Here is a 56,814-nt window from a genome sequence, read left to right on the forward strand (position 1 = left end):
GCAACGTCCGCGCGACCACGACCGGTTGTGTCGGGAAGAGCGTGCCTTCCACGTCCTTGCCGCCGAGCTTGATGAATTCCGGCGTCGCAATGCCGTGCGTCTGGTAGATCGCGCCCTTGTAGCCGCGCTCGACCAGCGTGCGCTCGGGCAATACGGTCGGCGTACCCGCGCCCGCAATCAGCACTGCGTCCGGCTTCGCTGCCATCAGCTTGAGAATCTGGCCGGTCACGCTGGCATCGGTGCGATTGAACCGCTCGCTCGCGACCACCTTGATATGCCGAAGCTCGGCGAACTTGGAAAACTCGTTGAGCCAGCTATCGCCGTAACTATCGGCGAAACCAATGAAACCCACCGTCTTCACGTTGCGATTGACCATCGTGCGGGTCATCACGTCGGCCATCGCGCGGTCTGTCTGGGCCATCTTGAACGCCCACACTTTCTTGCCTTCCTGCGGCTCGACCACCGATGCCGATCCGATCAGCGTGATCATCGGCGTCTGGTATTCCGCGACCGGATCGAGCGCCGCGAGCGCTGCCGGCGTGATGTTCGGTCCGACGATGACATCGACCTTGTCTTCGGTAATCAGCTTGCGGATATTGCGCACGGCGGCGCCCGGGTCCGATCCGTCATCCAGGATGATGTATTCGGCCTGCTGACCCGCGATGGTCTTCGGCCACATCAGCATTGCGTTCTTGCTCGTGATGCCGATAGCGGCCGCTGGCCCCGTACTCGACAAGTCGATGCCAACCTTCAACTGCGCGCTGGCCGCTGCGCTAAAAAAAGCGACCGCGCTGAACACGAGCGCCGGCCGCATGAACTTCGACAACTTCATTGGATGGTCTCCGCGAAGAGGTGTGGTTAGGAAAATTCGATCAAAGCTCGTAGCTTTCGTGCTCGCCCGAAAGCGCCTGTTCTATGAGCTTGCGGTTCATGGAAGGCGAAAGCAGTTCAACGAGCGTGTATACATAACTGCGTAGATACGCGCCTTGTTTCAATGCGAGCCGCGTGACGTTGGTGCCGAAAAGATGACCAACGGGCATCGCGCGAAGATGTTTGTCGCGTTCCGGGTTGAAAGCGATGTCCGCGAGAATCCCTACGCCCAATCCGAGTTCCACATACGTCTTGATCACGTCGGCATCGATTGCTTCCAGCACGATGTCCGGCGTCAGGTGGCGCAGCGCGAACGCCTGATTGATCTTCGAGCGGCCGGCGAACGCATTGTCGTACGTGATGATCGGGTATTGCGCCAGGTCGTCGAGCGTCAGCAGCTTGCGCTCGAGCAGTGGATGATCGGGCTGTACCACGGCCACGTGATGCCACTGGAAACACGGCAACGAGACCAGTTCCTTATAGTTGGCGATTGCCTCGGTCGCGATCGCGATGTCCGCCTGATCGTGGATGACCATTTCGGCAACTTGCGTCGGGCTTCCTTGCAAGATCGAAAGGTGGACCTTGGGAAAACGCTTCTTGAACTCGGCGATGGCGGTCGGCAACGAATAGCGCGCCTGGGTGTGCGTGGCGGCAATTACGAGGTTGCCCTGGTCCTGCGCGGCATAATCCTTACCGACCCGTTTGAGGCTCTCGACTTCCTGCAAGATTTTTTCCACCGATGCCAGGATAATTCGCCCTGGCTCCGTCAGCGAACGTACCCGTTTGCCATGACGTGTGAAGATTTCGACTCCGAGTTCATCCTCGAGCTCGATGATTGCCTTCGATACCCCCGGCTGCGACGTAAACAGCGCTTTAGCAGCTTCGGTCAGGTTGTAGTTCTGCCGGACGGCTTCGCGCACGAAGCGAAACTGGTGCAGATTCATATATAACCCATCCGCATATCAAAGTAATTTATCAGTCGTTTGCAATATATAGGAAGTTTATTACCATCGAGACAATTTTTCCAATATCGATATCTGTATTTGTCATAAGCAAATGAGGGCAATGTCCGAACGGCATTGCGGCGCATGACTCTACTGATATTGATGTGCGGCGTGGCTAGGACGCCGTACTGACGGAACTACTAAAAACTGGGGCCCCCCGAATGTATCAATACGATCAGATCGACCAGAAAATCGTCGACGAACGCGTCGCTCAATACAGCGACCAGGTGCGCCGACGTTTGTCCGGCGAGTTGAGCGAAGAGGAATTTCGTCCGCTGCGCCTGCAGAACGGTCTCTACATGCAGCGCCATGCGTATATGCACCGCATCGCGATTCCTTACGGCAATCTGCGCAGCGACCAGATGCGCATGCTCGGCACCATCGCGCGTGAGCACGACCGCAATTACGGCCACTTTTCGACGCGCACCAACATTCAGTTCAACTGGATCCAGCTCGAAGAAACGCCCGAGATCCTGCGCAAGCTGGCGTCGGTGCAAATGCACGGCATTCAAACGTCAGGTAACTGCATCCGCAATATCACGGCTGATCAGTTCGCCGGCGTGGCGCCCGATGAAATCGTCGATCCGCGTCCGTGGGCGGAAATTCTCCGTCAATGGTCGACCTTCCACCCGGAGTTCGCGTGGCTGCCGCGCAAGTTCAAGATCGCGGTGAATGGTTCGGTGGAAGATCGCGCGGCCGTGCAAGTGCACGATCTGGGCGTGTATCTGAAGAAGAACGAGGCCGGTGAAGTCGTCGCGAGCATCCTGGCGGGCGGCGGTCTGGGACGCACGCCGATCGTCGGCGCGGTGATCAAGGAAGATCTGCCGTGGCAGCATCTCCTGACGTATTGCGAAGCCGTATTGCGTGTGTATAACCGCTACGGCCGCCGCGACAATATGTATAAGGCGCGTATCAAGATCCTCGTGAAGGCGCTGAGCCCCGCCAAATTCGCGCAGCAAGTGGAAGAAGAATGGGCCCACTTGAAGGACGGTCCTTCCACGCTCACGCAAGAAGAGCTTGACCGGGTATCGCAATTCTTCGCTCCGCCCGCATATGAAAAGCTGCCGGACACGGATGCATCGTATGAAAAGCATCTGATCGACAGCAAGCCGTTCGCGCGCTGGATCGAACGTAACGTGCGGCCGCACAAGGTGGCGGGGTATGCGTCGGTGACGTTGTCGCTGAAGCCCACGGGCATTGCTCCCGGCGATGCAACGGACGTGCAGATGGAAGCCGTCGCCGATCTCGCCGATGAATATTCATTCGGTGAAATTCGCGTCTCGCACGAGCAGAACCTGATCCTCGCGAACGTGAAGAAGCGCGACTTGCATGCGGTGTGGGAACGCGCGAAGGCCCTGGGGTTTGCGACATCGAATATTGGTTTGCTGACCGATATCATCGCGTGCCCGGGCGGCGATTTCTGCTCGCTCGCCAACGCGAAGTCGATCCCGATTGCACAAGCCATTCAGGAACGCTTCAGCGATCTCGACTACGTATATGACCTGGGCGATCTGACGCTGAACATCTCCGGTTGCATCAACGCGTGCGGTCATCATCACATTGGCAACATCGGTGTTCTTGGCGTCGATAAGGACGGCTCGGAGTGGTATCAAGTGACGCTTGGCGGCGAGCAGAGCTCGGGCGCAACGGGCGCGCATCTGGGCCGCGTGATCGGCCCGTCGTTCTCGGCGGAAGAGATGCCCGACGTGGTGTCGCAAGTCATCGATACCTTCGTTGAGAATCGCATTGAGGGCGAGCGTTTCATCGAGACGTACGGCCGTATCGGCATTGCGCCGTTCAAGGAACGCGTGTACGCGTCGCGCCAGCCGGCGCATGCCTGAGGAATAAAGCACATGGCTTTGATTATCAAGAATCGCGAAGTGGTTGAAGACACCTGGCACGTGGTGCGTGCCGGTGAAGACGGTACGCTGCCTGCTGTAGACGCGTTGTTGCCCGGCAAGGTGATCGTGCCGTTCACGTGGTGGAAAGCGCACAAGACATCGCTGGGTTCGGCGCACAAGAAAGAGCCGATCGGCGTCTGGCTTGCTCCCGACGACGAACCCGCTGAACTGGTCGAAGACTTCGACAAGATCGCGCTGATCGCGGTGGACTTTCCGAAGTTCAGCGATGGCCGCGGTTTCAGCATCGGCCGTTTGCTGCGCGAGCGTTATCACTGGAAGGGCGAGTTGCGCGCCATTGGCGACGTGCTGCGCGACCAGTTGCGCTTTCATGAACGCTGCGGTTTCGACGCGTTCGCCGTTCGCGCCGACAAGGACATTCACGACGCGTTGAACGCGTTCAGTGAACTGAGCATCCCGTATCAAGGCGCGGTCGACGATCCGAACCCGCTGTTCCGCCGCCGGGAAAAAGCTGCCGGGGCCGCTGCATGAATGTCGAACTGCAAGCCAAAGTCGAACGCCTGGACGCGTTGCTCGATTCCATCGCGCAACGCCATGCGAACGTCAAACTAGCCAGCAGCCTTGCCGCCGAAGACATGTTGCTCACACACGCGATTCTTTCGCGTGGGGTGAAGATCGGCATCTTCTCGCTCAACACCGGTCGTTTGCATGCTGAAACGCTCGGCATGCTCGATCGCGTGAAGGAGCGCTATGGCTACGACATCGAACAGTTTCACCCGCAGCCGGAAGCGGTCGAAGAATACGTTCGCGACCATGGCCTGAACGCCTTCTATGAAAGCGTCGATTTGCGCAAAAGCTGTTGCGGCATTCGCAAGGTCGAGCCGCTCAATCGTGCGCTGAGCAACGTGAGCGCATGGGTCACGGGTCAGCGCCGCGAGCAGTCGGTGACACGCGTGGAACTGCATGAAGAAGAACACGATGCACCGCGCAGTATCGCCAAGTTCAATCCGCTTGCGGACTGGACCGAGGCAGAAGTCTGGGATTATCTGAAAGCCTTCGATGTCCCCGTGAACCCGCTGCATGCGCGCGGTTATCCGAGCATTGGCTGCGAGCCATGCACACGCGCAATCCGTCCGGGCGAAGACAGCCGGGCCGGCCGCTGGTGGTGGGAGTCGCGGGATACGAAGGAATGCGGCTTGCACGTCACGAACATCAAGATCGTGGAAGACCGGAGCGTCGCGCCCAGTTCGGCGCTCTGAACGTATTTGATATTGACGCACGGCGCCTCCACCTGGTGCCGTGCAAAGTAACCGAGGAACGACGCATATGAGCAGCACGCTCGATTCAACAGTCAACGCGCCCATCGCCAATCGCGGGACGCGGATGGACCATCTGGACTGGCTCGAAGCAGAGTCGATTCATATCCTGCGCGAACTCGTCGCCGAATGCAGCAAGCCCGCGCTGCTGTTCTCGGGCGGCAAGGATTCGGTCGTCGTGCTGCATCTTGCGTTGAAGGCGTTTGGCCTGGGCGCGGGCCGCAAGACCGTGCTGCCGTTCCCGCTGGTTCATATCGATACGGGCCACAACTTCAATGAGGTCATCGACTTCCGCGATCGCCGCGCCGCTGAAATTGGCGCTGAACTGGTGGTCGGTCATGTCGAGGATTCGATCAAGAAAGGCACCGTGCGCCTGCGTCGCGAAACGGACTCGCGTAACGCGGCCCAAGCTGTGACGTTGCTAGAGACCATCGAAGAACATGGTTATACGGCGCTGATCGGCGGCGCGCGTCGGGATGAAGAAAAGGCCCGTGCGAAAGAACGCATCTTCTCTTTCCGCGATGAGTTCGGCCAGTGGGACCCGAAAGCACAGCGCCCGGAATTGTGGAGCATCTATAACGCGCGTTTGCATAACGGCGAGCACTTGCGCGTGTTCCCGATCTCGAACTGGACCGAACTGGATATCTGGCAATACATCGGACGCGAGAAGCTTGAGTTGCCGTCGATCTATTACGCGCACGATCGCGAGATCATCCGACGCAACGGCTTGCTCGTGCCACTGACGCCGCTTACGCCGCTGCAGGAAGGGGAAGTATCGGAAGTGGCGCAAGTGCGTTTCCGTACCGTTGGCGACATCAGTTGCACGTGCCCGGTTGCAAGCGACGCCGACGACGTCGAGAAGATCATCGCGGAAACGGCCGTGACGGAAATCACGGAACGCGGCGCCACGCGCATGGACGATCAAGCATCTGAGGCGGCCATGGAAACGCGCAAGAAACAAGGTTATTTTTAAGCCTCACGCTGGCACAAGGAACAGGGAAACATCATGAGCATTCATCAACCCGAAGACCTCGGCGTGTTGCGCTTCATCACCGCGGGCAGTGTGGACGACGGCAAGAGCACGCTGATCGGCCGCTTGCTGTTCGACAGCAAGGCGGTGTTGTCGGATCAGTTGTCGGCGTTGTCGCGCGCGAAGAACAAGCGCACCGTCGGCGATGAAATCGATCTGTCGCTGCTGACCGACGGCCTCGAAGCCGAGCGCGAGCAGGGCATCACCATCGACGTGGCATACCGCTATTTCGCGACGGCGAAGCGCAAGTTCATCATCGCCGATACCCCCGGACACGAGCAGTACACGCGCAACATGGTGACGGGCGCATCCACGGCGCATGCCGCGATCATTCTCGTGGACGCCACGCGCGTCACGTTCAAGGACGGCGTTGCGCAATTGCTGCCGCAGACCGTGCGTCATAGCGCGATCGTCAAGTTGCTCGGGCTGCAGCACGTGATCGTCGCGATCAACAAGATGGACCTGATCGACTTCAGCGAGTCGCGTTTCAACGAGATCCGCGATGCTTATGTCGAGCTCGCGCGCCGGCTCAATATCAGCAATGTGCGCTTCGTGCCGGTATCGGCGTTGAAGGGCGACAACATCGTGACCGCCAGCGAACGCATGCCGTGGTACGCGGGCGAACCGCTGCTCGATCTGCTCGAAGCATTGCCGGTAGCGCAGCCTGTCGAACAGGCGCTGCGCTTTCCGGTGCAATGGGTCGCGCGTCAGGACGGCAACAAGGCCGACGATTTCCGCGGTTACATGGGGCGCGTGGAGTCGGGCGAAGTGAAGCTCGGCGATTCCATCACCGTGCTGCCTGCCAACCGGGATGCCACGGTGGCCGAGATCATTGCGCCGGTGCCGGGCGGTGTCGGGCAAGTAGATCGCGCATTCGCGGGCCAGACGGTGACCATCCGCCTTGCGGAAGATATCGATGTCTCGCGCGGCGATACGTTCGTGCCGCGCAACGCGACCGGCGTGAAGGTGGAGCCGGCGAAAAAGCTCGATGCCGACCTTTGCTGGTTCGACGAAGAACCGCTTTCACCGCAACGCAAGTACTTGCTCAAGCAGACCACGAACACGGTGTTCGCGCGGATCGGTGCGATCAAGGAAGTGCTTGACGTGCATACGCTGTTGCATTCGGTTGATCGTCGTGACCTGAACATGAACGACATCGGCCGCGTGGCGCTGACGCTGCAAAAGCCGATCGTCTGCGATGCCTACGATACGCATCAGGGTACGGGCGCGTTTGTTCTTATCGATGAAGCGACGCATCACACGGTTGCGGCCGGGATGATTCGCTCGTTCTCAGCCTGAGCAATGACTATGGGTAAGGTTTATCTGATCGGCGCGGGGCCTGGTGCTGCAGACCTGATCACGGTTCGCGGCGCCCGGCTGCTGAGCCAGGCGCAAGTGGTTCTGCACGATGCGCTGATCGAGCCCGCCATGCTTGACTACGCGCCCGACGCGCATCGGATCGCCGTCGGCAAGCGTTGCGGACAGCGTTCGACGGCGCAGCATTTCATCAACAAGCAGATCGTCGATGCCGCGCGCGAGCATGACATCGTCGTGCGTCTGAAGGGAGGCGACCCCATGCTTTTCGGTCGCGCCGATGAAGAAATGCGCGCACTCGAAGCCGCAGGTATCGAATATGAAGTGGTGCCGGGGATCACGGCAGCGCTGGCGAGCGCCGCGACGCTGAAGCGCTCGCTCACGTTGCGCGGGGTATCGCGGAGCGTGGCGTTGGCGACCTATAGCCGCGCGCCGGACAGCGACGAGATCCGCGAGCAGGCCAGCGCCGATTCTCTCGTGTTCTACATGGGACGCGACAGCGCGCCGGAGATTGCGCAGCAATTGATCGATGCAGGACGGGCGGGATCGACGCCGGTTGCTATCGTCGAGGCTTGCAGTACCGAGCGCGAGCGTTCGTTGACGCTGACGCTGGGTGAAATGGCACGTGGTGATGCACAGGATTGGCTCGATGCATCGCAGCCGAGTTTGCTGATGATCGGTGAGGCGTTTGCGGAGCGCGCGCTGGCAGAAACCGGTCAGGTGAAAGCGGCCTTGCAAGCGGCGGCTTGATGTCTTTCGATTGAAAGTCCCCTGCCGGTCGATGACCGGCAGGGGACTTTTTTATTGCGCTAAACCTTCTCGACTTCGCGCAGCCCTATGCTCTGCGGTTTGCGAAACGCTGAGGCGATCTTGTCGCACTCGGACTTGGGGACATCGAACGCCTCGAAGTAGGTTCGCCACTCGCGTACTACGCTCGACAGATGCTGGATGATTTCCGCTGCAGCGTGTTTGAGAAGCCCGAACCGCCCCGCAGCGGAGAGAGCATTATCGAGCGTCGCCAGGCGGCCCATTGCCGGACCGACGCCGAGCACCAGGAAACGTTCGGAGCCGACCTGCGGCTTCGGGACTACATCGTAAAGCTCGCTCAGGCGCCAGCCCTTGTTCGCACCGTCCCACACAAATGCATGATTACGGAGGTGATCGTCGTCGTTCGTCACGAGGATGTTGAACACCATGCGTTTGAACAGTTCGAGCTTGTCAGCCGCGACAAAACCAACCGCGCCGCGCTCGCTCAGCGTATCCGACAGATCCGTGTAGCTGGCGGAGGCAGTATCGCTTTCGTGCATCTTGAGCATGGTTAGAGCGCTGACGACGTGCCGTTTGCCAAAGCTACCCTCCGGCAACGGCACGCGGTCGAACCGCTCGATCAACATGACATCGCGTCCGTCGGGAAGGTGAACGGACCGGGTCGTCGGCACCCGCATGCCGCACTGACGGGCAAGCTCCAGCGTTGCGCGTTCTACCAGCGGCACGTTGAAACCGTCGCGGGCAACCGGGAATTTTGCGACCCACTGGCGGTTATCGTCGAGCAGCACGGCTTTTGGTCTTGCGCCGCCGAACGTGGCGCCTACGCTAAAGAGCAATTGCAACTTCTTCGGAACCGGCTTGCCTTCCTGAATCATCGCGGCGGCATCGAGCAAATAGGACAGCGCTTTTGCATCCGGCAATTTGCCAGGCTGCGCAGGTGAGGTCGGCGAGTCCCTGAAATCGAGCGCGCCCGTGCGGTGCGGACCGGCATGAGCGAGGTAGTCGGTCTCGGGCAGACCATCGGGCGCGGCCCGCAGCATATTCTCGATAACCCGCCGGCCCCAGGAGTCCGGCGCCGCGTCGCGAATCGCGCCAAATAACGCCAGTCCCGCTGGTGGTTGAAACGCCACTTCTTTTGTTTTTTTTGCCTCGCTCAATGGCATGCTGACCGGGTCTACGGCCGTGGCGTTCGCGCGTTGCAGATACTTGTTTCCATAGACGAAAGTCGATGCAGTCGGTCTGATTCCTTCTTCGAGGAGTTCGAGCTTGCCGGCAGGTACGGCCTCCGACGACCCTTCCAGCGTAATGAAGACGTATTTGCTCCACGTCGAGGTATTAAAAATCATAGTCGTCCGTCTTCGCTGCGCTCTTGCGTGGGCGCACGCGGGACTCTATCTGGCGGCGTGCTTCGCCTATCCGGTCGTTCTGGGGATTGGCGAGCGGCTCGAGCGTACCGAGAAGGCCTGCGCGGTCGAATGCCTGAAGCCAGGATGCGAAACTCACGGAGACGTCGCCGCTTTCAATGCGTGCCAAGGTGCTCGGGCTCATGTTGGCCCGCTCGGAAAAGTCTTGCCGCGTCATGTTGCGCGCGATGCGTGCGGCGGCAACCGCGCGGCCGAACGAGGTCGCCCGCTGGTCCAGTTCAGGAGAGATGAAGTCCTTGTTGTTGCGTTTCATTTTGTCTTATCTGACATATAAATCCACTTAATTAGTCAGTATAGACAAATTCGACGCGACATCAATCTTGTTGAGCGAAAAAACAGTCATATCTGACCAATAAACTGGTTTAATTGGTCAGATATGACTGTTTTTGCTGTTTCAATAGGGTGCGCAAGACTCGAAGCGCTTGAATCTGCCGAGCTTATTCGATCTGCCGCAGGCAATACTGCGCAACTGCGTCCAGCACCGCTTCATCTTCCCCGACCGCTACCGCGCACTTGATCTCGACCGACGGAAACGTTGCGCGGCATCGATCCAGCAACTCAGGAAGATCCCGCCGGATATGGCCGCCCTGGCCAAAAAACACGGGCACGACGGTAACGACATCACACCCGTCCGACCCAAGCTTTTCGATCGCCATGGGCAAATCCGGCGTCATCAATTCAAGGAACGCGAGGGAAACCGGATCGCTGCGCTGGGCGCGCAGCTTTGTCGCGAGGCGTTCGAAGGGCTCGGCCCAACGCGGATCACGTGCGCCGTGACCAAACAAAATCATGCCGTGCTTGCTCATTGCATGCTCCACAGAGGGCGAAACCGAGTGCCTGGTGTCTCTAGTGCCGATCGACCCAGCGCAGGCCGATCAATCCGACTATCAGATAGGCCAGTGCAGGCGCCGCGGCCGTGACGGGCGCGGGCCAGGTATTCAACGTGCCGATGTGCGAAAACAGCGTGTTGATCAACTGGAAACTCATGCCGATCATGATGCCGCCAAACACCTTCACGCCGACTACGCCAGCACGCGTGTGCAGGTACGCGAACGGCAGCGACAGCACCAGCATCACCAGCACCGCGAGCGGATACAAGATCTTGCGCCAGAACGCGATCTGATACCGCTGCGAATCCTGATGATTTTCCGTCAGATGCTGGATGTATCGAAACAGGTTGAACATCGACATCCGGTCGGGCGAAACCAGCAGCACTGAGAGAATCTGTGGCGTCAGTTCGGAGCGCAACGAATACTCGGGCAACGTTGTCTGCTGCGCACGATAAACCGGATTCAGGGCGTCGCCGGGATTCACCGTTTGCGGCGGTGCATCGACGAGTTGCGTGTCCGTCACGCCCGTAAGCTTCCAATGACCCGGTGGCTGGAATACGCCGCTTTTTGCAATGCGCACATTGGTCAGGCGCAACAATGAATCGAACTCATAGATCCGCACGTCCGCAATGGTCGTGTCAGGATTGAGGGTGCCGACGTTCACGAAACGCGTGACCTGCTCACCGTCGGCGCGTGCGGTCAGCGTGTCCTTCACCCAGACGCCGGATTCGAAGTTCATCGATACCGACGACCCCAGCGCCTCCAGCCGGACCTTTTCCGAAAGCTGATCGGAGTAGGGGCCCACCACTTCGCCGATAACATAGGTGAGCAGGACCATCGGAATGCCGATTTTCATCAGCGAACGCAACGCCTTGCCGGTCGACAATCCCGACACACGGAAAATGGTGAATTCCGACGCTGCAGCCATTTGCGCGAACACGTAGATGGCGCTGATCAACGCGGCGACGGGGATGATTTCGTAAAAACGCGACGGCGTTTGCAGCGCGACCCGAAGCACCGCCAGACCGAATTTGTAGTTGCCGTGCCCGACCGTATTCAGCTCATTGATCAGATCGAAAAAGAAGAACAGGCCGGAGAATGCAAACAGAATGAAAATGAACGCGAGATAAATCTGACGCGCGAAGTACCGTTCATAAATGCGCATGCGTCAGGCCCCCTTCGAGCGCGTGAGGCTCGACAGCCGGAACAGCGGCCGATTGCGGATGCGCATCCAGAAGATGAACGCCACCAGCACCGAAACCAGTATGTGCAGCCCGAGCAGCCCGACGACAAACGAAACGCGTCCCTGCTCGATCCATGACTGCACAACGTTCAGCAGGTTCGAATAAGTCAGGTAGATCAGCACGGCCATGACGAGATTGATGGTGCGGCTGCGTCGCGGATTCTGGTACGAAAGCGGGATGGCAAGCAGCATGAGGTTGAGCGCGATGAGCGGCAACCCGGCGCGCCAGGCGATTTCAGCAAGATTCGTGCGGCTTGGGTCGGCAAGCAGTTCGTTCGTGTACATGCCCGTGGTCGACGGCGTATTCACGAACTGCTGGCTCTGGATCTTCACGCCGTATCGCTCGAATTCCATGATCCGGAAATTCGGCTGGCCGGGAATGCCGTCGTATCGGCGGCCGTTTTCCAGCACGACGAAACGGTCACCGTTCGCATGCGTTTCGGTATGACCATTCTTCGATACCACCACGTTCACCTTGCCGCCTTCCGTGCTGGTCACGAACACGTTCTGCACGTGCCCCTGGTCCGGCGACATCTTCTCGATGAAAAACACGCGGTGACTTGTCGGCGATTCGCGGAACTGGCCGGGGGCGAGCAGCGACACTTCATCGCGCTGCTGGAAACGTGCCTTGATGAGTTTGCTCTGCTGGTTCGACCAGGGCCAGCCGATGAACGCAAAGAAGATGATCAGGATGATGATCGGCGTGGAAAATACGGCGACGGGCCTGATCAGTGCGGTCTGGCTCACGCCGGACGCAAGCCACACGACCATTTCCGAATCGCGATACCAGCGCGTGAGCACAAAAAGAATGGAGACGAACAGCGTGACGATCAGCATCACGGCCAGATAACCGATCACGGTGAGTCCGATCAGCACGACGACGTCGCGCGGATCGACCTGGCCTGACGCCGCGAAGCCGACGATGCGGATCATCATGGTGGTCAGCATGATGGTCAGCAGCACCATGAATACGGCACCGGCGGTGTACGCGAGTTCACGCTGAAGGGAGCGTTGGAAGATCATTGATTGATAGCTTGAAGCCGGCGGCGACTGACGGTTGGACGATATGCGGGCCCATCTTGGCGGCCGCATCTGGCCGCCATGCGATGACAAACGTGCAAACTGGACGAAGTCATGAGGGCAGACATTCGATCCGGGCATCGCTACCTGTGACCGCCTCGGAAAAAATAGCGGATAATTGCGGCTTTCATCCTTCAGCCAAGATTTTATCCGAGGATAAGCGCGATGGACTTTAGCATAAAAGCCTGTGATTGGAGCAAAGGCTCGGCAAATGGTTTCCTTAACGGAAAAGCCGATGTAGTAGTGCTCGGCGTGTTCGAAGCGCAGACGTTGACGGGCGCAGCCCGCGAGATTGATTTGGCGACCAAGGGTCTGCTCACGCGCACGGTGAAAGCCGGCGACATGAGCGGCAAGGCAGGTTCCACGCTGATGCTGACCGAAGTGACGGGTCTGGGCGCATCGCGTATTTTGCTGGTGGGTCTCGGCAAGCAGGACGGTTTCAACCAGAAGGCTTATGCGGAAGCGGCACGCGCCGCGTGGCGCGCATTGCTCGCCACGAAGATTGCAAATGTTGCATTCACCCTTGCCCAATTGCCCGTGCCCGAGCGCACCGGGGACTGGGGTGTGCGCTGCGCCATCCTCGCGCTGCGCGAGCTGACCTACAAGTTCACGCAGATGAAGAGCAAGCCGGAAAACGGCGATCGTGCGTTGAAAAAGGTTGTGTTCAGCATCGACGCAACCGACGAAAAAGCCGCGAAGCTCGCGGTCAAGCACGCCACGGCGCTCGCCAACGGCATGGACCTGACGCGGGACCTCGGCAACTTGCCGCCGAACGTCTGCACGCCGACGTATCTCGGCCATACCGCGAAAAAACTCGGTAAGGAATTCAAGCTGAAGGTCGAAGTGCTCGGCCAGAAGCAGATCGAAGCGCTCGGCATGGGCTCGTTCCTGTCGGTGGCGAAAGGCTCGATCGAACCGCCTGCGTTTATCGTGATGCATCATCAGGGCGCGGGTGCGAAGGCTGCGCCGGTCGTGCTCGTTGGCAAGGGCATCACGTTCGATACCGGCGGCATTTCCATCAAGCCGGGCGACAGCATGGACGAGATGAAGTACGACATGCTCGGCGCCGGTTCCGTGTTCGGCACCATGCGCGCCATCGCGGAAATGGGACTGAAGCTCAACGTGATCGGCGTGGTTCCGACCTGCGAGAACATGCCGGCCGGCAACGCAGTGAAGCCGGGCGACATCGTGACGTCCATGTCGGGCAAGACCATCGAAGTGCTGAACACCGACGCCGAAGGCCGGCTGATCCTGTGCGACGCGCTAACCTACGTGGAACGCTTCAAGCCGGCCGCCGTGATCGATATCGCCACGCTGACCGGCGCGTGCGTGGTCGCGCTCGGCCATCACAACACGGGTCTGTTCTCGAAGGACGACGCGCTCGCGGGCGAACTGCTGGATGCATCGAAGGAAGCGATCGATCCGACCTGGCGCATGCCGCTCGACGACGAATATCAGGACCTGCTGAAGTCGAATTTCGCCGATCTTGCAAATATCGGCGGCCGGCCGGGCGGCGCGATTACGGCCGCGTGTTTCCTCTCGCGCTTTGCGCAGAACTATCCCTGGGCTCACCTCGATATCGCGGGTACGGCGTGGAAGAGCGGCGCTGCGAAGGGCGCAACCGGCCGTCCGGTGCCGTTGCTCACGCAATTCCTCGTGGATCGCGCGGGGTGATGAGTTTGCGCGTATCGAGCATTACGGGCGCCGGCAGGGAGGCGCGGGCATGACGCGGATCGACTTTCATTCGAATGTGGGCGATTCGATCGCGTACGCCTGCCGCCTCGCACGCAAGGCGTACATGAGCGGCCAGCCGTTGATCGTGCTGGCCGAACCCGAGCGGCTGAAACGTTTCGACGAACAATTGTGGACGTTCAAGCCGCTCGAATTCGTGCCGCATTGCATGGCGGACAGCGCACTTGCGGCCGACACGCCGGTGTTGCTGGCGGCGTCGCTCGATACGGTGCTGGAGAACCAGCAGCATCAGATCCTGCTGAACCTCGGCGCCGCCGTGCCGCCGCAATTCGCGCGTTTCGAACGGCTGCTGGAAGTGGTCGGCAACGACGAGCATGAACTCGTGGCGGGGCGGGAGCGCTACCGGTTCTATCGCGATCGCGGGTATGTGCTCAACAACTACAAACAGGGCGCCGGAGCGTGAAACCTCCGGGATGGCGCGCCGCCGCGTACAGGGTATGATCCCCGAAAACGCCGGCCGTTATCCTAAAGGCGTGCCTGCCATCAAGACGGAGTCCACTCGTGCCCATCACCACCGCGCCCGATACGGCCGAATCACCCGATAACTTCGATTCCTCCATCCCTGTTCTCACCGATGTCATCGTGCCCGGACGCGCCGAGCGTGCCCGCGTGGCGCCGCGTCCGCCTGAGCCGGTGTTGTCGCCTGCGGTGGCTGCGCCTGGCGCAGTCGCGCACGGCACCGACCGCGATGCCGACCAGATCGCGGAACGGCTGCGCGGCCGGTTTACACATTTCCTTACGGGCGATGGACGCACGCTGATCGAAGAGCGGTGCCGCGAATCCTTGCAGGAGCATTCCACGTGGCTTGTCAGCCAGATCACGCGCGAAGTCGCGCTGGCGCTTGAAACAGAGCTGACGGAGTGGGTGCGGGAAGCTGTGGCGGACGAACTGGAACGGCGGGGCCGTGGCTAGGGTTCGGACGTCATTCGGACATCACTTCAACGAAAGAATCCAGTCCGCCAAAGCGTGCGCCTGATCGGGCGTGACTTGCGTATTGGCGGGCATCGGCACGACGCCCCAGTCGCCCACGCCGCCTTCCGCAATCTTGCGCGCCACGATCTCATGGGCGCCGGGAACGTCCGCGTATCGGGCAGCGACATGTTTGAACGATGGCCCCATGAAATCGCGCGATATCGAATGGCAGCTCATGCAATTGCTGCCCTGAGCGAGCACAAGACGCGGATCGGAGTTTGTCGGCTGTTGCGCATGAACGTTTGCTGCGCTGCAAACAAGCACCCACGCAATTCCCCATTTGCTCAATCGAATACCGAACGCCATGTGGTCTCCGTTGGTTTTTAACCTGGCCGGTTGCGCCACAGTATAAGAGACAAGGGGCGCACGATCTGCATCGTGCGCCCCTGGACGTTCGACTACGAACTAAGTATCAACCCGTCACAGCGCCCTTGTTCGCCGGCAACGCCAGCGCGGCGTACTTCGCCAGCACGCCGCGCGTATATCGTGGCGCGGGTTTCTTCCACTCGCCGCGGCGGCGTTCGATCTCCTTGTCGTCCACGTTGAGTTGAAGCAGCAGCTTGTGCGCGTCGATGGTGATCGAATCGCCTTCCTTGACCAGCGCAATCGTGCCGCCCACGAACGCTTCCGGCGCGACGTGGCCGACCACCATGCCCCAGGTGCCGCCGGAGAAACGGCCATCGGTAATGAGGCCCACGGATTCACCCAGGCCCTGGCCGACGATCGCCGACGTCGGCGCCAGCATTTCCGGCATGCCGGGACCGCCTTGCGGCCCGAGGTAACGCAGCACGACGATATCGCCGGCCTTGATCTGCCCCGCGACGATCGCGGTCATTGCGCTTTGCTCGTCCTCGAACACGCGGGCCGGGCCCGTGATCACCGGGTTCTTCAGGCCGGTGATCTTGGCGACCGCGCCGTCCGTGGCCAGATTTCCCTTCAGGATCGCGAGATGACCTTCGTCGTAAAGCGCTTTGTCGATGGGGAAAATCACGTCCTGGTCAGCGCGCGGCTTCGACGGAATGTCCTTCAATTCTTCCGCGAGCGTCTTGCCCGTGATCGTGATGCAATCGCCGTGAAGCATGCCGGCGTCGAGCAGGATCTTCATGACTTGCGGAATGCCGCCCGCCTTGTGCAGATCGGTCGCCACGTACTGGCCCGACGGCTTCAGATTGCAGATCACCGGCACTTTCTTGCGCATGCGTTCGAAGTCGTCGATGGTCCATTCCACTTCCGCGGCGTGCGCAATAGCCAGGTAATGCAGCACGGCGTTAGTCGAGCCGCCCGTGGCCATGATCAGCGCGACGGCGTTTTCGATGGACTTCTTCGTGATGATGTCGCGCGGCTTGAGGTCGGCTTTCACGGCTTCGACCAGCACGCGCGCCGATTCCGCCGCGGACGTGACTTTTTCCTCGTCGGGGTTCGCCATCGTCGATGAATACAGCAGCGACATGCCGAGCGCCTCGAACGACGAGCTCATGGTGTTCGCCGTGTACATGCCGCCGCACGAACCGCTCGACGGGCATGCGTTTCTCTCGATGCCGTCGAAATCTTCCTTCGACATCCGCCCGGCCGAAAACTCGCCCACGGCCTCGAACGACGACACGATGGTCAGGTCCTTGCCCTTCCAGTTGCCCGGCCGAATGGTCCCGCCATACACGTAGATGCCCGGCACGTTGATCCGCGCGAGGCCGATCATGCCGCCCGGCATGTTCTTGTCGCAGCCGCCGATCACGACCACGCCGTCCATCCACTGGCCTTGCACCGCCGTTTCAATACAATCCGCGATCACTTCGCGCGAGACGAGCGAGTACTTCATGCCTTCGGTGCCCATCGACATGCCGTCGGAAATCGTCGGCGTGCCGAAAATCTGCGGATTGGCGTCCGACTTGCGGATGGATTCGACAGCGGCGTCCGCCAGCTTTTGCAGGCCCGAATTGCACGGCGTGATGGTGGAGTGACCGTTCGCGATGCCGATCATCGGCTTGTCGAAGTCTTCTTCCTTGTAGCCGAGGGCGTAATACATCGAGCGGTTCGGGGAACGCGCGACGCCTTGCGTGATGTTTTTCGAGCGGCGATTGAAGGCCATGTGGGGGCTCCTTGAGAATATTTTTGTTTGATCGCAGAAGGATGGAGCTTCTGCGAACGCGTGTCCAATATATTATTCAGGGTCTATAAGGTCGCGGAAGGTATCAGTGGAAGCGCGAAACATCGAACTCAGATTGTTGCGGTATTTTGTGACGGTTGCCGAGGAAATGCACTTTGGGCGGGCGGCCGGACGGCTTGCGATGACCCAGCCACCGTTGTCGCAGGCCATTCGCTCGCTCGAGGAGATGCTCGGCGTGGCGTTGTTCGTGCGGACCAAGCGCTCGGTCGAGCTGACGCCCGTCGGCAAGGATTTGCTGCCGGAGGTGCGGCGGCTGCTGGCCGGCGCCGACGCGCTGCGGCCGCTCGCGCAGTCGCTTGCGCGGGGCGAGGCGGGGGTTTTATCGCTGGCGTTCGTTTCCACCGCCGATTACGGCCTCTTGCCTTTGCTGCTGCGCGATTTCGGCGCGCGATACCCTGGCGTGCGGCTGCAACTCGTGGAAGCGACCAGCGACGTGCAGGTGGAAGAGCTGGTGGCGGGGCGCATAGATGCCGGTCTGGTCATTCCGCCGCTGCCGCCGCGTCACGCGGTGGCGTTGTCGTACTTGCCGATCGCGCGGGAACCGCTCGTTATTGCGATGTCGCGCGATTCCGCGGCCGAACTGGACCTGGGCGCCGATGAATGGTCGGATACGCCCGTAAGCCTCCACCAGCTCGCCGATGCCCCGCTCGTCGTCTTTCCGCGGCGTCTCGCGCCGGATTTCTATGACATGATCATGGGCTGCTACGGCGCCGCCGGCCTGATGCCGCGCATTGGGCAGGAGGCCATCCAGATGCAGACCATCGTCAGTTTGGTGTCCGCTGGAATGGGCGTCGCGCTCGTGCCGCAATCGCTGCGTCATCTGCGAAGGACCGGAGTGGTGTATCGTCCGTTGCTCGAATCCGGGCCGGTCGTCGAGACGGGTCTGATGTGGCGCGCGGCGGAGGTCAGCCCGGTGCTCGCCGGTTTTATCGATATAGTGCGCGCTCATGCGGCCACCGTGCCCGCGCTGCCGTGACTCCTACACGTACATAGAAACATGCTCATTCACCCGAACTTCGATCCGATTGCCATTCATCTCGGCCCGCTCGCCGTGCGCTGGTATGGCCTCATGTATTTGCTGGCGTTCATTCAATGCATTGTGATCGGACGGATCAGGCTGCGTTTGCCTTACGTGTCGGCGCAGGGCTGGACCACGAAAGACATCGACGACATCCTGTTCTACGGCGTGCTCGGCACCATTCTCGGCGGCCGGCTGGGTTATGTGGTGTTCTACAAATCGAGTTTCTATCTCGCGCATCCGCTCGATATCTTCAAGGTATGGGAAGGCGGCATGTCCTTTCACGGCGGCATGCTCGGCGTGATCACCGCCATGATCCTGTTCGCGTGGCAACGCAAGCGGACGTGGCTGCAGGTCACCGACTTCGTCGCGCCCATGGTGCCGCTCGGCCTTGCCGCGGGACGTTTCGGCAATTTCATCAACGGTGAGTTGTGGGGGCGTGTGACGAACCCGAACGCGCCTTGGGCGATGCTCTTCCAGAACGCGTCCCCTGATGACGCCATCTGGCTGCAAAAGCATCCCGACCTCGACGCGCAATGGCATCTGCGGGAAATTTTCGATCGATACCAGATGCTGCCGCGCCATCCGTCGCAGTTGTATGAGATTGCGCTGGAGGGTTTTGCGTTGTTTATCGTGATGTGGCTGATGTCGAGAAAGCAGCGGCCGGTCGGTGCGATTTCGGCGGTGTTTCTGATTGGTTACGGTATCGCGCGATTTACGGTGGAGTTCGCTCGCGAGCCGGATGACTACCTGGGGTTGCTGGCCGCGAATCTCTCGATGGGGCAGTGGCTTTCATTGCCGATGATCATCGTGGGAATTGGAATGCTGGTGTGGTCTTACAAGCGGGGACGTATGGTGCCCTCTGACCCGGCGAAAGTTTCCTGAGCAGCAAATCGATTCGTGGAAAATGAAAAGCCTCGCGTAAAAGCGAGGCTTTTCATGCCGAGGCGGCAAAAGTGCTTAACGATTCATCTGCACCGAGCCCGACACATTCACCGTCACGGTCGACGAACCCGCTTCCAGCGCCATTGGCGCGGCCATCTTCGCGTCCGCGTTCATGCTTCGGGCGGCCATCATCATGACCGGTCTCGGCGATGACCCGTTATGCCCGATATTCACTTCACGAATCGCATAACCGCTGTACCCGAACGCCTGCGATGAAGCCTGCGCCTGCTGCTTGAATGAAGCGATCGCACGCGTGGAAAGCTTCTGCTCCGCCTCGCGCTGCGCCTCGGGCGACAACGAGAACGTGACGCTGCCCACCTGCATGGCGTCGCTCATCTTGCCGGCGAGCTTGGTTGCTGCCGTGAAGTCCTTCGATTCCAGCACGACTTCCGTGCGGCCGCGCCATGCGGAGATGCGGCCATCGCGATCGGTCGATGGATAGACCGTGAACGCGCCGCTATGTGCCGTCACGTTATCGACACCCTTCGCCATGCGCAACGCGGCATCGGCGCGCTGATTCAGCACGCTTGTCAGCGACCCCGCGTCCTTCGCTTCCTGCTCGTAGAAGAGCGTGATATCGACGACATCCTGAGGCACGTCCTCGCTCGCCTGCGCCGCAAGCGACAACACGCCGGACGGTTGTGCCTGGGTGACGGAGCTTTGCGCGAACGCGTTCTGCGCCATGGCAGCGCCTGCAATAAGCGCGATGGCGGCAAGTGCCGAAGTGGTATTTTTCCTTGTCATCGTTTAACTCCGTAAGCATGAGTGCACGTCAATGTGACCGTTGCTTAGGCGACGATGGCGCTCGCGAAGTTCCCTTCAATCGAGTTACAAAAGATGTTCGGTGATAAAGCGCCATTGCGCTTCGGTGACAGGCGTGATCGATAACCGATTGCCGCGCGCAAGCACCTGCATATCCGCAAGCTCCGCGTGTTCGCGCAGCGTCGAGAGGGGAATAAGCGGTGTTTTCCTGACGAAGTGGACATCGACGAGAAGCCAGCGCGGCTTGTCCTGCGATGACTTCGGATCGAAGTAAGGACTCGACGAATCGAATTGCGTGGGATCGGGATAAGCCGCCGACGATACCTTCGCGATTCCCGCGATACCCGGTTGCGGGCAACTCGAGTGATAGAACAGCACGCCGTCGCCGCGCTCCATGCCGTCACGCATGAAGTTGCGCGCCTGATAATTGCGCACGCCGGTCCAGGGCAAGGTTTTTTTCGGAGCGTGAGCGAGATGGTCGATGCTCGCTTCGTCCGGTTCCGACTTCATCAGCCAGTAGCGCATGAACGTCGCCCGCAAAATGTGTGCGCCGCGTCAATGTTCGCAGCGCACACGATACAAAAGAAAACGGCATCGGAAAAAATCCGACGCCGTTAGCTTGATCAACCTGTTGCTTGCAACTTCGCGTCTAAAAAACGCATGCTGCAGAATGAGGTCCCCGCCCAAGCCGCTAGGCCGGCATCCTGAACCTGGGTTCAAGATTGGTCGCAGTAAGCAGCACCTTGGGCTCATCAGACAGAGTGACGCGCTCGCCAGTGCTACAAGATCCCACAACCGTGCACAATGGCATTGGTTCAAGGAATATATGACCTTGGCAAACCAGGCAGGGAACAATCACTGTACACCAATCGCCCCGCCGATGCAGCACTGATACGGGAAAACTTTATGTCAGTCGCAACACAATAACGTTCGTGACACGGCGCGCGCAGCGTTAGCAAACCTATGCGCAAGCATGGCCATTGCGAATTACTGCGCTTCGTATTGTGAAATCACGACGCCGAGTTGTTCGTTCATTTGATGCATCGTGCGGCGGATCTCTTCGGCGGGGAACGCTTCGCCGTGACGCACGCTGCTTTGCAGCTTGAGCAATTCCGAAGCAAGCGACAACGCCGCCATCACCGCAATCCGGTCCGTGCCGCGCACGCTGCTTGCATTGCGCACCTTCGACATTTCCGCATCCACTCGCGCGACCGCTTCACGCAGCGCAGCTTCGGTTTCCGGTGAGCAGGCGAGCCGGTACGGCGCGCCGAGAATGGATACCTCGATCTGCTTGGTCGTCATGCCTTTTCTCCGTGATGGTGTGATTCCTCATGCAACGCGCCGTTCGCCGCTTCGGCGGTGTCCGGTTCGCTGCTGGCATCGGGAGGCAAAAGGGCAAGCTGGTTATCCGGCTCGGGCGCGTTTTTCGCACGCGGCAATTTTTCGAGGATTGCGTTGAGGCGAACCTGTGCGTCATCGATTTTCGCCGATAACGAATCGCGCTCCGCCACCAGGGCGTCGCGCTCTTCACGCACGTTGGCAAGTTCCTGCTGCGCGAGCGCAAACTCCGAGCGCAACTGGTCGAGTTGCTGGGAGAGAGCGTCATGCGCTTGATGATGCCGTTCGCTGATTTTGATCAGCCGGCCAATATTTTGTGACAGTGATTCGAGTTCGTTGAGCATGTGCTGCGTCCTCTTAAGACCTCGCATTTTAGCGCGCTTCGCTGGCGCTTCAGAAATTTGGTTCGTTTCCAGACGTAACAGCAGTTTGAAGTCAATGCATCGGCGCGAGCCTTTATTCGTAAGGGGAAATGATTTATCGAGTTGTTTATCGACAGTTTTTAACGCTGGCTCAATGGCTCGCTTATCGGCTCGCGGAACGATTTGTGAACGTCTCTGAAAGTACCCCTTCAATTCCGTTTGAACGTTACCGGTACGACCAGAATGCAGGTGAATCGAATGCTCGCGCGACTGCATGATCCTGCTTTCTTGACGGGTCCCGGTGCCGCTCTTAAACTCGCGGCACCTTGGTGCTCGCGCATGCCCGATCCGGCGTGCGCAGTTAAACGGGAAGCAGGAAGCAACGTCCGCCCGGACCGCGCCAACCTGCGCTGCCCCCGCAACGGTAAGCGACCGCAACGCAAGTTGCAAGCCGGTTCCACGCGTGACGTCCGCCCATTCTACGACTCGATACCGCTCGAATGGCCCGGACAGCACGCTCATGCCACTGCGCCTTTCGCGCGGGAAGGCGGGCCGATATGTCGCCAGCCCGGATACCGGCCTCGGGGAGAGCGCGGCCTCGCGGCTGCGCTCGTCACGCATGGACCTGCGGGGAGCGGGTCGCGCATGCCTTTACCGGATCTTCCTGCAATCATGGCTTCACCTATTGCCCGCGCCGTCCTGCTGGTTTTCGGCAGTTTACCCGTTGTTGCGAACGCTCAGTCCTCGACCAGTTCCTCAGGATCTCCCAGCGAGCCCGTCACGCTCGCGCCTGTCGTGGTGACCACCACCCGCGCGCCGCAAAAGCTCGCGGATTCCATCGCGCAGACGACGCTCTTCGACCAGCAGGATATCGCCGATTCCAATGCTACCGATGTCGCCGGTCTCCTCGCACTCGCGCCCGGCGTGCAGATCACGCGCAACGGCGGTCCGGGTTCGAGCGCGGGATTGTTCCTGCGCGGCGCGTCGTCGGCGCAATCGCTCGTGTTGATCGACGGCGTACGTGTCGAGTCGGCCGGACTAGGCGCGGCCCAACTGTCGCAACTCATGCTCGATCAGATCGACCACGTGGAAGTGGTCAACGGCAATGTGTCGGCGCTCTATGGATCGAACGCGGTGGGCGGCGTCGTGCAGGTCTTCACGAAGGATGGCGGCAATCATCCGCCGCGCTTCAACTTCGAGACCGAGGTGGGCAGTTATCACACGCAGCGCCAGCAGGTCGGTGCGAACGGCGCGCTCGATAAAGACGGCCGCACCACGTTCAACGTGACGCTCTCGCGCGAGAAGACCGACGGGTTTTCATCGATCGATCCTTCGACCTCGCCGAATGTGAATCCGAACGCGAACGGGTATTTGAACGAGAGCGTGTCGGCGACGTTGCGTCATCAGTTCAGCGACAAATGGGACGCGGGCGTGCGCTTTTTGCAGTCGAACGGTATCAACAGTTTCGACAGCGCCTACGGCCTGCCCACCGACGACAACGAATCGCACAACCGCGTGCGTTCCACTTCGGTCTTTGCAAACGGCAAGATCACCGACAACTGGACCACGCACTTCACCGTGGCGCAGGGTCAGGATCGCGCGGACACGCAGTTGAACGGCGTCTACAACAGCAAGTTCAATTCGGAGAACCGCCAGTACACGTGGCAGAACGATGTCGCGCTGACGCCGGATCACAAGTTCGTATTCGGCTACGAACATCTCGACCAGACGCTTGATTCGGATCAGGTCGCGGCTCCCGATCGTCATGTGAATTCGGGTTTCGCGGGTTATGTCGGCAACGTCGGGGCAAACCAGTTCCAGGCGAATGTTCGTCGCGACCAGTATTCGGATTTCGGCGGCGCCAACAGTTATTACCTCGGCTATGGCTACCATTTCGATGCGCACTGGAAAGCCACGCTCAGCTATTCCGATGCATTCCGCGCGCCGACCTTCGACGATCTGTACTATCCGTTCAGCGGCAATCCATCGATACAACCCGAGCGCAGCCATTCGGTCGAGGCCGCGCTGCAATATGCATCGAACGCGGTGGGGATCTTGCGGCTGACCGCGTTCCAGACGCGATACACGAACCTGATCAACTACGTATCGGACGGCGGCGGTTTTTTCATCGCGCAGAACGTGGGGCGCGCGAAGGTGCAGGGGCTCGAGGGATCGTGGCAGGGGCACGTCGGGCGCACGGATGTCCGGGCGTCGTTCACGCTGCAAAATCCCGTCGATGAAACCGATCAGCAGGACCTGACGCGCCGCGCCCGGCGCTTTGCGACGCTTGCCGTGAACCGGTCGATCGGCGGCTGGCGCGTCGGAGGCGAATGGATTACGAGCGGGGCGCGCGAAGACTTCGACTCGACGCTCGGCGGTTATGGTTTGGTGAATCTGTCGGCGCGCTACGACATCACGAAGTCGTGGTACGTCGGCGCGCGGATCGACAATGTGTTCAACAAGGACTATCAGCTTGCGTATTCATACAACACGCCGCGGCGCGGTGCCTACATCACGCTTGGCTGGCAGCAGCGGTGAACGCTAAGCGTATCGACGCCCGGCGTATCGACGCCCGGCGTATGGACGCCCCGCGCGCTTTCGCAATCTGGATCGCGCTCGCCCTTGTGACGCTGGCTGTATTCGTCGCGTCGCTGGCCATCGGAAGCGTGCCGATAGCGCCTGTGCGTGTCGTGCATGCACTTTTATCCTCATCGAATGACGTGCTCGATGAAATCGTGCGCAGCCTGCGGTTGCCGCGCGCGCTGGGCGGGTTTGCCTCGGGCGCGCTGCTTGCGATGGCCGGCGCGCTGCTGCAAGTCCTGTTGCGCAACCCGCTCGCCGAGCCGTATGTGCTTGGTGTATCGGGCGGCGCGGCGGCGTTCGCGCTCGCTGCAATGCTGTTCTCCATGTCGTGGTGGAGCGTCGATGTCGCCGCGTTCGCCGGCGCATTCTTGTCGATACTGCTCGTCCTCGGACTTGCGCGGCGCGAGTTGTGGCGGGGTGAACCGCAGGATGCATCGCCGAGATTGTTGCTGACCGGCGCGGTGATCGCGGCAGGGTGGGGCGCGTTGATTACATTGATGCTCGCCGTTGCGCCCGAGAACCGCTTGCGCGGCATGGTGTTCTGGCTCACGGGCGATCTCAACGGCGTTGCGATGCCGTGGCCCGCGTTGATCGCGTTGCTGATTGCGTTGATCGCGATTGTGCCGGCCGCGCCCAAGCTCAACGTTCTGCTGCGTGGCGACATTGCGGCCGAAGCGCTCGGCGTGCGGGTCGTGCGCTTGCGGTTGCGCGTGTATCTCGTGGCATCGCTGGCGGCGGCCGCTGCCGTTACGACTGCCGGGACGATCGGGTTCATCGGGCTCGTCGTGCCGCATGTGTTGCGGCTCGCGTTCGGTAACGACCAACGCATGTTGCTGCCTGCATCGGCGATAGCGGGCGGACTGGCGGTGATGGGCGCGGACCTGATCGCGCGCACGGTGATCGCGCCCGCACAATTGCCGGTGGGTGTCATCACGGCCTTGATCGGCGTGCCGGTGTTCTTGTGGATGCTGCTGAGGCGCACGCCATGAACGGACTTCACGTTGCTCGACTCACTTTGCGCGCGGCGGATCGCGTCTTGATCGCCGATCTGACGCAGACCTTTGCGCCCGGCGAGATGTGGTGCATCGCGGGGCCGAACGGCGCAGGCAAGACGACGCTGATTTCGGCGCTGGCGGGTTTGTCGAAAGAAGCGTCGGGCGCGATTTCTCTGGATGGCCGCGTGCTTCGCGACTGGCGTCCGAACGACCTGGCGCGTCGTCGCGCATTGATGCCGCAAGCCTCGTACGACGCCTTCAGCGCAACCGTTCTCGACACCGTCATGCTCAACCGCTTCCCGCACTTGACGGGTTGGGGTTGGGAAACCGATGCGGATCGCAGCGCTGCGCACGCGGCTTTGGAAACGCTTGGCCTCGCTCCGCTCGCATTGCGCGATGTCCAGTCGCTTTCCGGCGGCGAACGCCAGCGTGTATCGCTTGCTGCGACCTTGTGCCAGGACGCGCCGCTCTTGTTGCTCGACGAACCCCTTTCCCATCTCGACCTGCATCATCAGATCGATTGCCTGGAAGCGTTGAGCGGCTGGAGCAAGGCTCCCGGGCGCAGCGTAATTTTCTCGTGTCACGATCTGAACCTGGCCCGGCGTTTCGCGACGCACGCATTGCTGCTCGATGGCGCCGGCCACGCGCATGCCGGCCCGGTCCGCGAAGTCCTGACGCCCGAGCGCGCGAGTGTTGCGTTCGGCTATCCGCTAACCTTGATTCAGCAGGACGGACACGAAGCGCTCGTGCCCGCGATGCGCTCACCTCAACGATGAACACGACCATGCCCGATACATTTCCCCGCGTTGAACCGCTCGACCGGTCGATGACAGCCAAGCTGCAACATGTCATCGATACAAAGACAAAACCGCCCGGCAGTCTCGGACGGCTGGAATTGCTCGGGCTTCAGATCGGGCTGATCCAGCGGACGGCGAGACCGCGTATCGAACGTCCGGCAATGATCGTTTTCGCGGGTGATCACGGCATTGCGGCCGAAGGCGTGAGTCCATTCCCGCAAGAAGTGACCGTGCAGATGGTCGCGAATTTCATCGCAGGCGGGGCGGCGATCAACGCGTTGTCAAAGGCGTCGGGCATGACGCTCGAAGTCGTGGATGCGGGCGTGGCGAGTGCATCGCCTGCAGCGGAAGGTTTCGTCGATGCCGCCATCCATCGCGGCGGCACGCGCAACTTCGCGCACGATCCGGCCATGACACGCGACGAAGCGTTGCAAGCCATCGCAAAGGGCGCAGAACGTGTGCGGCATCACGCGGCGCTCGGCACGAACGTGATTGGCTTCGGCGAGATGGGGATTGCGAATACATCGGCGGCGGCTTGTTTGATGAGCCGGCTGTGCGCGCTCGAGATCGACGCGTGCGTGGGACGAGGCACAGGTCTTGATGACGCCGGCCTCAACCGCAAGCGCGACGTGCTCGCTGCAGCGCTGAAAAAGCACGCAATTTCGCCGGATCCGGTCGATACACTCGCCACCTTTGGCGGCTTCGAAATCGCGATGATCGCCGGCGGGTTTCTTGCCGCGGCCGAAGCGCGGATGACGATACTCGTGGATGGTTTTATCGTCACGTCGGCGTTGCTGGTTGCGCACGCCATCAATCCCGCCGTACTCGATTACTGCGTGTTCGCGCACGCGTCGGATGAAACGGGGCATGCGCGAATGCTCGAATATTTCAATGCGAAACCATTGCTGCAACTCGGATTGAGGCTCGGTGAAGGCACGGGCGCCGCGCTCGCGTTGCCGTTGTTGCGTGCGGCCGTGGCGTTCATCAACGAGATGGCGAGTTTCGAATCGGCGGGCGTATCGGATAAGGCCTCCTGATTCCGCCATGAACCGGCCATTGGACGAACTTCGATATTTCTTCACCGCGCTCGGGTACTTCACCCGCGTGCCGGTGCCGCGCTGGGTCGGCTTCGAGCCACATTACCTGAACGCGGCAGCGCGCTATTTTCCGTTGATCGGCGTGATGGTCGGCGGCGTCGGCGCAGTGGTTTATCTTGCGGCGTTGCAGGTTTTTCCGGCGGGCGTTGCGGTGTTGTTATCGATGGCCGCAACGCTGCTCCTGACCGGCGCGTTCCACGAAGACGGGCTGGCCGATTGCGCCGATGCCTTCGGCGGCGCCTACACCCGCGAGGACGCGCTGCGCATCATGCACGACTCGCGCATCGGCGCGTATGGCGCGATTGCGTTGATCGTGGTGCTGGCGTTGAAGTGGCAAACGCTGGCTTCCATGTTGCCGCTGCGCACTGCATGGATGATCGTCGGCGCGCATGCCGCGAGCCGCACGTTCGCGATCAGCTATCTCTGCACGCTCGAGTACGTGCGTGCCGAGGGCAAGGCGAAACCGGTCGCTCAGAAGATGAGTTCAGGCGCGTTCGCGTTGGCCGCAGTGATCGGCTTGCCGTGCTTGTTTTGGCCCGACTGGCGGCTTGGCTGCGTGCTGCTCGTGGCGCTTGTCGTGATGCGGTTTTTCATCGGGCGATACTTTGTCAAGCGCATCGGCGGATATACCGGCGACTGCCTCGGCTTCGCGCAGCAGCTTTTCGAAGTCGCAATCTACTTGATCGGACTCGCATGGATCTCGTCCTGATTCGCCATCCGGCTGTGGGTATCGACGCCGGGATTTGTTATGGCCGTACCGATGTTCCGCTTCTCGGCGACGCGGCGGAATCGGCGCGTTTATTGGACGAGCGTTTGAATGCGCTAAGGGTGCCGGCCATCAAAGGCTCCTGGTACACGAGTCCGTCAAGCCGATGCCGTCTGCTGGCCGAATCATTAGGCCCGGTCCAAACCGATCCGCGCCTGCAGGAACTCGACTTCGGCGCCTGGGAAGGTGAGCGTTGGGACGGCCTCGATCGCGCGATGCTCGACGCATGGGCCGCAGATCTGGAGCATGCGCGCGAGCATGGCGGCGAGAGCGTTGCGCAGTTTGCCGGGCGTGTAGCCGGTTGGGCGGATTCGGCTTTGAGCGCTGATAACGAAGAACCAGTTCACGTTGTCACACACGCCGGCGTCATACGCGTTCTCACCGGCCATCTGCTCGGCATAAAACGCGCGAACGTCATTCAATGGCCGCTGGATTTCAGCGCGATCGTGTGGCTCAGACGCGTGCGCGGCGAGTGGCTGCTCGTGCGATGGAACGCGTGACCTTACTTCGGACGCCTGGCGCGGGCAGCGTCCAGGTCCTTGCATAGCGCCTTGGCGCCAAGCGCGAGACGCGGTGTTGGCCGGTTGATCAGATCGCCGTCCATGCCGAAGAGATTGCCGCGCTCGACGGCTTTCATCGAAGGCCATTTGCGCCATGTTTCAAGCGATGGCAACGCGCGTTCCGATTTCGTCGCGCCGGGCGTTGCGGTGACGATGGCTTCAGGATCAACAGCGAGGACAGCTTCGGTCGAGATCGTCGGAACAAGCGGTTTCAGGTCGGCAAATACGTTGCGGCCGCCGCATAGTTCGATCACTTCACTCACCGTGTTCGAGCCGTTGAGCGTCATCAGCGGATCGTCCCAGACCTGATAGAACACGCTCACGGGCGGCTGGTTTGCATAACGTGCCCGCAAACCATCGATGTCGTGACGGAACGCATTCGACGCTGTGTTCGCTTCATTCGATGTGCCGAGCAGGACGCCGAGTTTATCGATGGTCGCGGGGATGTCTTCGAGCTTGTGCGGCTCGCTGAAGAACATCGGCACATGCAGCTCGCGCAAACGGTCGAGCTGGCGCAGCGCATTGCCATGCCGCCAGACGACGATCAGATCGGGTTTCATTGCGACGATGCGTTCGAGATCGAGCGATTTGTTGTCGCCGACACGCGGTATCGATTTCGCTTGCGGCGGGTAATCGCTGTATTCCACTGCGCCCACGATCCGGTCGCCGCCGCCCGCTGCGTAGAGCAACTCGGTGACATGCGGCGCGAGGCTGACGATGCGCTGCGCCGGTGTGTTCAACGTGACAGCCGCGCCGGAGTCGTCGGTGACGGTGAGGGCGTGGGCTTGCGTGGTGACAAAAAAGAACAGCGCAACAAGAAAGCGGAAGGTCATGTCATTGGCTGCCAACGGTTTGTTCGAACGCCTGCGCAAACCTCGACCATTCGCCTTCCGATCCCGTCAGCCCGATCCGCAGACTCGGCGATTTGCCATGCTCGAACAGCCGCGTCCAGATCCCTTTTTGTGCCAGCGTGTGTTGCAACGCTGCGGCGTTCGAGGTTTCGAACCACGCAAAAAGGGGCGTCGAAAAAGCGTCGAAACCCCGGGCGCGAATCAATGCTGCGAGTCTCGCGCTATCGTGAGCGAGCACTTCGCGCGTCGCTGTTTGCCACGCGTGATCATTGAACGCAGCCGATACCGCGTGCCGTGCCGGACCACTCACGGTCCACGCGCCGAGCGTTTCGTTCAACGCGTCGCGTAAAGGCTGAGACGCGAGCACGAACCCGGCGCGAATTCCCGCCAGGCCATAGAACTTGCCGACCGAACGCAGCACGACCAGCCCTTCGCGGTCACTTTCGGATGCCAATGAAGCGTCGTTGTACGCATCGGCGAAGGCTTCATCGATGATCAGCGTACCGCCGCGTGCCGACAGTTGCCCGTGCCATCCGAGCAGGACGTCGTGGCTTATTCGTTGTGTCGTCGGATTGTTGGGATTGGCAACGATCACGTGATCGACGTCCTCCGGCAAAGTCGTGGACATCACATCCAGCGGCACGATCCGATGCCCGGCGCGTTCAAATGCCGGCGCATATTCGCCGTAAGTCAGCGCCGCAACCGCCGCGACGCCCGTTCGCAGCAATGAAGGCAATGCGCGAATTGCCGCCTGGCTTCCCGCAACGGGCAACGCGCCCGGCGCACCATAATGTCTCGCCGCAAGCTCGGCAAAACCATCGGCGTCTTCGGGCAAGCGACGCCAGGCATCGACGGGAACAGGGGGAACCGGATAGGCCCGCGGATTGATCCCCGTCGACAAATCCAGCCAGTCCTCCAGCGCAATCCCATACCGCCGCGCGGCTTCGCGCAGATTGCCGCCGTGTCGTATCGGTTCAGCCATGAAACCCCGCGCCCATGAAAGCCAGCACCAGCAACAGCACGAGCCAAAGCACTGTAGTGCGTTCGACGAGCCGCAGCGCCGCGACCACGTGCTTGGGCGTCGCGGTCACGCCGAAGCCGAGCACGGGTCGCGTCTCGAGCGTGCCGTGATACATCGCGGCGCCGCCGAGCAGCACGTTCAGACTGCCCGCGCCCGATGCCATCACCGGCCCCGCGTTCGGGCTGTCCCACAACGGCGCCTGGGTCCGCCAGCAGCGCCAGGCCGTGCGGGTATCGCCGAGAAGGGCGTAGCTCGCCGCGGTGAGACGCGCGGGCACGTAGTTCAGGACATCGTCGAAACGGGCAGCCGCCCAGCCGAAGCGCAAATAACGCGGCGTCCTGTAACCCCACATGGCATCGAGCGTATTGGCCAGGCGAAACATCAGCGCGCCCGGGCCGCCCGCGACCACGAACCAGAAGAGCGCGCCGAAGATCGCATCGTTGCCGTTTTCCAGCGCGGATTCGACGGCGGCGCGAGAGAGCGCGGCTTCATCAGCGTTGGCGGTTTCACGCGAGACGATCCGCGCCGTCAGCGTGCGCGCCTCCGGCAGATCGCCGCGCCCGAGCGCGCGTGCGATCGGCACGATGTGGTCTCGCAGGCTCTTGGCGCCGAGCGCGAACCACAGCAGCGCGATGTGCACGGCGCAAGCGGCGGCAAACGGCAGCACGCTCACAAGAATCCAGCCGATGAAAACCGGCGGCGCAACCGCCAGCAGCCACGCGAGAATGCCGGCGGGCCGCGCACGGAAACCCGTGTTCAACCGGGCTTCGATCCGCGTGGCAAGCCGGCCGAACGCCACCAGCGGATGGCGCGTTGCCGGTTCACCAAAGACGCGATCGACGACCACGCCCGCTATGGCGAGCATGGCCGTGACGTAAAACGAGAGCAGCAACATGGTCAGCCTTTGAGGACGAGTGGCAAGCCTGCCACCATCATGGTCACGTGCGTGCTCGCGGCGGCGACGCGCTGATTCAGGCGGCCGAGTTCATCGACGTAAAGGCGCGTGACCGACCCCATCGGCACCACGCCCAGTCCTATTTCGTTGCTCACCACAATGACCTTTCCTTTTACCTGCGACAGGGCCGCGTCAAAGGCGCTGAACGCTTCCAGAGGAGGACCGTCGGGCGTGGTTCCATCGGCGGGAAAAAGCAGGTTCGCAAGCCACAGCGTCAGGCAGTCGATCAGCACGACATGTCCCTCGCGATCCAGTTCGCTCAGCACGCCGCCGAGATCGAGCGGTGCTTCGACCAGCGCCCAATGCGCCGGCCGCCGCTCGCGATGCAACGCCACGCGCGCCGCGAATTCGTTGTCACCGACGCGCGCCGTCGCCACATAAGTGACGGGCAATTCGCTGTCGGCGGCCATGCGTTCGGCAAACGCGCTCTTGCCCGAGCGCGCGCCGCCGAGAATGAAGGTAAGGTCGGGGGATGTCATCGCAATATTGTACCGGTGGGCGCTAACATGACGTCTTTCGTGAAACCGGGCACCCCTATGCAATTCGCACCGCGCGGCACGCTGATGATTCAGGGCACGACCTCCGATGCCGGCAAGAGCACGCTGGTCGCAGGCTTATGCCGATTGGCCCGGCGCGGCGGGATGAAAGTCGCGCCGTTCAAGCCGCAGAACATGGCGCTGAACAGCGCGGTCACGGTGGACGGCGGCGAGATTGGCCGTGCTCAGGCGCTGCAGGCGATCGCGGCGGGCGTGGATGCCGAGATCGACTTCAATCCCGTGCTGCTCAAGCCGACCAGCGACCGCGGTGCGCAAGTGATCATCCACGGCCACGCGCACGCCAATCTCGATGCCCGTGCATACCACGAGTACAAGACCATCGCCTTCGACGCCGTGCTCGCGTCCTACGCCCGCCTGCAGCAGCGATTCGACACGATCATCGTGGAAGGGGCGGGAAGTCCGGCCGAGGTGAACCTGCGCGACCGGGACATTGCCAACATGGGTTTTGCGGAGCGGGTGGATTGCCCCGTCGTGCTGGTGGCGGATATCGACCGCGGCGGGGTGTTCGCGCATTTGCTCGGGACGCTTGCGTGTTTATCGGAGACGGAAAGGGCGCGGGTTCGCGGCTTCGTGATCAACCGGTTTCGCGGCGATATCGGCCTTCTGCAACCCGGTCTCGACTGGCTGGAAGCGCAGACCGGCAAGCCGGTGCTTGGCGTGGTGCCTTATCTGCATGGCCTGACGCTCGATGCCGAGGACATGCTGCCGAGCCAGCTCCATACGCGCGGCGACGGCGCCGAGGTGCTGAAAGTGATCGTCCCGGCGTTGCCGCGCATCAGCAATCACACCGATTTCGATGCGCTGCGCGCACATTCCCAAGTGGATTTTTCATACGTACGAGCCGGAAGCGCGCCGCCGACGGCCGACCTGATCGTGTTGCCGGGATCGAAAAGCGTGCAGCGCGACCTTGCGTGGCTGCGTGAAAACGGCTGGGATCGCGCGATTGAACGGCATCTTCGGTACGGCGGCAAGGTCCTCGGAATTTGCGGCGGCATGCAGATGCTCGGGCGTACCGTCGACGACCCCGAAGGCTTCGAAGGCCCCGCCGGCTGCGTGAACGGCCTGGGCTTGCTCGAACTCGAAACCACGCTGACCGCCGACAAACTGCTCGACAACGTGAATGGCCGGCTGACCATCGGCGATGCGTCAGCGCCGGTTCGCGGCTACGAAATCCACATGGGCCGCACGACGGGCGCGGCGCTCGCCCGGCCGGCCGTCATGCTCGACGGCGAGCGCCCGGACGGCGCGATTTCCACCGATAACCAGATCGCCGCAACCTACTTGCACGGCCTCTTCGATACCCCCGAGGCCTGCGCGGCGCTGCTCGAATGGGCGGGTTTGCGCGATGCGCAGGCGCTCGACTACCCCGCATTGCGTGAGGCGTCGCTGGATCGTCTTGCCGATACGCTCGGCGAATCGCTGGATTTGAACGCGCTTGGCGGCTTGTTCGCCTGAAAACTGCCGCAGCTTCAATACAGGATCATCTGCGTGCATCGAAACAACGCGATGGTCTTCCCTTCGCCGTTCGTCACGATCGCGTCCCAGACCTGCGTGCTGCGCCCGAGGTGCACGGCCGTCGCCCTGGCGGTGATCACGCCGTCGCGCGCGGTCCCCACGTGATTGCTCTTTAATTCGATGGTCGTGAAATTCTTCGCGCCCTCGGGCAAATGCGCGATGCACGCGTAGCCGCAACAGGTATCCGCCAGCCCGACGACGGTCGCCGCGTGAAGGAACCCGTTCGGCGCGAGCACTGCGGGCCGGACGGCGAGCTTGCCGGTCAGTGCGCCGCTTTCCACCGACACCACTTCCACGCCCAGCAAATCGGGCAGCGTGCCGCGCTGGCGTTCGCGCAGGTGTTCGACGGTGACATCGGGACGAAGTACGGCCATATGGGGGAGTCCTTGGCTGAAAAGGTGGCTGATTGATGGGTGCGTGGATTGAAACAAGCAAATCCGATAGTATCAACGGCTCGAACTTTTCACTTATTACAGCGCTTAAAGTACGACAGCGTCTCCAGGCATCCATTTTGGAACCCGTCGTGCCGGCAAAACACGTGGAATGGATCTATGACGGTGATCGTGGTGGCAAATCCTAAGGGTGGCGTGGGCAAAAGCACGCTTTCGACGAATCTGGCCGGGTATTTCGCTGCGAACGGCGAATGGGTCGCGCTGGCGGATCTCGACAAGCAGCAGTCCGCGCACGGCTGGCTGGGGCTGCGGCCCGAGACGCTGCCGAAGATCGAAGAATGGACCACCAACGTGGACGCACCGACCAAACCGCCAAAAGGGCTGGAAAGAGCGGTCATCGATACCCCCGCAGGGATTCACGGCACGCGTCTCGCGCTGGCGCTGGAACTGGCGGACAAGGTGATCGTGCCGCTGCAGCCGTCCATGTTCGATATCCTCGCCACGCAGGAATTTCTCGAACGCCTGCAGAAGGAAAAGGCGATTCGCAAAGGAAGTATCGAGGTGGGCGTGGTCGGAATGCGCGTCGATGCCCGCACGAAATCCGCGGATCAACTGCACCGGTTTGTGGAGGGGCTCGATCTGCCGGTGCTCGGATATCTGCGCGACACGCAAAACTACGTGCAGGCCGCCGCGCACGGCCTGACCATCTGGGATGTGGCACGAAGCCGGGTGGAGAAGGATCTCGAGCAGTGGCAGCCGATTATCGAGTGGGTATCGAAGAAGTAGGGATCACCATGAAAAACGCCGGTGGCTTTTTAAGGCCACCGGCGTTTTTTACGTCCAGCTTTGCGTCGGAACGTGATCGCGGTTTCCCTTGATCCGGTTCTTTTCATCGACGAAAACCAGGTCCGGCTTCCAGCCCGCTTTCAGTTCGGCTTCCTCGACCAGCGCGAACGCAGCGATTATGACGAGGTCGCCCAATTGCGCGCGCCGCGCCGCCGAACCATTCAGCGAAATCATGCCGCTCCCGCGCTCGCCCTTGATGGCGTAAGTGGTCAGCCGTTCTCCGTTGTTCACGTTCCAGATATCGATCTGCTCGTTTTCGAGCAGATTTGCCGCTTCCAGAAGGTCTTCGTCGATTGCGCACGAGCCTTCGTAATGCAATTCGCAATGCGTCACCGTTGCGCGGTGAATCTTCGATTTCAACAACGTTCGCTGCATGCGTTCCTCGTTCAGACTTCCAGATTGTCGATCAGCCGCGTCGTGCCGAGCTTCGCTGCAGCCAGCACCACGAGCGGCGCGGCGGTGTCGCCGGGACCGGGCGGCAGCAGGTCGACGCGCTTTCTCACCGCAATGTAATCCGGCTGCCAGCCGCGCTGAGCAAGCGATTCCACGGCTTCTTTTTCTATCGATGCAAAGTCGCGGTTGCCCGAAAGCACGGCGTCGCGCACGCGATTCAGGGCTTGCGCCAGCACCGGCGCTTCGGCGCGCTCGGCTGCTGCCAGAAAGCGATTGCGAGAACTGAGCGCAAGACCGTCGGCGTCGCGCACGGTTTCGGCGGCGACGATCTCGGTCGGCAGCGCGAATTGATGGCACATCTGCCGCACGATCATCAGTTGCTGGTAATCCTTCTTGCCGAACACGGCCACGCGCGGCTGCACGCACGACATCAGCTTCATCACGACCGTGCACACGCCCTGGAAGAACCCGGGACGGAACTCGCCCTCGAGGATGTCGCCCAGATTGGTCGGCGGATGCACGCGATATTGCTGCGGCTCCGGGTACAAATCCGCTTCGGTCGGCGCGAACAGCACATACACATTCTCGGACTGAAGCTTCTCTATATCGTCCTGCAGCGTGCGCGGATATTTCTCGAAATCTTCGTTCGGCCCGAACTGCAGCCGGTTCACAAAGATACTGGCGACGACCGGATCGCCGTGCTGGCGCGCGAGGCGCATCAGCGAAAGATGGCCTTCGTGCAGATTGCCCATGGTCGGGACGAAGGCGGTTCGGTTCTGGCCGCGCAACTGATCGCGCAGTTCATGGATCGAGCTGATGACTTTCATCTAGCGGGTGACTCCTTGCGGGCCGCGCGAAAAAATAGGCGGCGCCGAGGGGGAAAAGGAAAGGGTTGTGCAAGATCGCGACAAATAGACGGCATTCAAGCTCAAGCCGGTGAATACGCGAGTCTCACGTAGATGGGCGCATACGGTTCGGCCTGGGTAATCTCGATCAGCGATTCGCGCGACAACTCCAGCATGGCGATGAAGTTCACGATCACGACGGGTATGCCGCGCGTGGGATCGAAGAGATCGCCGAATTCCATGAAACGGGCGTTTTGCAGACGCCGCAGGATCACGCTCATGTGTTCCCGCACCGACAACTCTTCGCGCGAGATCTTGTGGTGCTCGACCAACCTTGCGCGTTTGATGACGTCGGCCCAGGCTGCGCGCAGGTCGTTGACATCGACGTCGGGAAAGCGCTGCGCCGAGCTTTGTTCAACGTAGACTTCGGCGCGCAGGAAGTCCCGGCCAAGCTGCGGGATGTGATCGAGGCGCTGCGCTGCAAGCTTCATCTGCTCGTATTCGAGCAGGCGCCGCACGAGTTCGGCGCGCGGATCTTCGGCTTCTTCGCCGGTATCCGCCTTTTTCACCGGAAGCAGCATGCGCGACTTGATCTCGATCAGCATGGCCGCCATCAGCAGATATTCCGCCGCGAGCTCCAGGTTCGATTCGCGGATCTGGTCGACATAACCAAGATACTGGCGCGTCACGTCCGCCATCGGGATGTCGAGGACGTTGAAGTTCTGCTTGCGGATCAGGTACAGCAACAAGTCGAGCGGACCTTCGAACGCCTCGAGAAATATCTCGAGCGCGTCCGGCGGGATATACAGATCCGTTGGCAGCTTCCAGAGCGGCTCGCCGTACAAGTGCGCGAACGCTACGCCGTCGATGGTATTTGGCGTGGAATCGGTCGCGGGCGCGGCGAGCGCGGCGGCGCGGTCGTCCTTGGCCGTTCCCGAATGATCCGCAGCGTGCTGCGCGTCGCGCGCGGAACTCACGTTCAGAAGTTCTGGTAATAGACGTAGGACGTTTGCTCGACTCGCGATGTCTTGAGCTTCGCGCGTTCGTCGAGGTCGACCGGCTGCTTGTCCCACAGGAGCGCGCGGCCCTTGCGCTGTTCGTCTTCCAGCGACGGCTTTTGCTCTTTCAGCTTGTTGATGAATTGGGTGATGTCCGACTGGTACATGATTCGACTTCCGTTGGATCAGAGCGATTCAGAAACGGGCGCGGCGCTGCGAAAAGCGAAAAATTTGAAACGCCGCCGGGAACAAGCGCAATTTTACCGCAAGCGTCAGGGCACGGCGCGGAAACCGGGGGAATCAGCGTGCGTTGGTCATTCGGTCTATAGAAATGGCCGGGATCATGAGCTTGCGAGGGTTTATTGGAAACGCTGTCATTAATTGCAAAACTGCGGAACAAGCACGCTCACGCGCCGTCCAAGCCGCACTTTCTGTATTTTCAGGCTGCGCCAGACGCTTGTTCTGCGCGCCTGAGCGGCGGGTGGCGCCAAGAAATTCGAACCCGCCCGAACGGCCGTTTTAGGACAGCCGGCGCTGCCGATGTGGTGAAATAGCGCCTGCCGGATCGACCTCTCGTCCGGCCCGAGCTTGTTCATTGTCTTTATTCAACCTGGAGGTCACGTTTGGCGGGGCGCCTGTTTGATCCGCTGCGCTTCAAGCGCGGGCAAGCCGAGCATCGGCGGCTGGAAACGCCGCTGGTTGCATCGTCGAAAGCGCCTTTTCGTGCGTCCTCAATCGTGCGGCGCGCCGTCTGGTCGCTCCACGCGCTGGCGCTTTGCGCCTTCGCCGTGCCCGCGCACGCCAAATATGACGTGGATATCGATGCGCCGCGCAGTATCCGGTCGCTCCTGAAAGACCATCTGGATTTGTCGCGATTCAAGAAGCGCGATGACATCAGCGACGAACAATTCGACTTCCTGGTCACGGCCACGCCGCAGGAAGTGCGCGATCTCGTCGCCACCGACGGCTATTTCACGCCCGTCGTGCGCACCGACGTCAGACATGAAGGCGACAAGCGCTCGGTGACCATTTCGGTCGATCCCGGTCCGCAAACCAAGGTTGCGTCCGTTTCGCTCACCTTCAAGGGCGCGATCACGGAAGAGGATCGCGCGCAGGAAAACACCGCGCGTTTCGCCTTTTCTGTCCATGAGGGCGATCCGTTCTCGCAAGGCGCGTGGGACGACGCAAAGAACGCGTCGCTAAAAGCGCTCCAGTCGCGGCGTTATCTGGGCGCGAAAATTTCGCAATCGAAGGCGCGGGTGAATCCGCGCACGCATATCGTGGATTTGTCCGTCACGTTCGATAGCGGCCCGACCTTCACGTTCGGCAAGCTCGACGTTTCGGGCGTGCGACGTTATCCCGAGCAGATCATCCACAACGTCAACCCGATCCACGAAGGCGATATCTACGACGTCGCCCGCGTGAACGAATTGCAGCGCCAGTTGCAGAACACGCCGTATTACGCCTCGGTTGCCGTCGACGCCGATAACGACGTGACCAAGCCCGTCGAAACGCCGATGCACCTGAAGGTCAGCGAGTACCCGTACAACAGCGTGCGCTACGGCGTGGGTTACGCGACCGATACCGGGCCGCACATCCAGGGCGCCTACAGCTATCTGGATACCTTTGGAAAGGCTTATCCATTCACGGTGTCGGGTCGTATCGACCAGACGCAGCAATACGGACAGGTCCAGCTCGCCATGCCTCCGGGCAGCCGGGCGTGGGTGAACAGCGTGCTGGCGTCGTACACGAACACCAATGTGTCCGATACGCGCATCTACAGCGCGCGTGCCGGCGTGCAGCGCTCGCGCTCGCTGCAGAACATCGACACCACCTATTCGCTGCTTTTCTATGCCGATCGGCTAACGCAGAACGTCGGACCGCCTACAACAAGTCGCGCGCTGGTACCTTCGTGGCAATGGGTGCGCCGTAACGTGGACGATCCGCTGTTTCCCCGCTCGGGCAACCTGATTCGTGCCGAGGCCGACTTTGCTGTCAAAGGCCTTCTCACCGACCAGACTTTCGGCCGCGTGTACACGAACCTGCTGCAGTACCTGCCGCTCGGCAAGAACGACTTGTTCGTATTCCGCGCTGAATTCGGCGGGGTGTTCACCGCGGGCGGCTCGAGCGGAGTTCCGGCGTCGCTGCTGTTTCGTGCGGGTGGTGCGAATTCGGTACGAGGTTATGGCTATCAAAGCATTGGTCATGACGTCGACGGCTCGGTGCTCCCGGTCAAGTACCTGATGACGGGAAGCGCGGAGTATCAGCACTGGTTTTCACATGACTGGGGCGGCGCGACGTTTTTCGATATAGGCGCGGCCGCCGACACCTGGAGCGAGCGCGTGTTCGAACCGGGCGCGGGCGTGGGCGTGCGCTGGCGCAGCCCGGTCGGCCCCGTGAACGTGGACATTGCGTATGGTTTCAAGAACCGGGATATCCGTCCGTACCTGACGCTCGGGATCGCCTTTTGATGAGTTTGCATAACGTGTTTTTTCGCGCATGACGGAACAGAACGGCCGGTCGCCCGCAGAACAACCGGATCCTTCGGAGGGCCGGGGAGAGGGCGCGCCGGTCCCGGGCAAGCGCGGCGGCGGGCGGCGTTTCGCCAAATGGCTGGGCGGCATCGTTCTCGTGCTGGTGCTGTGCATGGTGCTTGGTGTCGCGACGATCCTGTATGCCCTGAACAGCGAGCGCGGGACGCATTATGTCTGGCAGGCGGCGACGTCGCTGCTGGGCGGGCGTTTGAGCGGCACGCTCGACGGCGGCGCGATCTCGACCGGTTTGCGGCTTCGCAACGTTCACTGGAAAGGCACCGACGGTACGGATGTCGCCGTGGACAGCGTCTCCGGCCAATGGGCGCTGACGCGCGCGCCGTTGCGTTTCACGATCGATTATCTGCATGTGGGAACGGTCGACGCCCGGATCGCGCCATCGCCGAAAAGCAGTGGGCCGATCGAGTTGCCGAAGGATCTTCGCCTGCCGATCCAGCTCGTGATCAGCGACGTCACGCTCAACAAACTGCGTCTGCATGACGGTGCCACGACGACAGAATTTTCGCGCCTCGCTCTATCGGGTCACAGCGATGGCCGCCATCACGCGGCCACCGTCCAGCGGCTCGATACCCCCTTTGGCGCCGTCACTGCGGCGTTGAAACTCGATGGCGGCGCGCGTCCGTTTCCATTGACGGGAGACGTCGGATATTCGGGCAAGGTGAGCGACGAAACCGTGCAGGTCGCCGCGCGCCTGACGGGATCGCTTGAGAACCTGACGGCGGATGTCGATGCAAGCGGCATGAAGCTGAAGGGCAATGCGCATGTGGAGGCCGAGCCGTTTGGCGTGGTGCCGCTCAAGCGTGCGCTCGTCACGGTGGATCATGTGAATCCGCAGGCGTTCAGCGCGAGCGCGCCGTTTGCGGATCTGGCGTTGCGCGCTGAAGTGAAGCCCGATCCGGCTGCGCCCGACGCGCTGGTGGTGACGGGGCCGGTTTCCATTGTGAACGCGAAGCCGGGTTCGGTGGACAAGAAACTGATCCCCTTGATCGACGCCCATGCGAATGTGAAGCTCGACGCTTCCGAGCAAACCATTTCGGGCTTGAACGTGCGGCTCTTGAAGGAAGCAACGCTCACGGGTAGCGGAACCCTCAAAGACGGCAAGGGCGAGTTCGACCTGAAAGTGGCGAAGCTCGACCTGAGTCAGATCGAATCGACCATCCGGCCGACGCAATTTGGCGGACCCATCGGCATCAAGCTTGCCGGCGATACGCAGATCATCACGCTCGATCTGAGCGACACCAAGGCGGCTTTGCGTGCACAAGGCAAGATCACGCTCGATGCCAAGCAGACCGCCTTTGATGCCGTGAAGGTAAGCGTGGGGAAGGGGCATATCGAGCTGAGCGGCGCGCTCAAGAAAGACGTGCATTCGAGCTACGACGTGAAGGCGAAGATTGTCGATTTCAATCCGTTGTTGCTGTCCGACCAGTTGCTTGCAACGCCGCCGCCAGCGAAGGGTGCAAAAAAACCTGCCGCCAAGCCACGCACAATAGAAGCGCGTGTCAACGGCACGCTTTCCGCAACCGGCGTGCTCGCGCCGACGCTCACCACCAAAGCGCAATTCAAGCTCGGTGAAAGCGTCTACGACAACCTGCCGCTCACCGGCGCGGGCACGATCCAGGTCGTGGGAACGCGCATCTTGCCGAGCAACGCGACGCTTTCCATCGCGGGAAACAACGTCGATCTGAACGGCAGTTTCGGCGCGCCGAGTGACCGCTTGCGGTTTCGTATCGATGCCCCGCAACTCGAGCGGCTGGGCTTCGGTTTGGCGGGTCTCGTGAAGGCGGACGGCGATCTCACCGGTTCCTTCGCGCATCCGAACGTGGCCGCGAACTATCAGGCCGACAGCGTGGTGTTCGGCGCGAACCGCGTGGGTCACGCAGAAGGACGGGCCGAAGCGCGCGACGGCGCGAACGGCGCGTTTGTCTTTACGTTGAAGGCACGCGATGTCAGCACTGACGGCGTCGATCTTTCCAGCCTCGATGCCGACCTGAACGGCACGCGCGCCAATCACACGCTCAGCGCAACCGCCGTCGGCAAGTTGCACGGCAACGCGGTCAACCTGACGCTTGCTGCCAACGGCCGCCTGACCGACGCTCGCGACGGTGCGCATTGGGACGGCACGGTCACGCGTTTATCGAACAAAGGCACGCCGAACCTGACTCTCGACGCACCGCTGACCGTGAGCTACGCCCCGAATCATGTTGTGCTCGGCGCGACGCGGTTGTCGGCGGAAGGCGCCGTGCTCGACCTGAAGTCTTTCGCGTTCGACAGCGGGCGCATCAGTTCCGTTGGGTCGCTCACCAACCTGTCCGTTCTGCGAATGCTGGAGATACGCCAGGAGTTGATGGGTGGTCCGCCGCCCATCAAGACCGATCTCGTCTTCGACGGCGACTGGAACTTCGCGCTCGGCGCCACCGCGACAGGCTACGTGCAAGTGAAGCGGCGCGGCGGGGATGTGTCTATCGATGCCGCCCGGGGCGTCGCCGCGCTCGGCATTACGGACATCGCCGCGCGAGCCGATTTCACCGGCGGCAACCGGCTCAACGCGACGTTGCATGCGCAGGCGTCGCGGATCGGCGTGATCGATGCCAACGTCCACACAACGCTGGTTTCACGCGACGGCACGTTGACCGTGGCCGACGAAGCGCCGGTGAGCGGCGGCATTGAAGCCAACGTGCCTACGCTGCGGACAACGGGCGGATTGATCGGCCCGGCGTATCTGCTCGATGGGCGCCTCGGGCTCAAGCTGACTATCGCGGGGATCGTCGCCAAGCCGACGGTGTCGGGCATGCTGACGGGCGACGGCTTGTCGGTGACGGTCATCGACCAGGGCGTGCAGTTGAAGGACGGCGTGATCCGGATCGCGCTTTCCGAGAACCTCGTCGATCTGCAGCAGGTCGAGTTCCACGGGTCCAGCGGCACGTTGCGCGCGACCGGCAAGGTGCGGCTCGATCAGGATCAGCCGGACCTGACGGCAAGCATCATTGCAGACAAGCTTGAGCTGTTTGCGTCGCCGGACCGGCAATTGCAATTGTCGGGCAGCGCGTCGGTAGCGAATGCGGGGTTGAAGGGCGGCATGAATATCGATGGCAAGTTCACGGTCGATCACGCACTCTTCGATCTGCCCGAGCAATCGGCGCCTTCGCTCGGTGACGATGTCGTGATCGTGCGTCCGGACGGCACGGTGAAAGGCGAAGACCAGACGGTGGTCGCGACCGGTGACAAACCTGTCGGCCCGTTTGCGCCGCGTGCGAATATCGATATCAATCTTGGGCAGAAATTCCGGTTCCGCGGCGCGGGCGCCGACCTGGGTCTCGCCGGAACCATTACCGCGATGAGCGCCCCGAACATGCCGTTGCGTGCGGTCGGCAACGTCCGGGTGACGCCGGGTTCCACATACACTGCATTCGGCCGGAAACTCGGCATCGAGAACGGATTCTTCACCTTCAATGGCCCGGTCGCGAATCCCGGCATCAACATTCTCGCGATGCGCCGCAATCAGGAAATCGAAGCGGGCGTGCAGGTGACGGGCACGGTCCAGGCGCCCAACGCCAAGCTGATCTCCGAGCCGAACGTGCCGGACAACGAAAAGTTGTCGTGGCTGCTGTTCGGGCATGGCACGGATCAGGGCAACAACGTGGGTCAGCAAAGTGCAATGACGAACGCGCTGGCATTGCTTGGAAGCGCAAGCGGCAAGCGGATCGCGCAGACCTTCGGGCTGGATGAATTTTCCATCGGTACGAGCGAGGTCGGGTTGACCGATCCGCAAGTCGTGATGTTGTCGAAGGCGATCAACGAACGGCTCGTGCTGGGTTACGAGCAGGGCCTGCAGTCGGCAAGCAACGCCATCAAGATGACGCTGAACCTGTCGCGTTTCTGGTCCGTTTCCGCTTACGGCGGCACGTTCCAGGGTCTCGATCTGCTCTATACGCGACGCTTTGATTCGTGGGCGCGCAGGAACGGGCCGTCGGAAAAGTAAAGATGAAAAAAGAGCCGTTCAACTTGCGTTGGAACGGCTCCTGTCTTTGCGCTTATCCCGGCGTTTGACTCAGCTTTACTTCACGCGCATTCCCGGCTTCGCGCCGCTATGCGGTTCGAGGATATACAAGCCCGGTTCAGCCTTTTCGTCGTCGGACGATGCCGCCAGAACCATGCCTTCCGACAAGCCAAACTTCATCTTGCGCGGCGCAAGGTTCGCGACCATCACCGTGAACTTGCCGATCAGATCCTGCGGCTGATACGCCGACTTGATGCCTGAAAACACATTGCGCGTTTTCTCTTCGCCCACGTCCAGCGTCAGTTGCAACAGCTTGTCCGAACCTTCCACGGCCGTGCAATCCACGATCTTCGCGATACGCAGGTCGATTTTCGCGAAGTCATCGATGGAAATCGTGCCTTCTGCTTCCGGCGCTTTTTCCTTTGCGGCTTTCTTCGAAGCCGAGTTCGATGCTGCAGCCGGCGCAGCGACCGCCGCAGCTTGCCCCGGCGCAATGGACTCGCGGTTTGCTGCAATCAACGCCTCGATCTGCTTCGGATCGACGCGCGTCATCAGGTGTTTGTACGCGTTGATCGGCTGCGCCGAGCTGAGTGGCGCCGGGACATCCGCCCAAACCAGCGGCTTGATGCCGAGGAACGCTTCCACCGATTCCGCCAGCAACGGCAACACGGGCTTCAACGCCAGCGACAACAGCCTGAACGCTTCCAGGCTCACGCTGCAGGTTTCGTGCAACGCGGCTGCATTTGCCGGGTCCTTCGCCAGATCCCAGGGCTTGGAGGTATCGACGTAAGCGTTGACTGTATCGGCGAGATCCATGGTCGTGCGCAGCGCGCGGCCATATTCGCGCGCCTCGTACAGCGCCGCGATTTGCGGAACCGCCGCCCGCAATTGCAGCAGCAAAGAATGGTTCATTGCACTGTCCTGCACACGGCCTTCGAAACGCTTGATCAGGAACCCCGCCGCGCGGCTGGCAATGTTCACGTACTTGCCGACCAGATCGCTGTTCACGCGCGCCTGGAAATCATCGAGGTTCAAGTCGATGTCTTCCATTGTGTGGTTCAGCTTCGCGGCGAAGTAATAGCGCAGCCATTCCGGATTGATGCCGGTATCGATCACGCTTTTTGCCGTGATGAACGTGCCGCGCGACTTCGACATCTTCGCGCCATCGACGGTGAGGAAGCCGTGGGCGAATACGTTCGTCGGCGTGCGGTGGCCGGAAAACTGCAGCATGGCCGGCCAGAACAGCGTATGAAAATACAGGATGTCCTTGCCGATGAAGTGATACTGCTCCGTCTTCGATCCCGGCCGGATCCATTCTTCGAAGTCGAGTCCGCGAGCGTCCGCCAGATTCTTGAAACTCGCGTAATAGCCGACGGGCGCGTCTACCCACACATAGAAATATTTGCCCGGCGCGCCCGGAATCTCAAAGCCGAAATACGGTGAATCGCGCGAGATGTCCCAGTCCGCGAGCTTGGCTTCGCCTTTCTCGCCGAGCCATTCGCGCATCTTGTTCGTGGCTTCGGGTTGCGCGAGACCGCTGACCCAGCCGCGCAGGAAGGCTTCGCAACGCGGGTCGGACAGGCGGAAAAAGTAGTGCGTCGAGGTCTTGCGCACCGGCGTCGCGCCCGACACGACCGAATACGGGTTGATCAGGTCGAGCGGCTGGTACGTCGAGCCGCAGACTTCGCAGTTATCGCCGTATTGGTCCTTCGCACCGCACTTCGGGCATTCACCCTTGATGAAGCGGTCCGGCAGGAACATTTCCTTGACCGGATCGTAGGCTTGCTCGATATCCCGTGCATCGATCAAACCGGCTTCCTGCAGCGACTTGTAGATGGATTCGCACAGGACGCGGTTTTCCTCGGCGTCGGTGGAGTAGTAGTTGTCGAAGGAAATGCCGAAGCTGTCGAAATCGCGCTTGTGTTCCTTGCCGACGCGCTCGATCAGTTGTTTCGGCGTGATGCCTTCCTGCTCGGCGCGCAGCATGATGGGCGTGCCGTGGGTATCGTCGGCGCCGACGTAGTAGACCTCGTGACCGTGCATTCGCAGCGTCCGGACCCAGATATCCGTCTGGATATATTCAACCATGTGGCCGATGTGAATCTGGCCGTTCGCGTACGGGAGCGCGGACGTGACGAGAACTCGGCGGTGGGCGGACGCGGAAAGCGGTGCTGACGATGACGGTGCTGACGATGACATAAGGCGCTTGCCTGCAGTTGAAAATTCGGTGAATGCGTGAAAAAGCGAACCACGATTCTAGCAGGAGGCAGATAGGGCGCTTGCGCCGGGGGAAAGTGGAGGACATGGGGCTCGAAGTCCCCGCCGCCTGTAAATTCCAGGCGAAAAAAAACCGGGGCAAATAGAGCGGCCCCGGAGCAACAACGACAAGAGGAGAATGGCATGTGGCGGCACAATACGGCGCCAGCCACCTACCGTTAATACAGACACGCGGTGTGCGGCCAAAGTTTCAACTATTTTTCGATTCCATCGATATTTTCCAGGAACCGATCAAACCTTGGCCGTACATCAAAACGGTCAATTCCCCTTGTAAATCAATCCGCTTACTGAACCTGTCCCGGCTGAGCCGTGGCGCGCAGATAAATTTCAACGCGACGATTCTGTGCACGGCCGGCTTCGGTGGCGTTGTCAGCGATAGGCTGGGTCTGACCCATGCCTGAAGCTGCCAGACGCTGGGCTGCCACGCCATGACCCGCGAGGTACGACGTCACGCTTTGTGCGCGATTTTGCGACAAGGTCTGGTTGTAAGCCGGCTGACCGGTGCTATCCGTGTGGCCAACCACTTGTGCGATCAGTTCCGGGTGCTGCACCAGCGTCTGCGTGACCTGGTCGAGCACCGGCGCGAACGTCGGCTTGATGGCGTAGCTGTTGGTATCGAAGGAAATGGCGTTCGGAATGTTCACCTTCAGCGAGCCGTCCTGCTGCTCGGTCACTTGCGTGCCCGTGCCCTTCGTTGCGCCCGTCAGCTTGCCCTTGATGGCCTGCCAGTTGTAACCGGTGATGCCGCCAGCCGCCGCACCAACGCCCGCGCCGATGGCCGCGCCCTTGCCGCCGCCGAAGATTGCGCCAATGCCCGCGCCGGTCGCGGCGCCAATGCCGGTGCCGACTGCGGCGTTATTGCCCTGCTGCGAGGCGCAACCGGCGACGAGCGCCCCGGCAACTGCGATTACGGACAGGCGGGTCATCATTTTCGTGTTCATTGTCATTTCTCCAGGATTCAATCAAGGCAATCGCCTCGGCGAACGGAAGAGCACCCCGTGGGGTCTTCCGGCGAGCCGTTGCGCCTGCCACTACAATACGGCCAAGGATTCAACCGCTTAAAACGATGCGTCCCCGGACCATGGCAGCGTGGGATAGTGCAGTGCACGCCTCCGTCACGCAATGTCGTGCAACAATTCCTTTCAAATTTCATACCACGTGCGCGAAAGTGTTCGATCCCTATTCGCAACAAGCGTTCCCACGGAGTCTCGATGAGTCTTGATCGCGCCCGGATCGACGCCGCCCTCGGCGGCCTGATCGATCCCAATACCAGCCGCTCTTTTGCAGACGCGAAAAGCATACGCAATGTGACCATAGATGGCGCCGATGTCAGCGTCAACGTCGTGCTGGGATATCCGGCGAAAAGCCAGTTCGGTGCAATCCGGTCGCTCGTCTCCGAAGCTGTTGCCAGGGTTCCGGGCGTAAATGGCGTGAAAGTGGACGTTTCGTCGCAGGTCTTGGCGCACGCCGTCCAGCGCGGCGTGAAGCTGCTGCCGAACGTCAAGAACATCATCGCCGTGGCGTCGGGCAAGGGCGGGGTCGGCAAAAGCACGACCGCCGTCAACCTTGCGCTGGCGCTGGCTTCGGAAGGCGCGTCGGTGGGCATGCTGGACGCCGATATCTACGGCCCGTCGCTGCCCATGATGCTCGGCATCAGCGGCCGCCCCGAATCGCCCGACAACCAGTCGATGAACCCGCTCATCGGCCATGGGATCCAGGCGAATTCCATCGGCTTTCTGATCGAGCAGGACAACCCGATGGTGTGGCGCGGCCCGATGGTCACGTCCGCGCTCGAACAACTGCTGCGCCAGACCAACTGGAAGGATCTTGATTACCTGGTGGTCGATATGCCGCCGGGCACGGGCGACATCCAGTTGACGCTGTCGCAGAAAGTGCCGGTGACCGGCGCTGTGATCGTGACCACGCCGCAGGACATTGCGCTGCTCGACGCCAAGAAGGGCCTCAAGATGTTCGAGAAGGTCGGCATTCCGATCCTCGGGATCGTCGAGAACATGAGCACGCATATCTGCTCGAACTGCGGCCATGAAGAACACATTTTCGGCGCGGGCGGCGGTGAACGGATGTCGAAGGAATATGGTGTGCCGGTGCTCGGCAGCCTGCCGCTGGATATCGCCATCCGCGAGAAAACCGATGCCGGACAGCCGACCGTGGTGTCGCAACCTGACAGCAAGATCGCCGATGCGTACCGGTCGATCGCGCGCAAGGTCGCGATTTCGATTGCGGAGCGCCAGCGCGACATGACGTCGATGTTCCCGAGCATCGTGGTGCAGAACACCTGAGGACCTGAATCGCTTGCGGGCATGGACTCTGGGCGCCGGGCGTGTCGCGTTATCATGTGGCCTTCGACGGGCGTGATCCAGTGAGCACACGGGGTGGTCGCGGGTCGCCATGAGGATTGCATGAAACGAAGATTCGACGGGCCTGGATCGGTTAGCCGTGTTGCCACGACAAACCCGGCCTTGAGCCTGATTGCACGTTGGAGCACGAGCGCAGCCACAGGGCTGGCGCTCACCGTCGGCACATTGCTGCTCGGCGGCTGCGGCATCTTGTTCCAGAACCATGAGAAACGCGCCGACGCCATGTTGCAGCCCACGGCGGGCAGCAGCGCGAGCGGGTCGCTCACGTTCATCGAACGGGCGGATGGGGTACAGGTTTCCTACAACTTGTCAGGCATGGCGCCCAACAGCGAGCACGCGCTGCAGATTCATGAGCGCGGCGACTGCATCGTGTCGAACTCATCGGATGGCGGCCCGGTCTTCTCTCCCGCAGCCGAACGCAGCCACTCATCGAAACCCGAGGGCGACCTGGCGACCATCCGCGCCGACGCAAATGGTTCGGCGACCGGATTCATCGTGGCGCCCGATGTTTCCCTCGACGGCGTGCGCTCCGTCCTGTCGCGCGCGGTCCTGCTGCATCGCGATACATCCGACTCGTATTCGCTCAGCCCGCACGGCGCCGGTCCGGCGCTCGCATGCGGCGTGATTCGTCAATGAAATCAGGCTCCTGAAACGTCAGACCCGGCTTCTTGGCCAGGTCGCGTCGCATGAGCCATCACATCAAGTAAAATACGCGCTTCCCGGCGGGTCCCACTGAGTACCGCATGCATCTGCATGCAATCCAGTCTTCCGGCCACGCCCCGTTTCAAGCACGGCGGCTTTTCTCGAGCCGCTTCTTTCGTTGGGTACGTTCCCTATGAGCATCAAGTCCGACAAGTGGATCCGGCGCATGTCCGAAGAGCACAAGATGATCGAGCCGTTTGTGCGCGATCAGGTGCGTGTGTCCGAAGACGGCCGAAAAATCGTGAGTTACGGCACGTCGAGCTACGGCTACGACATTCGCGTGGCCGACGAATTCAAGATCTTCACGAACATCAATTCCACGATTGTCGACCCGAAGAATTTCGATGAGAAATCGTTCGTCGACTTCAAGGGCGACGTCTGCATCATTCCGCCGAACTCGTTCGCGCTTGCGCGTACCATCGAATATTTTCGCATTCCGCGTTCTTGCCTGACCGTGTGCCTGGGCAAGTCCACCTATGCACGCTGCGGGATCATTGTGAACGTCACGCCGTTCGAACCAGAATGGGAAGGCTACGTGACGCTCGAATTCTCGAATACGACACCTTTGCCTGCCAAAATCTACGCGAACGAAGGCGTGGCGCAGGTCCTGTTCTTTGAAAGCGACGAAATCTGCGAGACTTCCTACGCTGACCGTGGTGGCAAGTATCAAGGGCAAAGCGGCGTGACGCTGCCGAAAACCTGACGTTTCTGTCACAGGTTTTGCTGTGTAGAAACGTCATTGCAACGCTTTTTGAAAGACCGCTGGACTCGAGCATGCACAACTCGGTCAGCGGTCGTTCCATTTGGAGATTCGCCTCATGAAGTTCCGTTTTCCCGTCGTCATCATCGACGAAGATTTTCGTTCCGAGAACATCTCGGGTTCCGGTATTCGTGCGCTCGCCGAGGCGATCGAGCGCGAAGGCGTCGAGGTGCTCGGGCTGACGAGTTACGGCGATCTGACGTCGTTCGCGCAGCAGTCGAGCCGCGCGTCGTGTTTCATCTTGTCGATCGATGACGACGAGTTGCTGCCGTATGCGGACAGCAACGTGGTGCTGGCCGAGGGCGATGCGCCGGAACTGGCCTCCGCGATCGTCGCGTTGCGCGCCTTTGTGCAGGCCGTGCGCCGGCGCAATGCGGACATCCCGATTTTCCTGTACGGCGAAACGCGCACTTCACGGCATCTGCCTAACGATATCCTGCGCGAACTGCATGGCTTCATTCACATGTTCGAGGACACGCCGGAGTTCGTTGCGCGCCACATCATCCGCGAGGCGAAGGTTTATCTCGATGCGCTCGCACCGCCGTTCTTCAAGGAACTCGTGCAATACGCCGAAGAGGGTTCGTACTCGTGGCACTGCCCGGGCCACTCGGGCGGCGTGGCGTTCCTGAAGAATCCGCTTGGCCAGATGTTCCACCAGTTCTTCGGCGAGAACATGTTGCGGGCGGACGTGTGCAATGCCGTCGACGAACTCGGTCAACTGCTCGATCACACGGGACCGATTGCGGCATCGGAACGAAACGCGGCGCGCATTTTCAGCGCGGATCATCTGTTCTTCGTGACGAACGGCACGTCGACATCGAACAAGATTGTCTGGCACGCGACGGTTGCGCCCGGCGACATCGTGCTGGTCGACCGTAATTGCCACAAGTCGATCCTTCACGCCATCACGATGACCGGCGCGATTCCGGTCTTCCTGACGCCCACGCGCAATCACTTCGGCCTGATCGGACCGATTCCGCGCGACGAGTTCAAGCCGGAAAACATCCGCAAGAAGATCGAAGCGAATCCGTTCGCGCGCGAGGCGCTTGCAAAGAACCCGAAGGTGAAGCCGCGTATCCTGACGATCACGCAAAGCACGTACGACGGCATTGTCTATAACGTCGAGATGATCAAGGATCTGCTCGGCGACATGCTCGACACGCTTCACTTCGACGAAGCGTGGCTACCGCACGCCGAGTTCCACGAGTTCTATCAGGACATGCATGCCATTGGCGCCGGCCGTCCGCGTACGGGCGCGCTCGTGTTCGCCACGCACTCCACGCACAAGCTGCTGGCGGGGATCTCGCAGGCATCGCAGATCGTGGTGCAGGATTCCGAAAACAGCACGTTCGACAAACACCGCTTCAACGAAGCGTACTTGATGCACACGTCGACCAGCCCGCAGTACGCGATCATCGCATCCTGCGACGTGGCCGCGGCCATGATGGAACCGCCGGGCGGCACGGCGCTGGTGGAAGAATCGATTGCTGAAGCGCTCGATTTCCGCCGCGCAATGCGCAAGGTCGACGACGAATACGGCGACGAGTGGTTCTTCAAGGTGTGGGGACCGGAAGCGCTCGCCGAAGAGGGTATCGGCAGCCGTGAAGAATGGGTGTTGAAGCCGAACGATCACTGGCATGGTTTCGGCGCGCTTGCCGAAGGCTTCAACATGCTCGATCCGATCAAGGCGACCATCATCACGCCGGGACTCGATGTGGACGGCGAGTTCGGCGAGTCGGGCATTCCGGCTGCGATCGTGACGAAGTATCTGGCGGAGCACGGGATCATCGTGGAGAAGACCGGGTTGTATTCGTTCTTCATCATGTTCACGATCGGCATTACGAAGGGCCGCTGGAATTCGATGGTCACCGAACTGCAACAGTTCAAGGACGACTACGACAACAACCAGCCGCTGTGGCGCGTGCTGCCGGACTTTATCGCGCAGCATCCTTCGTATGAGCGCATGGGTTTGCGTGATCTTTGCGAGCAGATCCACAGTGTTTATCGTGCGAACGATATCGCGCGGCTGACTACCGAGATGTATCTGTCGAGCATGGAACCGGCCATGAAGCCGTCCGAAGCGTATGCGAAGCTGGTGCACCGGGAGATCGACCGGGTGCCTATCGATGAACTCGAAGGGCGCGTGACGACCATCCTGTTGACGCCGTATCCACCGGGCATTCCGTTGCTGATTCCGGGCGAGCGTTTCAACAAGACGATCGTGGATTACCTGCGCTTTGCGCGCGAGTTCAACGAGCGTTTCCCGGGCTTCCATACGGATATCCACGGGTTGGTCGGTGAGATGATCAACGGGCGGATCGAGTATTTCGTGGATTGCGTCGCGCTCGAGCGCTAAGTCGAAGATGTAGCTTGCAATGAAGAAGGCTCGCATGAGTGATGCGGGCCTTCTTCCATTTACGTCACGATAAACCTGCGCTCCGTCACGCCCGGCTCCGGCAAGCCTTTCGGTGGCCGCTTGAAGTCGGGATCGGCGGTCATGTCATGGAGCATGGTTTCGAGCGCATCGCAGAGCGCGCTCAGCGCAAGATCGTTTTCCTCCAGGCCGAACGGGTCTTCGATCTGCGCCGCAATCGCCTCCAGCGACATGAACGCATACGCCACCAGCAGCGCGAACAGAGGCGTCAACACGCCCGCGCCGTCGACCAGGCCGAACGGCAGCAGCACACAAAAAATATAGACGGTCCGATGGATCATCACCGAATACGAGAAGGGCAAAGGTGTGGATGCAAGCCGCTCGCAGCCGCCGATCACGCCCGACAACTCGTTGAGGTTCTGCTCGAACGCGAGGGTGCCGTAGCCATCGAGCGCGCCTTCGTGTGAGCGTGCAGCGGACCATTCGCCGAGCCAGCGGAGGATCGATGTCGATCGATTCTGCGCTTTGACGGTGCGCTGATATAGCGCAGGCGTCAGGCGCGTGGCGAGATCCGGAAGGGGATCGGTGCGGCGCATTTCGTGGCGCAATGCGTGACCGAGCGCCCCGATTGCCGCGATGAACTCATGCCTGTCTGTGGGCTCGACGCCGCGCGGCAAGGTCAGCGCCTGACGCGCGAGGGACCGGCCGTGAATGGACAACGCTCCCCAGAGTTTGCGCCCTTCCCACCAGCGCTCGTAACTCGCGCTATTGCGAAAACCGAGAAACACCGCGAGCGCAATGCCCACCAGCGCGAACGGCGGCGTGCCGAGCCCGACCGGGTAGGAGCGCATGTGGTCGTGCATCACGATCGCCAGGACGGACAGCACAAAGATCAGCGCAAGCCGCGGCAGGAGTTGCGGCAGCACGGACCCGCGCCAGACGAACAACATGCGGAACCAGTTGAGTTTGGGGCGGATGATCATGGGCGGGTCGGACGCAAAGTGTGGAGAGCCTGCTTGCTACGGCCCGGCGAGACTGTAGCCAAATCGGCTACGAACGTAGCCGATTTGGCTACGTTCAGCGTCGACGACTATTTCACCCCAACGCCACCCGAGCCGCCTTCGCCGCAGCCCGAACCTGTTCCGGCGCTGTCCCGCCGGCGTGATTGCGACTCGCCACCGATCCTTCCAGCGTCAGATATTCGAACACATCTTCACCGATCAAATGCGCGACGTTCGGCAACTCCGAGCGCATTTCATCGAGCGTGAGGTCCGCCAGATCGCAGCCGCGATCCACGCAGATGCGCACGGCGAGCGCCACGGCTTCGTGTGCATCGCGGAAGGGCAGACCGCGCTTCACCAGGTAGTCCGCCAGATCCGTCGCCGTCGAAAATCCTTGCAGCGCCGCGGCGCGCATCGCGTCCGGCTTGACCGTGATACCCGAGGCCATCTCAGCGAAGATGCGCAGGGTGTCCGAAACGGTATCGACGGTATCGAACAGCGGTTCCTTGTCTTCCTGATTGTCCTTGTTGTACGCGAGCGGCTGGCCCTTCATCAGCGTCAGCAACGACACCAGATTGCCGTTCACGCGTCCCGTCTTGCCGCGCGCCAGTTCGGGTACGTCGGGGTTTTTCTTCTGCGGCATGATCGACGAACCGGTGCAGAAGCGATCCGCCAGGTCGATGAACCCGACCCGTGGGCTCATCCACAGCACGAGTTCTTCGGAGAAGCGCGACACGTGCGTCATGATCAGCGCAGCAGCCGCCGTAAATTCGATGGCGAAATCGCGATCGGAAACGGCATCGAGCGAATTGGCGCAGATGCCATCGAAGCCGAGGGTCTTCGCAACGGCGTTGCGATCGATCGGATAGCTCGTTCCTGCCAGCGCCGCAGCGCCGAGCGGCAAGCGGTTCACGCGCCTGCGGCAATCGATCATGCGTTCGCTGTCACGCGTGAACATCTCCACATAGGCGAGCAAGTGATGCCCGAACGTCACCGGCTGCGCGACCTGCAAATGCGTGAAGCCCGGCATGATGGTTTCGGCGTTTTGCTCGGCGATATCGATCAGCGCCCGGCGCAGATCGATCAGCAACGCGCCGATCCGGTCGATCTCGCCACGCAGCCAGAGACGGATATCGGTGGCGACCTGGTCGTTGCGCGAACGGCCAGTGTGCAGGCGTTTGCCGGCATCGCCGATAAGCGCCGTCAAGCGTGCCTCGATATTCAGATGCACGTCTTCAAGGTCGAGTTTCCACTCGAATTCGCCGCGCTCGATCTCGCCCTGGATCTGCGTCATGCCTTTCTGGATGGCCTGGAAATCCGCATCGCCGATGATCTTCTGCGCGGCCAGCATGGCGGCGTGCGCAAGCGAGCCCTGGATATCGACGAGTGCGAGACGCTTGTCGAAGAACACCGATGACGTATAGCGCTTCACCAGATCGGACATTGGTTCGTTGAAGCGAGCCGACCAGGCTTCGCCTTTCTTGTGCAGTTGGGACGTCATAGTGATGTTCTTAAGAGGACAAAAACGCGGAATTGCCGATTTTACAGGCAATGACAAACCTGCAGCCATTTGCAAAGCCGTGAAAAGAAAAAGGGACGCCTCTCGACGTCCCTTTCGGATCAACTCACGAAAACTGCTTCAAGCCTGTCACGCTGCCGGAATGACCTTACCCGTATAAACCACCGGCCCGGTCGGACCATTCGGATTCGGCGACCCGCCGACCGGCTCGACGGAGACCGCCAGCACCGGATACGCGCTCACAGAAGCAGCCTTGAACTTCGCGGTTCCGCCGACCGGCAGCACGCCGAGCGATACCGGATGTCCTGCCTTCGGCAAACCCCAGAGCTGCATGGATTTATCGGAGGGATCGGACGATCCGCTCAGGCGCCGCACCGTCACTTCCGACGTCCGGTCATCCCACGTCACGAGCATGCGGGCGTTGGACTTTTCGTCGGCGAGTGTCGCCACATAGCCGATGCGCGGTTCCTGCGCCACTTGCGGAGCAGGCACGGGCGCGGGCACCGGAGCAACGGTCGACAACTCGCGGATCGACACGACCAGCGCGATCGCGGCAATTGCCGTCGCTGCGATCGACCATCCGCGCCAGAACGACAGGTTCTCGAACCAGCCGGGCTTCGGACGCGCAACCGGCGTTGGCGGAACCGGACGCGCCGCAGTCGCATCGCGACGGGCATTCACGAGATTCAGCCGGCGTTCGATAGCCGTCCAGATTTCGGGCGGTGCCGCGACGCCCGGTCCGAGTTCGGTCATGGCCGCGAGGCGCAGGCGCCAGGTCTCGACCGCGAGCCGGATGGCCGGATCGTGCTGGGAAATACTCTCGAAGCGTCTTCGCGACCCGCCGCGCAGCACCCCGAGTGTGTACTCGGCGGCGAGCTGATCGACGAGGCCCGCGTATCGATGCAGATCCATCACAGCCCTCCCAGGCACGTCTTGAGTTTTTCCAAGCCGCGACGAATCCACGACTTCACTGTGCCGAGCGGTACTTTGAGAACGTCGGCCACTTCGCTATGGCTCTGGTCACGCAGGTATGCAAGCGCCACTGCCTGACGCTGATTGGCTTCGAGCCGGTCCATGCAGATGGCGAGTTGCCGTGCTTCCTGGCTCATCAGCATCTGGTCGGAGGGATCCGCCTCGTTTGCAGGCAAGGTATCGTCCAACGCATCGCTCCATTCGGTTTCGGCGCTCGCCCCGTTGGCTTTCTGCCGCCGCAAATAATCGAGAGCCCGGTTGCGGACAATCGCCGCCATCCAGGTCATGGGCGCGGACAGGCCTGCTTTGTAGTCGCCCGCGTATCGCCAGATATTGACGAACGCGTCCTGCAAAACTTCTTCGGCCCACTCACGCTTCACCAATATACGAAGCGCGAGGCCAAACAGTTTCGATGAAGTTAAATCGTAGAGCGCGCGCAACGCGGCGGCATCTTCGCTGGCAACACGGTCGAGCAATTGCACGAGGGTGTCGGGGGTCGGGTCGTGAGAAAGGATTGTCGTCATGGGACCGGTCGGGTGGGCGGCGCGATTGATATTACCGAAATAATCGCTGTGAGCCGCATTGGTTTTTTTGCATCCGGATGAATCCGTTTCACTTTTCCAAACGTAATTACGGATACGAGCCCGTTTTGGCATGCGCGAAAACACCGCATGACCGACGCAGCTCACCATGTGTCCCCGTTCTCCTCCGGCCCTGCCGGGGAGAAGCGGCTTTGCCCGGTCCAAATAGGCCGGGCATTTTTTTGTGCATCGTGTAGTGCTCTTTGTGCTGTGAAAGCCGCTGGGCATTCCTCTGCTCAAACTCCCACCAGCATCACAAGTTTCAAATCTTCCCGGTGCGCGGGCTTGAACGTAATCTGGTCGAACACGAGCCGGCCGCGCGTGGGGTGATTGAACTCCCGCGTGCCGCCTTCACGTTCACCGACGTCTTGCGACGCCCAGAAGCGCGCGAAAGCATCGCTGGCGCTGCTGAGCGAATCGATCAGCGCACGCGTCGGGGCATCGTTCAGGTGACGGATCGAGTCAGCCCGGAACTCGGC

Annotated in this window: 54 protein-coding genes, 1 other RNA gene and 1 riboswitch (2 of these 56 only partly in view); of the genes, 25 read left to right on the forward strand and 30 right to left on the reverse strand. The window is 61.1% G+C overall.

The genetic code is table 11. From position 1 onward, the window contains the following. Positions 1 to 832, reverse strand: the 5' portion of a protein-coding gene (locus AX768_RS03175) for an ABC transporter substrate-binding protein (protein ID WP_061998751.1). 329 nt of this gene lie to the left of the window's left edge; only the first 832 of its 1,161 coding nucleotides appear in the window; its start codon is at positions 830 to 832; the stop codon falls past the left edge of the window. 40 nt (positions 833 to 872) lie between these two features. After that, positions 873 to 1,814, reverse strand: a complete 942-nt coding sequence (locus tag AX768_RS03180) for a CysB family HTH-type transcriptional regulator (RefSeq protein WP_061998752.1) — start codon at positions 1,812 to 1,814, stop codon at positions 873 to 875. Between the two features lie 221 nt (positions 1,815 to 2,035). Between AX768_RS03180 and AX768_RS03185 the strand changes: the two genes are divergently transcribed. The 6 genes from AX768_RS03185 to cobA all read left to right on the forward strand — a co-directional run bounded on the left by AX768_RS03185 (position 2,036) and on the right by cobA (position 8,143). Beyond that, on the forward strand, positions 2,036 to 3,715 hold the full coding sequence (locus AX768_RS03185; protein ID WP_061998753.1) for a nitrite/sulfite reductase: 1,680 nt from the start codon (positions 2,036 to 2,038) through the stop codon (positions 3,713 to 3,715). A gap of 12 nt (positions 3,716 to 3,727) precedes the next feature. Continuing rightward, positions 3,728 to 4,264, forward strand: coding sequence for a DUF934 domain-containing protein (locus tag AX768_RS03190; RefSeq protein ID WP_061998754.1), 537 nt, complete (start codon positions 3,728 to 3,730; stop codon positions 4,262 to 4,264). Next, a complete protein-coding gene (locus AX768_RS03195) occupies positions 4,261 to 4,992 on the forward strand; it encodes a phosphoadenylyl-sulfate reductase (protein ID WP_061998755.1) in 732 nt (243 codons plus the stop codon). Before AX768_RS03190 ends, AX768_RS03195 begins: the two co-directional genes overlap by 4 nt. 67 nt (positions 4,993 to 5,059) lie before the next feature. Then, positions 5,060 to 6,022, forward strand: a complete 963-nt coding sequence (gene cysD / locus AX768_RS03200) for a sulfate adenylyltransferase subunit CysD (RefSeq protein ID WP_062000733.1) — start codon at positions 5,060 to 5,062, stop codon at positions 6,020 to 6,022. 30 nt (positions 6,023 to 6,052) lie between these two features. Beyond that, positions 6,053 to 7,378, forward strand: coding sequence for a sulfate adenylyltransferase subunit 1 (locus AX768_RS03205; RefSeq protein ID WP_172811961.1), 1,326 nt, complete (start codon positions 6,053 to 6,055; stop codon positions 7,376 to 7,378). A gap of 9 nt (positions 7,379 to 7,387) precedes the next feature. Continuing rightward, positions 7,388 to 8,143: a uroporphyrinogen-III C-methyltransferase gene (cobA, locus tag AX768_RS03210; RefSeq protein WP_061998757.1), complete on the forward strand. Its 756-nt coding sequence runs from the start codon at positions 7,388 to 7,390 to the stop codon at positions 8,141 to 8,143. 59 nt (positions 8,144 to 8,202) lie between these two features. On the opposite strand, the gene AX768_RS03215 is transcribed toward cobA, so the two are convergent. The 5 genes from AX768_RS03215 to lptF form a co-directional block, all read right to left on the reverse strand. Beyond that, positions 8,203 to 9,507: a type II toxin-antitoxin system HipA family toxin gene (locus tag AX768_RS03215; protein WP_061998758.1), complete on the reverse strand. Its 1,305-nt coding sequence runs from the start codon at positions 9,505 to 9,507 to the stop codon at positions 8,203 to 8,205. Then, entirely contained in the window at positions 9,497 to 9,838 is a 342-nt protein-coding gene (locus AX768_RS03220; protein ID WP_061998759.1) for a helix-turn-helix domain-containing protein, read from the reverse strand. The genes AX768_RS03215 and AX768_RS03220 overlap by 11 nt, the downstream gene beginning before the upstream one ends. Before the next feature lie 184 nt (positions 9,839 to 10,022). Beyond that, on the reverse strand, positions 10,023 to 10,391 hold the full coding sequence (locus tag AX768_RS03225; protein ID WP_061998760.1) for a sirohydrochlorin chelatase: 369 nt from the start codon (positions 10,389 to 10,391) through the stop codon (positions 10,023 to 10,025). Between the two features lie 40 nt (positions 10,392 to 10,431). Continuing rightward, entirely contained in the window at positions 10,432 to 11,580 is a 1,149-nt protein-coding gene (lptG, locus tag AX768_RS03230) for an LPS export ABC transporter permease LptG (protein ID WP_061998761.1), read from the reverse strand. A 3-nt stretch (positions 11,581 to 11,583) separates the two neighbouring features. Further along, a complete protein-coding gene (gene lptF, locus AX768_RS03235; protein WP_061998762.1) occupies positions 11,584 to 12,681 on the reverse strand; it encodes an LPS export ABC transporter permease LptF in 1,098 nt (365 codons plus the stop codon). Between the two features lie 222 nt (positions 12,682 to 12,903). Here lptF and AX768_RS03240 point away from each other — a divergent pair, with 222 nt between their 5' ends. The 3 genes from AX768_RS03240 to AX768_RS03250 all read left to right on the forward strand — a co-directional run bounded on the left by AX768_RS03240 (position 12,904) and on the right by AX768_RS03250 (position 15,402). Next, positions 12,904 to 14,412 (forward strand): leucyl aminopeptidase, encoded by a 1,509-nt coding sequence (locus AX768_RS03240; RefSeq protein ID WP_061998763.1) that lies wholly within the window; start codon positions 12,904 to 12,906, stop codon positions 14,410 to 14,412. Positions 14,413 to 14,461: 49 nt separating this feature from the next. After that, positions 14,462 to 14,893 carry a DNA polymerase III subunit chi gene (locus AX768_RS03245; RefSeq protein WP_061998764.1) on the forward strand — a complete coding sequence of 144 codons (432 nt, stop codon included), beginning with the start codon at positions 14,462 to 14,464 and terminating at the stop codon, positions 14,891 to 14,893. 98 nt (positions 14,894 to 14,991) lie between these two features. Next, positions 14,992 to 15,402 (forward strand): DUF2486 family protein, encoded by a 411-nt coding sequence (locus tag AX768_RS03250; RefSeq protein WP_231941309.1) that lies wholly within the window; start codon positions 14,992 to 14,994, stop codon positions 15,400 to 15,402. A gap of 21 nt (positions 15,403 to 15,423) precedes the next feature. Here AX768_RS03250 and AX768_RS03255 read toward each other — a convergent pair whose 3' ends face one another. Further along, positions 15,424 to 15,768 carry a c-type cytochrome gene (locus tag AX768_RS03255; protein ID WP_069638342.1) on the reverse strand — a complete coding sequence of 115 codons (345 nt, stop codon included), beginning with the start codon at positions 15,766 to 15,768 and terminating at the stop codon, positions 15,424 to 15,426. 106 nt (positions 15,769 to 15,874) lie between these two features. Further along, a complete protein-coding gene (ilvD, locus tag AX768_RS03260) occupies positions 15,875 to 17,548 on the reverse strand; it encodes a dihydroxy-acid dehydratase (protein WP_061998765.1) in 1,674 nt (557 codons plus the stop codon). 166 nt (positions 17,549 to 17,714) lie between these two features. Between ilvD and AX768_RS03265 the strand changes: the two genes are divergently transcribed. Both AX768_RS03265 and lgt read left to right on the forward strand, forming a co-directional pair. Further along, positions 17,715 to 18,602: a LysR family transcriptional regulator gene (locus AX768_RS03265; protein ID WP_062000736.1), complete on the forward strand. Its 888-nt coding sequence runs from the start codon at positions 17,715 to 17,717 to the stop codon at positions 18,600 to 18,602. 21 nt (positions 18,603 to 18,623) lie between these two features. Further along, positions 18,624 to 19,529, forward strand: a complete 906-nt coding sequence (lgt, locus tag AX768_RS03270) for a prolipoprotein diacylglyceryl transferase (RefSeq protein ID WP_061998766.1) — start codon at positions 18,624 to 18,626, stop codon at positions 19,527 to 19,529. 75 nt (positions 19,530 to 19,604) lie between these two features. On the opposite strand, the gene AX768_RS03275 is transcribed toward lgt, so the two are convergent. From AX768_RS03275 to AX768_RS03295, 5 genes are all read right to left on the reverse strand, one after another. Next, positions 19,605 to 20,333 carry an SIMPL domain-containing protein gene (locus tag AX768_RS03275; RefSeq protein WP_061998767.1) on the reverse strand — a complete coding sequence of 243 codons (729 nt, stop codon included), beginning with the start codon at positions 20,331 to 20,333 and terminating at the stop codon, positions 19,605 to 19,607. Positions 20,334 to 20,417: 84 nt separating this feature from the next. After that, positions 20,418 to 20,876: an EVE domain-containing protein gene (locus AX768_RS03280; protein ID WP_061998768.1), complete on the reverse strand. Its 459-nt coding sequence runs from the start codon at positions 20,874 to 20,876 to the stop codon at positions 20,418 to 20,420. 147 nt (positions 20,877 to 21,023) lie between these two features. Further along, positions 21,024 to 21,205: non-coding RNA, 6S RNA (gene ssrS / locus AX768_RS03285), on the reverse strand. 133 nt (positions 21,206 to 21,338) lie between these two features. Further along, positions 21,339 to 21,653: a cell division protein ZapA gene (locus AX768_RS03290; RefSeq protein ID WP_056351781.1), complete on the reverse strand. Its 315-nt coding sequence runs from the start codon at positions 21,651 to 21,653 to the stop codon at positions 21,339 to 21,341. After that, positions 21,650 to 22,033: a hypothetical protein gene (locus AX768_RS03295; protein WP_061998769.1), complete on the reverse strand. Its 384-nt coding sequence runs from the start codon at positions 22,031 to 22,033 to the stop codon at positions 21,650 to 21,652. Before AX768_RS03295 ends, AX768_RS03290 begins: the two co-directional genes overlap by 4 nt. Positions 22,034 to 22,361: 328 nt before the next feature. Next, positions 22,362 to 22,649: riboswitch (cobalamin riboswitch) on the forward strand. A gap of 74 nt (positions 22,650 to 22,723) precedes the next feature. Here AX768_RS03295 and AX768_RS03300 point away from each other — a divergent pair. From AX768_RS03300 to cobC, 6 genes are read left to right on the forward strand one after another with little or no spacing between them, the layout of a single operon-like run. Beyond that, positions 22,724 to 24,589, forward strand: a complete 1,866-nt coding sequence (locus AX768_RS03300; RefSeq protein WP_061998770.1) for a TonB-dependent receptor domain-containing protein — start codon at positions 22,724 to 22,726, stop codon at positions 24,587 to 24,589. A 41-nt stretch (positions 24,590 to 24,630) separates the two neighbouring features. Continuing rightward, positions 24,631 to 25,623, forward strand: a complete 993-nt coding sequence (locus AX768_RS03305; protein WP_061998771.1) for a FecCD family ABC transporter permease — start codon at positions 24,631 to 24,633, stop codon at positions 25,621 to 25,623. Then, positions 25,620 to 26,405 carry an ABC transporter ATP-binding protein gene (locus tag AX768_RS03310; protein WP_062000737.1) on the forward strand — a complete coding sequence of 262 codons (786 nt, stop codon included), beginning with the start codon at positions 25,620 to 25,622 and terminating at the stop codon, positions 26,403 to 26,405. Before AX768_RS03305 ends, AX768_RS03310 begins: the two co-directional genes overlap by 4 nt. Positions 26,406 to 26,413: 8 nt before the next feature. Further along, the gene (cobT, locus tag AX768_RS03315; RefSeq protein ID WP_155524171.1) at positions 26,414 to 27,463 is read left to right on the forward strand and encodes a nicotinate-nucleotide--dimethylbenzimidazole phosphoribosyltransferase; all 1,050 of its coding nucleotides are present in this window, start codon (positions 26,414 to 26,416) and stop codon (positions 27,461 to 27,463) included. 7 nt (positions 27,464 to 27,470) lie between these two features. After that, entirely contained in the window at positions 27,471 to 28,232 is a 762-nt protein-coding gene (locus tag AX768_RS03320) for an adenosylcobinamide-GDP ribazoletransferase (RefSeq protein WP_061998773.1), read from the forward strand. Continuing rightward, on the forward strand, positions 28,217 to 28,789 hold the full coding sequence (gene cobC, locus AX768_RS03325; protein ID WP_061998774.1) for an alpha-ribazole phosphatase family protein: 573 nt from the start codon (positions 28,217 to 28,219) through the stop codon (positions 28,787 to 28,789). The genes AX768_RS03320 and cobC overlap by 16 nt, the downstream gene beginning before the upstream one ends. Positions 28,790 to 28,791: 2 nt before the next feature. Here cobC and AX768_RS03330 read toward each other — a convergent pair whose 3' ends face one another. Genes AX768_RS03330 through cobU form a run of 4 tightly spaced genes read right to left on the reverse strand, consistent with a single transcriptional unit; the run spans position 28,792 to position 32,155 of the window. Continuing rightward, positions 28,792 to 29,682 carry a cobalamin-binding protein gene (locus AX768_RS03330; protein WP_061998775.1) on the reverse strand — a complete coding sequence of 297 codons (891 nt, stop codon included), beginning with the start codon at positions 29,680 to 29,682 and terminating at the stop codon, positions 28,792 to 28,794. 1 nt (position 29,683) lies between these two features. Beyond that, on the reverse strand, positions 29,684 to 30,682 hold the full coding sequence (gene cobD / locus AX768_RS03335; protein WP_061998776.1) for a threonine-phosphate decarboxylase CobD: 999 nt from the start codon (positions 30,680 to 30,682) through the stop codon (positions 29,684 to 29,686). Then, on the reverse strand, positions 30,675 to 31,616 hold the full coding sequence (gene cbiB, locus AX768_RS03340; RefSeq protein ID WP_155524172.1) for an adenosylcobinamide-phosphate synthase CbiB: 942 nt from the start codon (positions 31,614 to 31,616) through the stop codon (positions 30,675 to 30,677). Before cbiB ends, cobD begins: the two co-directional genes overlap by 8 nt. 2 nt (positions 31,617 to 31,618) lie before the next feature. Beyond that, complete coding sequence (gene cobU / locus AX768_RS03345; RefSeq protein WP_061998777.1) at positions 31,619 to 32,155, reverse strand: bifunctional adenosylcobinamide kinase/adenosylcobinamide-phosphate guanylyltransferase; 537 nt, start codon at positions 32,153 to 32,155, stop codon at positions 31,619 to 31,621. Here cobU and AX768_RS03350 point away from each other — a divergent pair. Beyond that, positions 32,054 to 33,688 carry a cobyric acid synthase gene (locus AX768_RS03350; protein WP_442857251.1) on the forward strand — a complete coding sequence of 545 codons (1,635 nt, stop codon included), beginning with the start codon at positions 32,054 to 32,056 and terminating at the stop codon, positions 33,686 to 33,688. The genes cobU and AX768_RS03350 overlap by 102 nt on opposite strands. A gap of 14 nt (positions 33,689 to 33,702) precedes the next feature. Here the strand turns inward: AX768_RS03350 and AX768_RS03355 are convergent, their stop codons facing one another. Next, complete coding sequence (locus tag AX768_RS03355) at positions 33,703 to 34,122, reverse strand: PaaI family thioesterase (RefSeq protein ID WP_061998779.1); 420 nt, start codon at positions 34,120 to 34,122, stop codon at positions 33,703 to 33,705. Positions 34,123 to 34,299: 177 nt separating this feature from the next. Here AX768_RS03355 and AX768_RS03360 point away from each other — a divergent pair, with 177 nt between their 5' ends. Continuing rightward, positions 34,300 to 34,926: a ParA family protein gene (locus tag AX768_RS03360; RefSeq protein WP_061998780.1), complete on the forward strand. Its 627-nt coding sequence runs from the start codon at positions 34,300 to 34,302 to the stop codon at positions 34,924 to 34,926. 48 nt (positions 34,927 to 34,974) lie between these two features. On the opposite strand, the gene panD is transcribed toward AX768_RS03360, so the two are convergent. The 4 genes from panD to AX768_RS03380 all read right to left on the reverse strand — a co-directional run bounded on the left by panD (position 34,975) and on the right by AX768_RS03380 (position 37,392). Further along, on the reverse strand, positions 34,975 to 35,361 hold the full coding sequence (gene panD, locus AX768_RS03365) for an aspartate 1-decarboxylase (RefSeq protein WP_061998781.1): 387 nt from the start codon (positions 35,359 to 35,361) through the stop codon (positions 34,975 to 34,977). Positions 35,362 to 35,372: 11 nt separating this feature from the next. Continuing rightward, positions 35,373 to 36,206, reverse strand: coding sequence for a pantoate--beta-alanine ligase (gene panC, locus AX768_RS03370; protein ID WP_061998782.1), 834 nt, complete (start codon positions 36,204 to 36,206; stop codon positions 35,373 to 35,375). A 101-nt stretch (positions 36,207 to 36,307) separates the two neighbouring features. After that, the gene (locus AX768_RS03375) at positions 36,308 to 37,093 is read right to left on the reverse strand and encodes a segregation and condensation protein A (protein WP_082778859.1); all 786 of its coding nucleotides are present in this window, start codon (positions 37,091 to 37,093) and stop codon (positions 36,308 to 36,310) included. A 110-nt stretch (positions 37,094 to 37,203) separates the two neighbouring features. Further along, on the reverse strand, positions 37,204 to 37,392 hold the full coding sequence (locus AX768_RS03380) for a DUF3460 family protein (RefSeq protein ID WP_172811963.1): 189 nt from the start codon (positions 37,390 to 37,392) through the stop codon (positions 37,204 to 37,206). A gap of 567 nt (positions 37,393 to 37,959) precedes the next feature. Here AX768_RS03380 and AX768_RS03385 point away from each other — a divergent pair. Continuing rightward, a complete protein-coding gene (locus AX768_RS03385) occupies positions 37,960 to 39,693 on the forward strand; it encodes an autotransporter assembly complex protein TamA (RefSeq protein ID WP_231941365.1) in 1,734 nt (577 codons plus the stop codon). A gap of 28 nt (positions 39,694 to 39,721) precedes the next feature. Continuing rightward, positions 39,722 to 43,753, forward strand: a complete 4,032-nt coding sequence (locus tag AX768_RS03390; protein WP_061998784.1) for a translocation/assembly module TamB domain-containing protein — start codon at positions 39,722 to 39,724, stop codon at positions 43,751 to 43,753. 75 nt (positions 43,754 to 43,828) lie between these two features. On the opposite strand, the gene metG is transcribed toward AX768_RS03390, so the two are convergent. Further along, positions 43,829 to 45,970, reverse strand: a complete 2,142-nt coding sequence (gene metG / locus AX768_RS03395) for a methionine--tRNA ligase (protein ID WP_061998785.1) — start codon at positions 45,968 to 45,970, stop codon at positions 43,829 to 43,831. Between the two features lie 362 nt (positions 45,971 to 46,332). Then, positions 46,333 to 46,989 carry an OmpA family protein gene (locus tag AX768_RS03400; RefSeq protein WP_062000740.1) on the reverse strand — a complete coding sequence of 219 codons (657 nt, stop codon included), beginning with the start codon at positions 46,987 to 46,989 and terminating at the stop codon, positions 46,333 to 46,335. 270 nt (positions 46,990 to 47,259) lie between these two features. On the opposite strand from AX768_RS03400, the gene apbC reads away from it, so the two are divergent. From apbC to AX768_RS03420, 4 genes are all read left to right on the forward strand, one after another. Then, entirely contained in the window at positions 47,260 to 48,348 is a 1,089-nt protein-coding gene (apbC, locus tag AX768_RS03405; RefSeq protein WP_061998786.1) for an iron-sulfur cluster carrier protein ApbC, read from the forward strand. A gap of 120 nt (positions 48,349 to 48,468) precedes the next feature. Beyond that, the gene (locus AX768_RS03410) at positions 48,469 to 49,062 is read left to right on the forward strand and encodes a superoxide dismutase family protein (RefSeq protein ID WP_082778860.1); all 594 of its coding nucleotides are present in this window, start codon (positions 48,469 to 48,471) and stop codon (positions 49,060 to 49,062) included. 199 nt (positions 49,063 to 49,261) lie between these two features. Next, on the forward strand, positions 49,262 to 49,831 hold the full coding sequence (gene dcd / locus AX768_RS03415) for a dCTP deaminase (protein ID WP_061998787.1): 570 nt from the start codon (positions 49,262 to 49,264) through the stop codon (positions 49,829 to 49,831). Positions 49,832 to 49,946: 115 nt separating this feature from the next. Continuing rightward, positions 49,947 to 52,244 (forward strand): arginine/lysine/ornithine decarboxylase, encoded by a 2,298-nt coding sequence (locus AX768_RS03420; protein ID WP_061998788.1) that lies wholly within the window; start codon positions 49,947 to 49,949, stop codon positions 52,242 to 52,244. Positions 52,245 to 52,303: 59 nt separating this feature from the next. Here AX768_RS03420 and AX768_RS03425 read toward each other — a convergent pair whose 3' ends face one another. The 5 genes from AX768_RS03425 to AX768_RS03445 form a co-directional block, all read right to left on the reverse strand. After that, a complete protein-coding gene (locus AX768_RS03425) occupies positions 52,304 to 53,245 on the reverse strand; it encodes a bestrophin family protein (protein WP_061998789.1) in 942 nt (313 codons plus the stop codon). Positions 53,246 to 53,357: 112 nt separating this feature from the next. After that, the gene (gene argH, locus AX768_RS03430; RefSeq protein WP_061998790.1) at positions 53,358 to 54,764 is read right to left on the reverse strand and encodes an argininosuccinate lyase; all 1,407 of its coding nucleotides are present in this window, start codon (positions 54,762 to 54,764) and stop codon (positions 53,358 to 53,360) included. Positions 54,765 to 54,911: 147 nt separating this feature from the next. After that, positions 54,912 to 55,694, reverse strand: coding sequence for an anti-sigma factor (locus AX768_RS03435; protein WP_061998791.1), 783 nt, complete (start codon positions 55,692 to 55,694; stop codon positions 54,912 to 54,914). Beyond that, positions 55,694 to 56,563 carry an RNA polymerase sigma factor gene (locus tag AX768_RS03440; protein ID WP_306299748.1) on the reverse strand — a complete coding sequence of 290 codons (870 nt, stop codon included), beginning with the start codon at positions 56,561 to 56,563 and terminating at the stop codon, positions 55,694 to 55,696. Before AX768_RS03440 ends, AX768_RS03435 begins: the two co-directional genes overlap by 1 nt. Before the next feature lie 8 nt (positions 56,564 to 56,571). Beyond that, positions 56,572 to 56,814, reverse strand: the 3' end of a protein-coding gene (locus tag AX768_RS03445; RefSeq protein ID WP_172811919.1) for a helix-turn-helix transcriptional regulator. The gene runs 585 nt beyond the window's last position; 243 of the gene's 828 nt are visible here — the last part of the coding sequence; the start codon falls outside the window, past its right edge; the stop codon is at positions 56,572 to 56,574.

This window comes from Burkholderia sp. PAMC 28687 (assembly GCF_001577465.1).
Lineage (GTDB): Bacteria > Pseudomonadota > Gammaproteobacteria > Burkholderiales > Burkholderiaceae > Caballeronia.

Excerpts from the sequence above, each read along its gene's own strand:
- AX768_RS03180 (WP_061998752.1), bottom strand. The coding sequence starts at position 1,814 with ATGAATCTGCACCAGTTTCGCTTCGTGCGCGAAGCCGTCCGGCAGAAC.
- AX768_RS03185 (WP_061998753.1), top strand. The coding sequence starts at position 2,036 with ATGTATCAATACGATCAGATCGACCAGAAAATCGTCGACGAACGCGTC.
- AX768_RS03190 (WP_061998754.1), top strand. The coding sequence starts at position 3,728 with ATGGCTTTGATTATCAAGAATCGCGAAGTGGTTGAAGACACCTGGCAC.
- AX768_RS03195 (WP_061998755.1), top strand. The coding sequence starts at position 4,261 with ATGAATGTCGAACTGCAAGCCAAAGTCGAACGCCTGGACGCGTTGCTC.
- cysD (WP_062000733.1), top strand. The coding sequence starts at position 5,060 with ATGAGCAGCACGCTCGATTCAACAGTCAACGCGCCCATCGCCAATCGC.
- cobA (WP_061998757.1), top strand. The coding sequence starts at position 7,388 with ATGGGTAAGGTTTATCTGATCGGCGCGGGGCCTGGTGCTGCAGACCTG.
- AX768_RS03215 (WP_061998758.1), bottom strand. The coding sequence starts at position 9,507 with ATGATTTTTAATACCTCGACGTGGAGCAAATACGTCTTCATTACGCTG.
- AX768_RS03220 (WP_061998759.1), bottom strand. The coding sequence starts at position 9,838 with ATGAAACGCAACAACAAGGACTTCATCTCTCCTGAACTGGACCAGCGG.
- AX768_RS03225 (WP_061998760.1), bottom strand. The coding sequence starts at position 10,391 with ATGAGCAAGCACGGCATGATTTTGTTTGGTCACGGCGCACGTGATCCG.
- lptG (WP_061998761.1), bottom strand. The coding sequence starts at position 11,580 with ATGCGCATTTATGAACGGTACTTCGCGCGTCAGATTTATCTCGCGTTC.
- lptF (WP_061998762.1), bottom strand. The coding sequence starts at position 12,681 with ATGATCTTCCAACGCTCCCTTCAGCGTGAACTCGCGTACACCGCCGGT.
- AX768_RS03240 (WP_061998763.1), top strand. The coding sequence starts at position 12,904 with ATGGACTTTAGCATAAAAGCCTGTGATTGGAGCAAAGGCTCGGCAAAT.
- AX768_RS03245 (WP_061998764.1), top strand. The coding sequence starts at position 14,462 with ATGACGCGGATCGACTTTCATTCGAATGTGGGCGATTCGATCGCGTAC.
- AX768_RS03255 (WP_069638342.1), bottom strand. The coding sequence starts at position 15,768 with ATGGCGTTCGGTATTCGATTGAGCAAATGGGGAATTGCGTGGGTGCTT.
- ilvD (WP_061998765.1), bottom strand. The coding sequence starts at position 17,548 with ATGGCCTTCAATCGCCGCTCGAAAAACATCACGCAAGGCGTCGCGCGT.
- AX768_RS03265 (WP_062000736.1), top strand. The coding sequence starts at position 17,715 with ATGCACTTTGGGCGGGCGGCCGGACGGCTTGCGATGACCCAGCCACCG.
- lgt (WP_061998766.1), top strand. The coding sequence starts at position 18,624 with ATGCTCATTCACCCGAACTTCGATCCGATTGCCATTCATCTCGGCCCG.
- AX768_RS03275 (WP_061998767.1), bottom strand. The coding sequence starts at position 20,333 with ATGACAAGGAAAAATACCACTTCGGCACTTGCCGCCATCGCGCTTATT.
- AX768_RS03280 (WP_061998768.1), bottom strand. The coding sequence starts at position 20,876 with ATGCGCTACTGGCTGATGAAGTCGGAACCGGACGAAGCGAGCATCGAC.
- AX768_RS03290 (WP_056351781.1), bottom strand. The coding sequence starts at position 21,653 with ATGACGACCAAGCAGATCGAGGTATCCATTCTCGGCGCGCCGTACCGG.
- AX768_RS03295 (WP_061998769.1), bottom strand. The coding sequence starts at position 22,033 with ATGCTCAACGAACTCGAATCACTGTCACAAAATATTGGCCGGCTGATC.
- AX768_RS03300 (WP_061998770.1), top strand. The coding sequence starts at position 22,724 with ATGGCTTCACCTATTGCCCGCGCCGTCCTGCTGGTTTTCGGCAGTTTA.
- AX768_RS03305 (WP_061998771.1), top strand. The coding sequence starts at position 24,631 with ATGGACGCCCCGCGCGCTTTCGCAATCTGGATCGCGCTCGCCCTTGTG.
- AX768_RS03310 (WP_062000737.1), top strand. The coding sequence starts at position 25,620 with ATGAACGGACTTCACGTTGCTCGACTCACTTTGCGCGCGGCGGATCGC.
- cobT (WP_155524171.1), top strand. The coding sequence starts at position 26,414 with ATGCCCGATACATTTCCCCGCGTTGAACCGCTCGACCGGTCGATGACA.
- AX768_RS03320 (WP_061998773.1), top strand. The coding sequence starts at position 27,471 with ATGAACCGGCCATTGGACGAACTTCGATATTTCTTCACCGCGCTCGGG.
- cobC (WP_061998774.1), top strand. The coding sequence starts at position 28,217 with ATGGATCTCGTCCTGATTCGCCATCCGGCTGTGGGTATCGACGCCGGG.
- AX768_RS03330 (WP_061998775.1), bottom strand. The coding sequence starts at position 29,682 with ATGACCTTCCGCTTTCTTGTTGCGCTGTTCTTTTTTGTCACCACGCAA.
- cobD (WP_061998776.1), bottom strand. The coding sequence starts at position 30,682 with ATGGCTGAACCGATACGACACGGCGGCAATCTGCGCGAAGCCGCGCGG.
- cbiB (WP_155524172.1), bottom strand. The coding sequence starts at position 31,616 with ATGTTGCTGCTCTCGTTTTACGTCACGGCCATGCTCGCCATAGCGGGC.
- cobU (WP_061998777.1), bottom strand. The coding sequence starts at position 32,155 with ATGACATCCCCCGACCTTACCTTCATTCTCGGCGGCGCGCGCTCGGGC.
- AX768_RS03355 (WP_061998779.1), bottom strand. The coding sequence starts at position 34,122 with ATGGCCGTACTTCGTCCCGATGTCACCGTCGAACACCTGCGCGAACGC.
- AX768_RS03360 (WP_061998780.1), top strand. The coding sequence starts at position 34,300 with ATGACGGTGATCGTGGTGGCAAATCCTAAGGGTGGCGTGGGCAAAAGC.
- panD (WP_061998781.1), bottom strand. The coding sequence starts at position 35,361 with ATGCAGCGAACGTTGTTGAAATCGAAGATTCACCGCGCAACGGTGACG.
- panC (WP_061998782.1), bottom strand. The coding sequence starts at position 36,206 with ATGAAAGTCATCAGCTCGATCCATGAACTGCGCGATCAGTTGCGCGGC.
- AX768_RS03390 (WP_061998784.1), top strand. The coding sequence starts at position 39,722 with ATGACGGAACAGAACGGCCGGTCGCCCGCAGAACAACCGGATCCTTCG.
- metG (WP_061998785.1), bottom strand. The coding sequence starts at position 45,970 with ATGTCATCGTCAGCACCGTCATCGTCAGCACCGCTTTCCGCGTCCGCC.
- AX768_RS03400 (WP_062000740.1), bottom strand. The coding sequence starts at position 46,989 with ATGAACACGAAAATGATGACCCGCCTGTCCGTAATCGCAGTTGCCGGG.
- apbC (WP_061998786.1), top strand. The coding sequence starts at position 47,260 with ATGAGTCTTGATCGCGCCCGGATCGACGCCGCCCTCGGCGGCCTGATC.
- AX768_RS03410 (WP_082778860.1), top strand. The coding sequence starts at position 48,469 with ATGAAACGAAGATTCGACGGGCCTGGATCGGTTAGCCGTGTTGCCACG.
- dcd (WP_061998787.1), top strand. The coding sequence starts at position 49,262 with ATGAGCATCAAGTCCGACAAGTGGATCCGGCGCATGTCCGAAGAGCAC.
- AX768_RS03420 (WP_061998788.1), top strand. The coding sequence starts at position 49,947 with ATGAAGTTCCGTTTTCCCGTCGTCATCATCGACGAAGATTTTCGTTCC.
- AX768_RS03425 (WP_061998789.1), bottom strand. The coding sequence starts at position 53,245 with ATGATCATCCGCCCCAAACTCAACTGGTTCCGCATGTTGTTCGTCTGG.
- argH (WP_061998790.1), bottom strand. The coding sequence starts at position 54,764 with ATGACGTCCCAACTGCACAAGAAAGGCGAAGCCTGGTCGGCTCGCTTC.
- AX768_RS03435 (WP_061998791.1), bottom strand. The coding sequence starts at position 55,694 with ATGGATCTGCATCGATACGCGGGCCTCGTCGATCAGCTCGCCGCCGAG.
- AX768_RS03440 (WP_306299748.1), bottom strand. The coding sequence starts at position 56,563 with ATGCCCAGCGGCTTTCACAGCACAAAGAGCACTACACGATGCACAAAA.